Below are 57671 nucleotides of genomic sequence, written 5' to 3' on the forward strand. Positions count from 1 at the left end.
ATGGTTCATCCCAATAAATACAAGGGGTAAACAAGCATAACAGCAACACAAAATGTCCTATAAGCCAAAAGCTGACTACTTAGTTGCGACAAGTAGCCAGCTCACTGTAAGAGACTTAAATTATGTAATTCCCTTACTTTACCTTCTTAATGAAGAGAATCAAGATCCCACCCACGATTGCGAAGCATGCGGAGATTGGGAAGAGACCCTGGTATCCCCACACAGCAATGACAGATGCTGCCACAACTGGACCGACTACCTGACCACCGGTGTTTGCAAGGTTGATAATGCCAAGATCTTTTGCTGCTGTATCTGGATCTGGGAGCACATCCACATTCAGTGCCTGATCTACAGCGTTGAACATACCCATACCAATACCGACGAGAAGTGCGAATGCAATCATGACGCTTGGATTTGCGCTGAAGAATGGCACAAGAGAACCTGCAGCCACGAAGACAGCACATGCCACGACTGGAAGCTTACGCGAGCCAATGCGATCAGAGACTGGCGCAGCAATCAAGGTCATACCAATCGCGGTAACCATCATGCATAGGTTAATAATCTTGAGGTATCCAGAGGCGCCGTCTGCGGTCTGCTTCATGTAATCAGTCAAAATGTAAAGCTGCACTCCTGCCACAGTAAACTTTGCTGCAACAATGAGGAACTTTGCTACGAGAGCCAAGTAGTAGTCACGGCAATTCTTGGTTGGGAATGCAAAGTGCTGAGCAAATATCTTCCACGTGAACTCGCCCTTTGGCATGTCAAGGCTGGACTTTTCGCGCATAAGTACAGCTGCAAGAGGACCACCAACCATTGCTGCAATAGCAAGAATGACAATACCACCAGAAACGTTCTTCACGAATGGAGCTGCAACCATCTGGCCACCGTAGATACCTACGGAATAGCCAAGAGCGTAGAAGGACGTAATCATACCACGGTTCTTTGGAGCCACACGGTCAGCGAGAACTGCAATGAGCGGAGCCACAACTGCATTGAGGAATAGCTGATACAAGCACCATACTGCCACGAGAACTGGTACAGATGTCACCACGTTCAGCAGAAGCAAAGTCAAACCAGAAAGCACGGCACCGCATACAATCCATGGCGTACGGCGACCCCAACGGCTACGTGTCAAATCAGACAATGCGCCAAACACAATATTTGCAATTGCCGCCACAATCATTGCTGATGTAGAGAGCAACGCCAAAACCGTTGCCTTCTGGTCTCCCACTAGTTGTGCCACGCGAGCTGGGAGCAGGACACCATTGACACCCATATATGGACCCATCCAGAGCAACACGCCCAGAATCAGAGCCACGCCTACATTCAGTGGAGCCTTCGACTGCTCGTCGTCGCTCACCGTTCCTTTCCACGCAACAGCAGCTGTTGCAGTTTCATTACTCATAATGCTATCTCCATTGATAATGCTTCTTCATCGCCCCAGAATGAAGCAACTTCAAAGCGAACATTTCCGCCACTAACGACGATTTCTCTCTTATCCACATTCCACGTACCGATGCGACTTAAATCAAGATTGACCGTTGCACCAACCGAAGAATGCGCTGCCACACGTACCGTAGCGAAACCAACGAGCTCACGCTCGCCAGTGCGCTCACCATCGAGCCGTGTAGCATAAACCTGCACAACCTGAATACCGTCCACATCACTTGTGTTATGTACTGTCACTTGTGCAGTTGCCAATGCACTCTCACGATGTGCATCGCGTACAGCAAAATCTTCATATGTAAAGTTGCTATACGAAAGTCCATATCCCAATGGAAAGAGTGCAGTATTCCCATTCTTTTGAATGAGGCGCTGACCATACCATCGCGTGTACATCACAGCGTGGGCTGCTGAGTCAAACTCAGGGAGATCAGCCTCACTGCGCGCAATAGCGAATGGTAGCCTGCCTGATGGGTTTGCATCACCTGCAAGCACGTTAGCCAGCGCATTGCCACCTTCCATACCGGAATACCAGCCAACTAGCGTGACTGCTGGAACATCAATCCAGTCATCAACAAGTACCTCACCCGCAGATACCATCACAACAATGGTGCGAGGATTTGCTGCGCTTACTTTCTTGATAAGCTCCACATCTTCATCATGGAGACGAACTGATTGGCGATCTCCACCCACAGCATCCGAACCGAATGTAGACTGTCCCGCTTGAATAGAACGATTTACAGCATCAATCATTTTTTGCTCATCATCGTTCTTCGGAGTTGGAAGCAAAGCCAACATACTTGGATCCATACTTGGCTTCAAATACTCGCCTTCATCATTTGCTGTGTACCCCACCACGACTATTGCAATATCAGTATTTGCAGCATTCTCAGCAGCCTCGTCTGCAGCAAGCACAGTAGCATCTGTTACGTTGTTTTTGCCAAACTTTGCGGTAATTCCTTCAAGAGCAGTCACTACGTACGGCGCTCGCACATTCGACGAGCCATCGTCGCCAGTGTTCTTGAGAGCAGCAAGTTTACCCGCAACTGTAATAGTTGTAGTTCCAGCTGAAAGTGGAAGCACATTATTTTTGTTGGTCAGCAAAACCATAGAGCGCTCAGCAACTTCCCGAGCAAGATCTGTATGAGGCTTGCATGCTGGCTTGATGAATGCAGAATCTTCCTGTTCCAAGCGCTGCGCGTAGTAGCGAAGCTCAGTAGCGATGGTATTGACGCCAACTTTGCGCACATCATCCCAATCAAGTTCACCGTTCGCTATTTGCGTTTTGAGATGCTCCGCACGCTGCTGGCGGAATGGCTCTTCAATGTTAAGACCAGCTTTTACAGACTTTGCAGGATTGCGCAGTCCCCACACGAAGTCAGAACCGACAATGCCATCAAATCCCCAGTCTTCGCGCAGAACTTGAGTAAGTAGATATTCGTTCTCACCGCAGTACTCACCATTGACCATGTTGTAAGCGCTCATCACGCCTTCAGCACCGTTATCAATAACTTTCTTGAAGTGAGGCAAATAGTCTTCATGGAGAGTTGCTTCATCCACGGTAACATTAACTTGGAAACGAGAATTTTCCATTGAGTTGCAGGCAAAATGCTTCACGCATGCCATAGCATATGGCTTGACACCACGTGTAATAGCCGCTCCCATCTCACCCAAAATAAGTGGATTATCTGAGTATGATTCCTGAGCGCGGCCCCATGCTGGATGACGAGGCAAGTTAATGCAGACACCACCAAAGTATGTGCCACCGTTGTAACGCACTTCTTCTCCAATAGCCTTACCAACGCGCTCTTCAAGTGCAGTATCCCACGTGGCTCCGCGAGCCATAGATACAGGGAAAGTTGTTCCGTGGCCACTCACACAACCGCGCGGACCATCCACAAAGCGAATTCCCGGAATGCCAAGTCTTTCAATCTGTCCCATGATATATGGACGAACGTTATAGCCCTCACTCAAAATTGCACGACGACCAACCCAGTAGGTTACATCACCGTCGAGAAGCCACAAGCGCTCATCTTCAGTTAGTTGATTGTAGAGCGTCTGCGCTTCGCTGCCAGAATCTGCGCCAGATTTCACACGCTCTACAGCATTAGCAAATGCTTTGGCGCTCTCGTGAATGGTTTTCTGTCCATCGCGTTCCATTGCAAACCCCTTTGTGCGCTGGTACGTTTTAAGTGTTTTAGTCTTATTTGTCTGCATTGCTCGCTGTATCCGTTTGGTTCTACAGTCAGCAATATTCTTAATTAACAACGTAGTTAATTAAGTAATTATCATAATAGATACATTTAATTTACTTGTCAATAAATTAGGTACAAAACACCGATGCTAGGACTACTTCTTTTTCTTCCACAAATGCTGCGCATGGTATTCCCACTGCTCCACTACGTTTACAGTGTCTGGGTTGCGCAGCCAACGAATCTGCAAACCATCCATAAGAGCCAACGCAGCCAACGCTTCCGCACGAGGATCCTCAAAACCGCTATTGCTCGCAGCATGTTCGAAGAGAGAGACTACACGGTCTTCACGCTTGTTGAAATACTCATGAGCTGGATGATCCGCAGAGAGCGACTCGGCTTGCAAAATCGTGTAGAGCTGCACCATGCGTGGCTGAGAAAAATTGATATATACAAAGGAACTTGCGAAATCATACAGACCAATTTTGTTCCGCCCACCACGAATTTCATCCACACTCACTTCTAGATGGTCTGCAACCTGACGAATATCCATATCATCGCGATATTCCAACACAGCAATGAGTAGCGCGGTTTTGCTCTTGAAATGATAGACAACTGCTGGCTCACTCAAACCGAGCTCGTCTGCAACCTCGCGAATGGAAAAACCCCAGTATCCTTTGCGTGAGATAACCGCCGTGGCTGCGTGAATAATTTGCATGCGGCGAACACTTGGTTTGAGACGTGTTTGTTGTTGAGTAGAGGAAGAGGCAGAGCTTGGGGAGGAGCATACCGGGCTCAACGAGCGCACAGATTCCGTCCACTTTGTCTTCTTTTGAGACTCTTCAGAATCAGCCACCCGAACACCTCTTATACATTTCCACGGTTGAGATTAGATATATTCACTATAGCGAGGCTAGGGAATTTACAAGGCTCGGAGACAAAATCATACATTGACTTGTAATATTCTTCATGTTAGAATTACTTAAATCTGGGCTGGTTGTAAAACCCTGGTCCACCCTTCGGCGGGGACTTTTTCCCCGCCACTTTTATGCCAAGGAGTCGCTCAATGTCAGAGCTGGGCGTATTTATTGATGAGTCAGGCGATTTCGGACCTTATAAAACGCATGCACCTTTATACATAATTACTCTAGTTTTCCATGAACAAACACGGGTTGATATTTCAAAACAAATTGAACATTTGAAAACTCGTTTGGTTGAACAAGGTTTGTCCGAAAATCATGCAGTTCATTCAGCTCCTCTCATACGAAAAGAAGGCGACTACGTAACATTTAATCTTGTTCAGAGACGAAAAATATTCAAAGTACTCTTTGACTTCATGCGATTATCAGATATCTCTTATAAATCATTCATTTTTCATAAAAAAGAACTTCCAAATCACGATGCCTTGGTCAGTAGAATATCACGTAATATCGGTCATTTTCTGAGGGAAAATCTTGATTACTTGATGTCTTTTGACAAAATAATTGTGTACTCTGATAACGGTCAGAAAGAAATTACCAATCTAGTAAATACACTTTTCAATGCTTATCTTGAAGCAGAAGTAAGGAAAGTATCACCATCGGATTACAGCCTTTTCCAAGCAGCAGATATGTTTTGTACACTTGCTCTTTTAGAAGAAAAACTATCTTCGAATTCACTGAGCAAATCCGAGAGCACATTCTTTGAAAAAGAAAGTAAGCTAAGGAAGAACTATTTAAAGCCTGCACGAGTAAAACTTTTTAAATCTTCTCAGCAATTTAGAAGATTCTGATGGAGCAATTATATTGGTATTCCTCATTCTAGTAATTCTTCCCCAACCACGGCACTCCGGAAGTTGACCCTCACGTTACGTCACCCCTGAGAATACAAATATGACAAATCACAACGATGCAACAGACACAGATGCAACCGCAGATGATGTATCACGATTAGTGAAGTGTCGCAGCTTGTACATGTGAGTGTACGCACACTGCGTTATTGGGAAGAATATGGGGTTATCAACTCTCCTGAACACACGTGACCAAAACTATCGCTTGTATGACAGCAACGACATCTGCCAATTGCAACAGGTACTCATTTACCGTACAACCGGAATGTCATTGAGCGATATCAAAACCATCATGAACTCTGGCGAAAATGCGGTCGAACTCCTCAAGCATCAATGTGATGTGCTCATACAGAAGCAGACTCAGCTTTCCACAATGATGGATGCTGTAGAAAACTATTGGGAGATAGCATGGGTGACGCAAAGCTCACAGTCAAGGAAATTGCAAGTATTTTCAACGAGGGCGATTTGCCTCAGTGGCAAGAAGATGCGCAGAATCAGTGGGGCGATACGAAGGAATGGACTACGAGCGCCGACCATATCGTCAACGCCACGAAAGAAGATATGACTGCTATGGAGCAGGACATGGATGAGTTCGAAGCACGCTTGAAACAGACTATGTGCTCTGGCATAACTACCGGGAGCGATGAGGCAAATGCTCTCGCCGAGAAACATCGCACGCTCATCAGCCGTGCTTTCCCGTGAGCCTCGAGCAGCAGGTGCTCATCGCTCGCACATATATCGACAACGACAATTTCACACGTCACTATGACTCACGTGCAGAAGGTCTCACGCAGTGGCTCAAGGGAATTATTGAGGCGAATGCCTAGGCTCAGGGTGTGTATATTGACCACGTTAAGTGGAAGTAAACGTGGCTAAGATAACCTCAAAAGTAAAAATGGTTGCCTTCCCTGATAGCAAGAGGACAACCATTTTACGTTCAGGACTTTGTTTGACTTCCTCGACTTAATTTAGAGCTTTGCTGAAGTCTCTCGACCTTTTTCGTCGCGCACAGTTAAGCACACAGCTCTGGTTTCAGCAGTGCCCACTTCAACCATGCCAGTTCCAGCCGCATCATCGTTCACTTCCACGACCGCAAGTCTCCCCCGCTTGTCAGAGAACTTCACCGTCGCAGGCTTACCATCAGTTACTTCCACGACCGCAAGAGTACGACCATAGTAGGTATCGGACGTAGTGCCCACGTATGCGTACTCATTGTACGGAGCTGCAGAACCAAAACCGAGTAAGCGCGCGCCTTCACCTTCTACAGTTGCAGTAATTTCAGAACGCTCCAAAGGCTTAACTATACCGCTCTCATCGGTGTAGTCCACGTTAATGAACTTCACAGACTTACCCTCGTGAGTGCGAACGCCGCTCTCAGATCCGCGCTCATCCACAGAAGCAGTCAAAACAGTCTCTCCTTCAGAAGACTTCAATGCGAAGCGGCCGAGTTCCTTACCGGATGCATCGTAGGACACAGCTTCTACAGCGCCCGGCTTCCATACAGTATCAAAACGAGCCACGCAGTTGCCGCTCATTTTCTTGCGCTCTACTTCCTTACCATTGACCAACAAAGCTACCTGAGCCGCACGTGCGTAAACTTCCACGCGAGCGGGCTTACCCTCGCAGCCTTCCCACGCCCACGACACCACAGCATTGCTCATCTTCCACGCACTTGGGGAGTGCTTATCCTTGGTGTGGTTGACAGGAACAACTGCAAGGTATGGACCCCTATCCGGCGTACCATCCGCCTTCGGAGCCTCCAATGCCACGCGCGTGTAGAGCGCTTCACCGAGTGGATTTCCAATCAAATCCACACGACCAGATCCAGCAGTCAGCCAGCCGCAGCGCTGGTCACGAGGTGCATAATCCTCATATTCCCAGCCGCCCACACCGGTCTCGCCCAAGTAATCCATACCAGCCCAGACGAAGTCACCCACGAGTCGAGGCTCACGCTTGGCAAGTTCGCGGAACTTATACGCATCAGAGCAGAAGGTTTCTGAGCCCAGAATCAAACGGTGCGGATACTTCTTCAAATCATGCTTGTAACGATTGATGCCGTAGTTATATCCGGCAATGTCCATTGCGGCGAATGCATCCTTGGTTACCCAGTCGCACGGAGGCATACTCGCGCCAATCTTCATGAAGTCAGCGCCCATAATTCCTGCCATCTGGTTAAAGAACTCAGAACCGGTCGCTTCATGTTTTACCGCTTCACCTTCACCAGCTGCCTTGCGCTTCTCAGCCGCTTCGGCTTCCTTTGCAGCCTTTTCATCGGAGTACTGTCCGAAGCCAATCTTGTTGAGGAAATTGAAGAAGATATTGATGCCGCAGGTCACTGGACGAGTGTTATCCAAAGAGTGCAGGAAGTTAGTGAGCTCCTGAGTGAGTTTGATGCCCCTCTCCTGTGCAGTTTCTGCTACTTCATTGCCCGTGGAATACAATACAACGCTAGGGTGATTGCGGTCTTTCATCACCATGTCATAAAGATCTGTCTTCCACCACTCGTCGAAGTAATCGACGTAATCATGCTGAGTCTTGTGAATATACCAATGGTCGATATATTCATCCATGACGAGCACACCCTGATGGTCGCACGCTTCAAGCAAAGCCTTGGAAATAGGGTTATGCGCAGAACGGATTGCATTGTAACCTGTATCTTTCAAAAGTCGTACGCGACGCTCTTCCGCTTCTGCGAAAGTAGCGGCACCAAGCACACCATTATCGTGATGAATGCACGCACCCTGAATAATTACGCGTTTGCCGTTGAGCAAGAAACCCTTGTCCCCCCACTCGAGAGTACGAATACCAAATGTAGTACTGAACTCATCGCGAGCACCATTTTCACTCTCATAGGAAACGGTTAGAGTGTACAGATGAGGAGTATCGAGATCCCACAGCTGCGAGTTTGGAATGTCAATGAATTTAGCACCGCTCGCACCCTTGGAATCAGCCTCAAGAGTGATAGTTTCACGCACATCCGTGCCATTCACAGCCACCGTTGCCACGCCTGCAGCAGTAGCATCTACGCTCACTTCGATGCGAGACATACCACCCTGAACAGCATCCACCGTGCGTACAAAAACAGGATTCTGACTCAAGCGCTCTTTATCAGACGCGGCAGTCCACACCTTGACCGGACGGTAAATACCCGCGCCGGAGTACCAGCGAGAATTTGGCTGATCATTGTTGCGCGCAATTACCTTGAGCACATTGTCATCACTGCGCACAAGCTTTGAAGACAAATCGACGTAGAAGTTCGTGTAGCCATAAGGACGAAAGGCAAGCTTTTCGCTATTCAGCCAGACTTCCGCATTATGGTAGACACCTTCAAATTCAAGCTCGACGTGACTTCCATCAGAAGGAGCAAGCTCAGTGCCATTGAAGCGCTTCACATACTCATAGTCAGCACCCTCAAACCAGCTTCCGTTCGTTCCCGAAGATGCGAGTTCGCTGCGTTGTTCGTACAGCATAGCGTCATGCGGAAGTTCTACTGGCGCAAATTCACCATCAGTCTTGTCGAGTTCACCATTGATACGGCGAAAAGCCCAACCGGCGTTGAAATCTACAGCTTGCATCTTTGCTCCTGTGTAATTCGAATTATTTTCAAGCAAAATCTACGCTTCATGGTGTGTAGTTTCACGTGAAACTTGTATAAATTCTCTCTATAAAAGTCTATGAAAGCGCGATAATGCGCGCATCTAAGCCTGCACGAAACGCAGTTTAGACTTCGCGAAAAGCGTGGGCGAACGTGCGCTCGCTTTCATCATGGTCCCAGCATAAGTAGTAACAGCATAGGCAGCCAACATAATGCAAAAGTGCCGAGCAAATGAGAATGGAAACCTGCCCGGCACTTATAACTGCACTTCTTACGTAGCTGAAACGAGCTCTTAGTCCTCACTCTTATTCACTCGAGTGAAGGAGGCGGCCACCGCTGCCACAACCGCAACAAGAAGAGCGACGATAGCATAAATAGCACTCTGCGTGTCTGCGAGAGTTTGTGCATTCTTGTTGAAGGTCAAAACACTCGCAAACAGGTTCACTCGATCAGCGATAAACACTGCCAATCCCCAAGTGAATAAGATACCTACCGCCAAGTGAGCGATATCTACTACCCATCGAAGACCCTTGTTTTCAGAAACTTTGCCAGATGCCGCAATGATGAAGATAGCCAAAAGGATACCAATCACACCGCCGACAGTGGTAACGAGGTTGATCTGGAGGTTTCCATATGTAGCAGTCTTGCCATTAAGGAAGTAAAACACGAAGCCTACAAGCTCAGCGATGATTGCTACAGCTTCTGCATAGAAACCAAATGCCTGATTCTTCAAGAACTTCATCTTAGTTCTCCTTTCCTGCTGCTACAGCCTCTACAGTTTCCTGTACAGAGCAAGTGAGCTTACGACGACTGAGCACATACATCACAGCACTTGCAAGGACAAGAACGCCAGAGACACCGCTGACAGTGTAGAGTACGTTGTCATACCATGTGTTGACATGCACCAAGCGAGAGGTGGTGTTCAAGCCATCCATCGCGCTAGAGTTTGCCATTGCATAGTACTCCCAAAGCATGTTCTGCTTCAAAGCTGCGGAGAGCTTGGAATCAGCTGCTACATCCTTCTCGTTAAGGTACGGCCACAACTTCACAACTGCTGCCATGGAGTCATCACCCGTAGAGGAAGTGAGCTGGATACCGTTGTAGATAGAAGCGCGCAAGTTCTGATACTCGTTGTCTACGATGAAGTCCTGCTCAATGAGACCCTTGAAGCCCCACTCCTCGCGAAGGATGTTGTACATGATGCCACGATGCGCATTCATCGCAGCAACACCGATACGGTTGAAGGCGGTCATCAAACCAAGAGCATTACCAGTTTCAATTGGAGCCTGGTTTGCACGAAGTTCACCTTCACGTCCCTTCTGCTCATTCATGAAGACTGCCACGCCAACGCGGTTGATTTCCTGATCGTTGAATGCAAAGTGCTTGGTAGTGAGAATCAAACCGTAAGGCTTAGAACCCTGAATAGCTGCGAGAGACTGGTTTGCGGTCAAAACAGGATCTTCAGAGAAGTACTCATGGTTACGAGCGTTGTAAGCACTACGATGCAAGTTCACGCCAAGCCCCCACAAGATTGGAAGGTTTGCCCAAATGGTGTAGTTGCCAAGCCACTTACCCCAGTCTTGAGAAAGCTTCTTGCTGAAGGTCTGTGCAAGAACGGTTTCAGATGCGAGGATACCGCCGTTGAAGTTGACGTTTTTGTCGTTCTTAGAGATTACATATGGGTCGCCAGAAGACTTGTCGTAGTTCGCATACTGACCAAGTGGGTAGTTGTTAGCACCGTTAGGACCATCAACCTGCATAGCTTCTGGAGAGCTGATAGACATAACAGACTTGGAGGATGTGCCGCCGAAAGCAGTACGGATAATTGCTTCGGAGAGCTTCATCTGGTTCATGAGCTTCTTGAACTTCGGGTCGTCAGGGCTCTTTACATTCTTGAACGCTGCAAGGCTCTGGTTTCCGGAAGCACCCCAAGTTGTCTTTGGAGCATCATTGTTTGGCTTGATCTGATATGTATCGTTAGTCAAACCACCCTTGAGCATTGTGGCAGTGGCAGTAATGTCCTTATATGCCTTTGGATATGTAGCATCCCAGTTGGAACGAGACAAGTAGGTGACAGTGTTTGGCAACCAGTGGTTGAGGTCTGCATCAGCCATCTGGTTTTCTACCTTGGTGCCGTTCTTGGTTACTCCGAATGTAGTGGTATCGAGTTTATCGAGAGACCATGTAGCAGTCTGAGCAGTGTCGCCCTTAACATCTGCACCGTTAGCTGCGAGAACGTTATTTACTGCTTCATGGGAACCGTTACCCAGTGCGAAGGTGTACTTACCTGCATCAAGGATGTAGGTACCCTTAGTACCCTTGAGGTTCTGAGCAGTGGAATCCCAGCTTGCCATATCCTGCATATCAGCCGTAATGGTGACATTGACAGACTGACCAGACTGAAGCTCATCAGTCTTGCCATAGTCGAGAAGCTGTACTGCAGCCTTTTCAACTGCATGCTGCTTATCGTAAGAAGTGTATGGAGTAGAAACATAGAGCTGAACTGTGCTCTTGCCTGCTACCTTTCCAGTATTCTGTACTGTTACATTTGCAGTAACAGTCTTCTTAGCCACGTCAACATTTACGCTGTTCAGTGTCTGCTTGAAAGTGGTGTAAGAAAGACCATAGCCGAACGGATAGGTTACTTCGGAGTCATAATTCCAAGCACTTCCATCGGAAGAACCCTTAGTGGAAGTTGCATTACCCTGACCGTCTACAGCATCAGCATAGCGGGTCTCGTAGTACTTGTACCCAGTGTAAATGCCTTCGGCTTCTACTAATTCAGAGTTGATAGTGTGCTTTGGATTTGCATTCTTGAACTCATTGTCACCGTAGTTGACAACTGCTGGAGCAGATTGGTTGTTCTTTACCCAGGTATCAGTCAAGTGGCCGGATGGATTTGCGGAACCGTTCAAAATGTCAGCTACACCATTGAAACCATAGGAACCAGGAAGGCTAATGTCGAGAATTGCATCAACGCCTGCGTTATCCTGAACTTCTTGAAGCTGCATAGCAGAGGAAGAGTTGACCAGAACGATGACCTTACCGCCGTGAGCCTTCTTGGCTGCAACTGCAGTGTTGATGAGCGCACGCTCATTATCGTTGAGACCGAGTGGATCAGACTGGTTCAAATTATCCTTAGGGTTGACACCAGCCTTGCCAGGAAGGTACGCGCGGTTTTCACCTGCTGCGCGTGCAATCGTGACAACCATCACGTTATCCTTATTCAGGGAATCCTTCCACGAAGAATCTGCCTTGTTTAGGTCCGCTTCTGATGGTTCTTTGTTGGTGAAGACATCTCCAATTGCTGGAGCAGTGATGCGGGTGTACTTGGAAACGTGTCCCCAGTTGTTCACCTCGGTAGTGAACTTACTCTTCATTCCGTTGTACATCTTCTGCAACGTTGGATTAATCTTGAAGCCCTTGTTATTCAATGCATTTACGAGATCAACGGATGGAGCATCGGTGTCCATATTAGGAGCATCAATGGAACCCATATCGCCACCCTTAACGGGGAAGTAGCTAGAGAAACCAAGGAGGGAAACCTTCTGAGTTTCATCCTGGCTCAATGGCAAAGCGTTATTAGTATTCTTCATCAGGACAGAACCTTCAGCACTGACCTGCTCGCCGAGCTTTGCACCTGCCTGAACAAGTTCCTTAGTGGATGTGTAATCAGACTTGTGAGTGTAAGACTTTGCTGCGTCAACGGTGGAGCTAGAAGTCCACTCAGTGCTGTGTGTGCCAAGCAGCTTGTTGATATCAGTGCGGAAACCTGCTACCGCGCTGGTGACGGTCAGAGACAATGTAAGAACCGCAGCGAATGTCGTTGTAGCACCTCTCCACGCCCTCGATGGCGTACCTTTCTTCATAATTCCTCCCTTGTGAACTGAAGAATCGAAAGCTTTAGGAGTAGAAGAATTCGAGGGGCGTAAGTCAATGAGGACTACGCAATTCATCTGCGGATGCGCGTCTCAAACAATACCGCTTTCCTTCCACTCTGAAAGATTTCTCTGCATTCTAACCTATGAACTTTCGCAGTCAAGCTCAACATCATCTTCATAAAACGCAATTTAATCTGCATGAAATGCGCGCCATTTTATATCTCGACATGTTCGAAAGACAGAAGCCGGAAGTATGCAATTTTGTACGCAACTTCCAGCTTCTATCTTTATCACTATGACGCTTTGACTGTCACTTTAGAATGGCAACTTGAACTTAGAGTTTGCGCGCTTTTCAAGCTTTACCTGATACTTCGCTTCTTCTTCCTCGAAGTTCAAGCCCAACTTCACGCACTTTGCACGAAGGTCAGCAATGCGAGCTTCTTCCGCTTGCCGATCAGCCTCTTCCTGCTCGCGGCGCAAACGCTCTTCAGGCTCTACCCACTCATTACCTGCAGCGAGAACTGTGGCCTTCTGGTGTTCAAGGATAACCTTATGGTCATCTTCCACATGCTTTTCTACATTGAGGAAAATCATCAAAATTGCAATGGCTGTGTAGGCAATCAGTTCTGCGCCGAGGAAGCAGCCTGCGAGCACTGCCTGGACACCGGCATTTTGAGAAGTTGCAGTTGGGTTGTAGCCAGCAGCAGAAAGCATTGCGTTGATGAGACCGTTACCGAGACCGGTCATACCTACCATAATTGCGCCATACACACTCATAGTGAAGCCATCAGAGCGGAAGCCATTCTTTGCTTCCAAGTGATCAAGCACGTCAGAGAGCAATGCGAGGGTGACATACATAGCTGGGATAGAACCCACACCCTTCAAAACCACGCCAAGGCACACAATAACGAGGTTATGAACATTGAGGAAGCTGACAGCACCGCCAATGACGGAGATGACCATTCCCCACATCACAGCGTTACGCTTACCTAACTTATGTGCAATTGGCCATGCCACAATCATGCCGACCGCGGTAGGAATACCGCCGATAAGCCCAAGAGTAGACATAGCTGCCCCTGCAGTCTGTTCGGTGTTAATGCCATCAAACATCCAGCGAGTGTAATAGCTGATAGAACCGTTCTTCACCATGCCAGAAAGCTGGAAAAGGAGGAAATAGAGGATGATGATCCACCAGTAGCCATCAGTCATGCAGACCTTAGCCTGCTTGCCCATGGAAATTTTGTCTTCCGTGATGTTGAGCTTTATGTTCTCTTCAGTAATGCGCTCACGAGTGAAGTAGTACTCGAGCACGATACCGAGGGCAGTAATAATGCACAATGCAATCATGGCAATGCGCCAGTGAGCATAGCTCGTTGCTACATCAATTTTCCCATCACTATTCGCAGAGAAGAGAAATGCTTGGAGAAGAATAGGAACGAGAATATTTGCTGCAATACCGGTAGCTGCTACACCGGAAGCATTAGAGAAGGTAGCTAAAAGACCACGTTGATTGGAATTACGCGTGGACAGAGCCACCATGGAGCTATGGGCGGTGTAGAAAAGTGGATAAGCCACTGCATAGTACAGGTTATAAGACAAAGCGATCCACGCCATCTGAAGAGCAGAACTCGTACCCTGTGGAGTCAAGAAAAGCAATGCAATTGCGATGACCACGAATGGAATGGAGAAGAACATATAAGGGCGAGACTTCCCCTGTGCAGTTCGAGTGTTATCAATCAGACGACCCACCACGAGATTGCCCGCGATGACGAAAATCACAGAAACCACGGGAAGTAGCGTAGAGAACACACCAAACCTTGTGAAATCAGTCCAGCCAAGCACATCCGAGTAGTAACGATTGAGATAGGATGCAAAAACTGCATTGGAAATAAATGCTAGGAATGGGCCTGCGAAGTAGCCCAGAAGCATTTCTGGAGCCTTTACATTTGCGGATGTAATGCGAGTTTTCAGCGCAGGCACTTCAAACATCTTTGTCATTGCACTTGCCATTAGGCACGAACCTCCTCGTTGGCGCGAGTTTCATTATTTTCTGACGTAATTTCAGGATGAAGAGTAGTGGTGTATGTGTGGGTCCCCGACTGGACTGTATACTTTTCTCCATTGGGAAGAATTACTTCGGCGCTCGTTCCTACTGGTACAGTCACAGTCAAGGCAAACTGCTTAGTTTCCTCATCGAAAGTCCATGAGCTTGCAGCCACACCGTATGGAGTTTGAACATTCGTTTCAGCAGAAGTGAGGCCACCACCTATAATCGGGGCTACGCGGAAAGTCTTATATCCTGCGCTCGTCTGTTCAAGACCCGCCACACGCTTATAGAGGAACGCACCCACAGCGCCAGAAGCATAGTGGTTGTAAGAAATCATAATGTCCGTGCCATCATCGCCAATAGGACATTCACCATTTTCATCTAGGCCATCCCAACGTTCCCAAATAGTAGTAGCCCCCTGCTTGACCTCATAGAGCCAGCTCGGGCATGCATCGTTCAAGAGCATCTTGTATGCTACATCAGCGCGACCATTATCTGCGAGCGCGAAGAGGATGTATGGAGTTCCTGGGAAACCAGTGCCAATCTTGTAGTCGTTCTTTTCTACGAGGCGCACGAAGTTTTCTGTTGCTGCTGCGCGCTGATTCTCAGGGAACATACCCAAGTAGAGCGGAAGCACGTATGCAGTCTGGAACTCATTCTTGAGCTTGCCTCGACCATCAGTAAAGACGTTGATATATGCCTGAGCTACGCGGTCTGCAAGCTGGTTGTACTTCTTTGCATCTTCTGTTTCGCCGAGAATTTCTGCAATGCGCGCAAGTGTGCGCGACGTGTTATTCAAGCTTGCGGTAGCTGTCCACTTGGAGCGAGACTGCCACTGAGACATCTGTGGCACATCTGGCGCTACCCAGTCGCCGAAGTGAAGCACAGATGGAGTATCCCATATGTAACGCTTGTCTCCTGTACCCCACAAATGAGCCCAGAAGAGGCATGCCTTCACGTATTTTTTCATAGTGTCATACATATCACGAAGAATCTGCTTGTCACCACGAGCCTGATACTCAGCCCACGGGACGAGCACGCACGCGTCGCCCCACCAATCGATGGCCATCTTCGGCATAGTGGCTGGGAATCCATATCCCTGGACTGGAACGGTGTTAGGAATGCCACCGCCATGAGTCTGCTCCGCCTTCACATCCTTGAGCCATTTGTTGAGGAAGCGGGACATGTCAAAGTTAAAGCATGCCGTTGGGCTAAAGACCGCAATGTCGCCCGTCCAACCCATTCGTTCGTCACGCTGTGGACAGTCGGTAGGAATATCCATCAGATTTGACTTAGATCCCCACTCGATATTTTTCTGAAGCCGATTAATCTGTGGGTTAGATGAGCTAAAATGACCAATCTGCTTCATATCGGAGTAAAGAGCCACGCCTTCTACTTCTACATCTTCCGCGCTCACTCCAGAAACGGAGATATAGCGAAATCCCATGTAAGTAAATTGTGGCTGATATGTCTGTCCACCCTCAGTAGCGGTGTAAACAAGAGTTGCTTGGGCAGTACGAAGGAAAGTAGTATTGAGACTCCCATCGTTATTGATAATTTCCGCATGCTTCACCATAATTGTCTGACCATTGTGAGCATTCTTGAGATGTAAGCGAACCACACCGGCAAAGTTCTGACCGAAATCATAGATGAGTTCACCAGAGCTCAAACGATTGCACGACACTGGAGTAAATACTTCGTGAACCTTCACACGAGCACTGTAATCAGCGGTGATTGTAGGATGAATGCGCACATTTTCCAGTGCGGCTGTTCTCCATGCAACCGACTTGCCACTAATGGTAGATACCGCATCTGCCGTAAAAGTGTCGCGAGCATCAAAAACTTCACCATCGTAGAGGTCAGCCGTCTTGACCGGAGAGTCAAGAGTTACTTGCCAGTTCGAATCAGTAGCGATGATTTCAGTAGTGCCATCTGTGTACTGCACACGAAGCTCAGCCAAGAATGCCTGACGAGGAGCAGTTACGCGGTTCACACGAGTGAACACAAAGGACCCTACTGCCCAACCGCCCGTTACCGTTGCCACAAGAGTGGAGTTGTGCGATGCAGCAAGTTGCTCGGTCACGTCGTACGCTTGATACTGCAAGTTGGTCTTATAGCTGGTGAAACCCGGAGCAAAATAGTAATCGCTAATCTTGTCACCATTGATAGTGACGTCATACATGCCCAGCGCAGTAGCATACAAACGGGCAGACTTCACGGCCTTGGCTGCATCGAGATTGAGTACACGGCGGAAAACCATTGGTCGCGGAGAGACCTTCTTTTCAGTGAACTTATAGTCGCCATCAGTGATCCACTGAGCTTGCCACGGAGTGCTTAAACGACCCGTTTCGAAAGAAGTCTGTGCTGTTGCAGTAGCACCGGACGTCAAAGTCACCAACAATTCAGCAGCATAAGAAGTAAAAGGCTCTAGTGCAGGACCCATGTACCGTACAGCAATCTGCTCAGTTGCATCAATAATCTGGTCATTTATAGATATAGTTGCAGATGCTACGGCATCGCCTTCCACCTCGCTAGTAACTACAAATGCAAAGCAAGGATGTTCCTCATCTGTCACACAGCCTGACTCTACGTTCTCAACAGTGAAACGAGTAATCTCTGCCATGATGTTGTCTTCCTTCTGCTTCGAAGTTTTCTCCAAAATCCAAACTTAGAAAAGGAAGAGATGTATCACAATGAGAACTTCATAAAAGGTACTATTTACTGCACGAACTACACTCAAGATAGCCCCAAAAGGGAAACATCGCAGCTACTCAGCTCAGCTATTGTAATGGCACCATAATATCCAATGTAAATATGCCATCTGCTGCTGTCACATTCATATAACCGTTATACTTTTCAGCAATCATATGCATAGATTTCATGCCGAAACCATGATAATTTTTATCCGCTTTGGTAGTCTGCGGAAGTTCATCTTCAAATTTTAACAGTCCGTCAAATGGATTTTCTACATGCAAGATGTACATTCCACGGTTGACAGTACCTTTTACACGAATCCATTTACGCTTTGGATCAGTTAACTTTGATACCGCTTCCATTGCGTTATCCATAGCGTTGCCAAACAACGAATAAATATCTGCAGATGTCATAAAACCTACGGGAGTGCCGTCAATCATACGATCGAACTGAATACCTCGCTGCTCGAGGATAAGGGAGCGGTTCGCCAAAAGGACATCCAAGGTGCCATTTCCCGTGCGAATGGATGAATCGTAAATGTCAACGAGATCTTTCAAATCGTCAATCTCTTCACGGCTAATGCGTCCATCCAGAACATTCAGCTGCTTCTTCAAGTCATGCGTCTTGATGTTGATAAGTTCAATAGTCTCCTTATCAGCGGCAAGCTTTTCACGCTGCTGAGCAAGCAACTGTTGAAGAAACTCATTATCACGCTGCGCATTATCGCGATCTGTAATTTCACGCAACAAACTGAGTAAGAAGATACACGTCACTAACCGCGTAAGAACAAACATGAAGTAGGCACTATTTTGTATATGCGACGTAGAAATGAAAGCATCAAACAACGTTGAAAAAACACTTACACAGAGCATGATACATACAGCGATAAGTACAAAGCTGGTACCGATGCGCCTTGGCGTCAAAGCATGCAGCGGTCGAACAAAAAGAAGACCTCCGAGAGCAACGAATACCACGAAGAGTAACGGATATTCGAGCCATCCTATATGTGCGCGATCTAGTAGCTTCCCGATGGCGGGGAACGTCACGATTACTATTTGAGCGCAGCTATATGCCACATGCTGCAATGCCACCGTACCTGCCAGATAAAAAGCAGCCTGACGCCATGTGATTTTCGCGCAAATCCACGCAGCCGCAAATGCCAGTCCATAAAAAATAATTCCACGGATAATCAAGCGCACAACATTTGTTTCAGGGATACATATTTCCCATACAGACGCTATGAGTACTGCCCCAACGCCAGAGGCTATCATACGTGCAAAGAAATTCTCTCGCTTCTCCACATGAAAGAGATACAAGCCAAGAATTCCAAGAAGCTCAAAAATGTATCCTGTATGTTGGAAATAATTTAAAATCATGCTATGTCATTTCCCATTGCAGCAGCCATACCCTGCATAAATTCTTTATGATATGCACGTCCAACTGGAATCTTCTCACCATTGCTCAACGTTATCTCAGAGCTACTCATAACCATCACATGTTGAGGATTAACCAAAAATGCTTTACTGCATCTCAAAAAACCATATATCTCCAACTGTTCTTGCACGCTTCGAAGGCTTCCTGCAGAAGTCATAATACCGACCTCTGTATGATATGTAACATTATGCCCACGCACTTCAACATATGAAATATCGTGCACACGTATGCGCTGAGCTCCACCCCGATAACTAATAACGACAGAACTCTCTGCTGTCTCAACGACAGAAACTGCTCGCTGGATTTTACGCTCAAAATCGGTATATATGTAAGGTTTAATGACATAGTCTAAAGCGTTTACTTCATAGCCTTGAGCTGCAAACTGCGCCATATTCGTTACAAAGATAAGTACGGTTTTTTGATCTACCTCACGCAACTTATGCGCCGCATTCATGCCATTCATGTTAGGCATTTCGATGTCCATAAAAACGATGTCCCACACAGGCTTGTAGTCACTTAACAACACAGTGGGATCAGTAAAACGAGTAATTTTGAACTGCGTGGAATGTGTAGCGCTGAACTGATGAAGATAGCTTTCAAGAGTAAATGCCGCTTTATCTTCATCTTCGACAATGGCGATAGTCAGCATATCATTCCACCAGCTTTCATGACAATAAAACACTCAAGTACTCCGTATACTGTGTACGATTCTACCTGAGTGTTTTCTTCTACAAATATAACGAGTGCAATTAGCGATTCAATGGATGTTCGTCTGTACCGTACTTCTTCTGTAATACAATCATAGTAAAACCAGCAACTGCTTCTATAATAACTACACCTACGAAACCCCACATCGTGCTTTTAATTACTGATGGCGCTACAAGCATTGGGGTTACAAGCGCAAAGAGACCATATATCAGACGTGAAAAACCATTGATAAAGCCTTGAACCGTCGCGCGTATAGAAATCGGGAAGGATTCTTGGGTCCACACCTTGTACATCGCTTCACCAGCGAGCGGAATACCTGCATAGAGAAGTGCAGTCGCTGTGATAATCACACCAAGACTTGCACCACCTAACGCCATAACAATAATGGAAAACAAAGTAAGAATAAGACCAGCATAGAACGCGCTATTACGATATTTACCACCCGACACAGCAGCAAAAACTATATTCAGAATCAGCGTAATAAGATTCAACCCAATACCCAGCGCTGTAGCTAATGTCTGATTTGCACCAGCCTGAGAAAACATATAAGTCTGGAACTGTCCCCATGTATTCGCCAAGAGATTCCACATCACATAGTAGCCAGTAATAGCACCCAGAAAACCAAGCAATGCCTTCTTCTGGGAGCCTAAGAGTACAGAAAAGACAGAGACTTTTTGAGTATCATAACCCTCTTCTGCTCGAGCTTGAATGTTATGACGTTCATCTGCTTCAGCATGAATTCTCTTCAAGCCTGAAGAAAATACTCGCCATCCCCACACTACTATTCCCATGCCAGCGAAGAACCCAAAAACAATGCGACCACCCATGGCACCTGAAAGACTGGAAACCAAGAATGCTGCAATGTAAGAAACAAAAATACCAATCTGCCAGAAAATTTGACTCGTTGACACGAGTTTTGAGCCCATCGCGGAGTTTGGGGCATCATAACTTAGTACGGTAATTGCAACTGGAATTTCTGCGCCGGATGCCACACCAGCGACGATGATACCCACGGTTAGCATCCCAAAATTCATAGCAGCCGCACACATAAAGGCACCTACAACATAAAGAGCACTAATCCAGTTGAAGAAATGAACACGTCCGACCTTATCTGCCACTCGCCCGCCCGCTAGAGAACCCAGTGCTATTGCAAATGACATGACAGCGGAAATAATTCCCACTTGAGCAGTGCTCAGGCTTAAGCCTTTCTGCCACACTGTAATAGTAGACGACAAGCCAACCAAAATACCTGAAGCGAGAGTAGCACCGATACCCGCCGCGAATGCTAGTTCTGTGTATTTACCTAATCCAGCCGACTGCTGCTTCGCATCCATGCTGGATTGTGTGAGAGTAGCTACCATGTTTCCTACTTTTTTGACTTCGAGATAAATGGTCATCCAGTGCCTTGTAAATGTCATGCATCGTAAATGACTCGTTTTACGAGCCACAAGTATAACGACACGGACAAGACTTCAAATCACCTCTAGGCTCTATCTCGCCTTCTTTCCCAACACATACATCCCTGCTCGCCGCCCGGCTCCTGGAATTTCTATCACAGTACCTTGTACCACCATTTCTTTGAGTATCTGTGCTACGCGATTTCGTCCCATCCCTGAGTATGTAGCGATGTCTTGTATCGTGAGCCCTATGTCGCGCTTATATCCATAAAGATCCTGTGCAAAGAGCAGCTGAGTGATGATATCTACTGGGAGGACGCCGAGCATTTCTCCCTCAAACGAGCGTGTCTCAAGAGCGTCATTGACATCACTCTCAGTTTCCAGAACGAACTTCAGCATGCGCTCACAAAACATCGTCAGTTCTGCACAATTCATACTGTCTTCCGCCTCTTCAAACGCTTTATAATACTGCGCCTTATGACCATGAATGACGCGCGAGAGTGAAGCTGCGACAGGGAAACACACAATTGTACTCAGGTGTTGCGTGAGCAGATATCTTCCCGTACGTCCGTTTCCGTCGTAGAAGGGGTGCACATATTCGAAGAGAAAATGGCACATAATCGCTCTGAGCAGTGCCGGAATGCGCTCATCGCACTGAAGCCTCAGCCACAACCGCATGTATTGCGTAATATCTGCCTCATTACGCACACCTTGATGAGTTGGTTCTAATCTACCGGGGTCATAAATAGCTACAGAATTTTTACGAAAAATCTGACCATCTACTTCATTGCCTTTTTCAATCTCTCCCTGCATGACGAGGTCGTATATGTCTCGAATTTCTTGGAGGGAATGTGGAAGAGCATCATGTCCAGTACCTGCTGCGCACTCGTCTGTCTCGCTCGACCCCCGTACCGTAAAGTACAGATGTGCAAGACTCTCAAAACGAATATGCTTCTTTGTGTGCTTTTGTGAACCGCTCACTGAACGAGTCTGGATATCCCTTTTAGCACCCTTTTGAGCACTCGAAACTGAAACCGCGCTCCACACTTCTTCCCATGATGAGTCGATGCTCTCAACTTTGTTTGTGCTCTCTATTTCCCTCGCTATGAGTGATTTTACGTATATATCTTGCGCGAAGTCCGGAAGGCGTTTCCACCTCACACGTACCTGTCGGTCAAGAGTATAAATGTCATCTATCATTCGCACGATATCCGCTGTCATCACGGCAAACATCTCATGCTGATTGCACTTGTTCGCTTCGCCGAGTGTAATTCCTGTCTTTATCACAGAAGGATGTGCAATACGCTCTTCGTAAAAGTATCGGGCTACCTGGTCTGGGCGCCGTGCACTACGACTCATCGCTACCATGCGACGGATGGATTTATATGTCATGTCGCACTCCTCTCCAGTACACGCCAGTAAGACACACAACATTCAATAATTTTGTTGCACTATCTTACTCTTTAAGTGCAACAAATAAAACGCTGCTGCTCGGTAGAGCAGTTCCCCCACAGCCATGCTCCACACGCCCCTCGATACTACTTCACCATATCCGAGTCATGCGCAGCATCGAGTGCGCTAACCAAGGAAGACAAAGCATCATAGCGCTCATATGCCGTACTCATCACTGCGATGACGTAGTCGCCCTGCCTACTTTTAACTATTCCCGCATCATTTTGCGCGAGGAAATACTGATCGTCATCTATCCATCCAGCCTTTGTGTATGTACCGATACCAGAAGGAGATAACATCTGCTGAATAAACGAATTCGTCGGGTTTACATAGTAATTCATAAACCACGATTTTGCGCTATCATTTGCCAGTGCATCTTCCAACACAACTGAATTTTTCTCAGGGTTAGACTCTGTGGCACTTGTCCCGAAGAGATAGTCATACCCGAGCACCCACATCTTTGCGAGATTTGCCGATGACAGGAAATAGTATTTCTAGGCAGGATGTCGGCATCAAGATTCACTCCAGCCGTCCAATCGCGCAAATGCTGCACTCCAAACGTATCGTAAATGTCGTCATAGGCATCATTGCCTGAATTAGAAATTGTTTGATTGACCCACTCTTGTGTCTGCGCGTCAGGATTATGTGCATCTATAGCACCAGACCACAAGTCAGCAAGCACGACAGGATTTAATAGCCGAAGCACCGTAATGCGGGGCGTGAGGATCGTATCCAAGCGCATTCCCTGTCGTCATGTCGACGACGACAAAGGACACATCAGCGCCGTTACCCTCGATATCTTTTATACGAGCGTTGATAGTATCAGCATTCGCCTGACTGAGGTTAAATCCAGCCGTCTGAGTCAAACCTACTGTTAGGAAGGCTATCTATCCCCACCACACTCTGAAGCACAAGGTCGTTTACATCACCGTATTTTCCAGAACCTTTTGCAGTTTGCAATGCTGCCGCGCGAAACTTTGTACGCTTCGTCGCGCTCGTATTTGCGCTCCTGAGCTGCTCGATTTGAGTGCGTAGCGTTGAATTCGTTACAGTAAGTCCTATAGTGAATGCGACAGCTGCGACTATCGCCACGATAGCGATGGCATACCGTTTGCGTAAACTCTTATTTCCCGACAATGGGTGCGGAAAGATGCTGCGGAGTAGTGTGCGCACAGACGTCGCGAAAGAAGCAAAGAAAGAGATAAAAGAAGAAGTAGAAGAAGCGAAGCTCGGTGCCGTATGAGAAGTGTGAACATGCATTTTTCCACGACCATTACCTCGACTATGCTTACTCCCGTTATCAAACACCTTCTCACACGCTCAGCTCCTCAAAATCCTAACAGCACCACAAATCAGTTAGAATGTAACCATGCTTCAACGCGACTTCAATGCTGAAAAATTTTTCGCCGAGCTTGACCAGATTTTTTTCTGAGAACCGCGCCACTACAGATGCACTCCCCTACCTCGAGCGCGCTTTGAAAGATGCAAAACAGGCAAACAATGAGGAGGCAGAACTCACCGTCATCTGTGAGCTTTTGGGCTTTAACCGCTCTCATCGCCGTCACGCAGAAAATCATAAGTTATGCGAGCGCGCTTTGGCTTTGCGCGATGCACTCAGACTGGATGACACCGGGCAGGGTACAGTCGTACTCATCGATGTGGCTACAGCATATCGTGCGGCGGGTGACTATGAGAATGCTCGCACATGTTACGCTCTAGCTGAGAATGAAGCGTCTCACACATTGCCTAACACTGATCGTCGTAAGGCTTCGCTCTATAATAATCTTTCTCTTCTCTATAGTGAGACTGGGCAGCTTACACAGGCGAGGACTGCACTTCTTCACGCTCTTGATTTAATACGTATCGCGAGTGTGAATCCAGACGCGGATATCGACGTAGCAACGACATTGACAAATATTGGGCTGTTGGAGTTGCAGATTTTCAGCAAGAAGAATCCCGACAAAAAAGCACTTCCTTCTACTTTCTCCGAAACCCTCTCCGAGGCTCTCGCCCACACGAAGCAGGCGGTAGCTATGTATGAGAAGCATGAGGAGCTTCGTGCTTCTAGTCATTATGCTTCTGCGCTTGCTGGGTATGCGCAGGTGTTGTTTATGAATGGTCGTGCTCAAGAATCACTTGATTATTATGACCGCGCTCTCGGCATTATCAAAACGAAGTATGGCGAAGAGAGTGATTACTTTGAGACTACGCAGACAAATGCTGATATTGTGCGTGACTTTCTGAAAAAGAGTCCTGTGAAAGGTCGCACTCCGCACCAAGCGAGTAAGCAACGGCTTTCTGGGCTTGAGCTATCTCGCGCATACTGGAATGCTTACGGTGATGTGCTCTTTGGCGGATCCGATGGCATGAAAGATCTTCGCTCGCGTGCTGCTATAGGGCTAGCTGGGTATGGGTCGGAATGTTTTGGTTTTGATGATGAATTTTCTACAGATCATGATTTCGGTCCGCGCTTTTGCGTGTGGCTGACGAATGAAGATTTTCAGCAGTTTGGCGCCGAACTTCAAGAGAGGTACGACAAGCTGCCTTCGTCATTTTTAGGGTATGACCGTTCTGTCCGCACTCCACGAAATATCAGGCGTGACGGCGTGATGAGCATTGACTCATTCTTTATGGATACTGTAGCGCTTACGGCGGCTCCGACTGCATATGGCGAAGAGCACGTTTGGCTCTCTCTTCGTGAAGAGTTGCTTGCTACCGCCACAAATGGTCAGGTTTTTGCTGATCCTTTCGGCGCATTTTCCAGTCGCCGCAATGCCTTTAAACACATGCCCGAAGATGTAAGACTCTATCTCATCTCTGAGAAGCTTGGCATGATTTCTCAAACCGGTCAGTACAACTTCCCTCGCATGATGAAGCGCGGTGACGTGAGTGCCGCACGACTTGCTATCGCCGAATTTACGAATAATGTCATTTCACTAATATTTTTACTCAATAATCCCGCAAGCGTAGGGTACGCGCCGTACTACAAGTGGAAATTTGCCGCACTGCGTAAACTCAGCCGCCGCATGGGTACGCGGCTGACTGACCTGACGCCACTTCTTGAAGATAATCTAGGTGACCCACATAAGGATAAGATTTCTCGCATCTGCGCTCGTATCCTTGAGCAACTTCTTACCGATGGGCTGACCACATCTACGGAAGATTTCCTCGAATGGCAGCGACCATATATTGAAGAGCACATAACGCAGGAATTTAGAGAAAGGATATCATGAGTCAGAATCTCGACCTTATCGAGCACATCGTAGAGCAGGAATGGAAACAATTCCAAGACGTGAACAACGAAGGTGGTCCAGCGAATTGCCAAGGGAACTGGCCCACTTTCCGCGTAATGCGCATGAGCCAATTCCTTACGTGGAACGACGACGTTTTAGAAAGTTATGATACAGATCTCACAGAGTGCGAGACTACTCACCGCAACTTACTAACCGAGAAATATGCGCATATGATGGCAAGTACTGACCCACAGTATTACGAGCACAAACTCAAACCATACCTCGCGCACCTAGACCCCGAGCGCATCGCGCTTCAGGAGCATATCATCGCCCAGCAGCTTATATGGGCGAAGCGTTTCCATCAGCTTTACCCACATCTTGGCGAAAACATGCGCGTCATAGAAACTCGTGAGGACACACGTGACGTTACCAGTTTCGAGACTTATCTGCGTGGGGAGCTCAGTACGTATTCTGATGAGACTCTTCGCCTTTATGCGACAATGATAGAGCGATATGCTGCCGAGGATATCAATATCACCGAAGAGACAGTTTTGTGGACGGTAAAGCTCAGCGGCCACCCGAATCTGGCAGCCGCTGAGAAATACTTAGCTGGGTAAAATGCGTGCGATACTACCTATTCGCAGTTATCACAGCATGAGCCCATGAATCGAGGAGAGGAGAATCATCGGAGTTCATCGTCAGCTGGAGCTGTATAGGCATCATCGTGCTCATCACTATCCTGTTGTGACTTCTCCTCTTTCCGCGAGCTACGAATCCCCATCACGATAGCAACGACAACAAGAACGACTCCGCTCACTACGAGCGCACCGATGATGAAATTGCCCGCGTACCCATATACAGTCGGTCCCATGTGAGGGAAGGTGAGGACGATGGCGACGCACATCACAGCGAGAATGAGACCCACAATTGCGTAAATTACCGCAGCGACGTTGATACCCGTCTTTTCTGCCACTTTATCCTTCCACCGCACTTGAGTAGGCTGGCGATAAGGCATGCTCGCATACATAGGCGGTTGCTGTACATATGGTTGCTGAGGATTTTGCGGACCGTTCTGTGGTTGTGGAGCGCTCTGTGACGATTGCTGATTTTGCTGTGTCTGCGCATCGCCATCAGCACCATTAGTATCATTAGCGCCATGTGAGCTATTTGCAGTACTGTCCACTTTTTCCGTACCTCCTGCTTGCGACTGCGCTTCCCAGAAAGCTGGGTTTATCGCAGGATTACCAAAATTATTTAAAACTGTCATTGTTGAGCCTCCACATTCAGGCGAGCAAAGATAAGAGTTGCGTTGAGATATAGATCTGGCTTCTCTGTCTTGTTTATAACTTGGTTAAATTGGTTCCGGAAATCGTTCTTCACGACAGTGTCGAGGTTCTTCTCTTTCCAATCCTGAAGCCAATCTTCTAAATCACTTTCTGAATCAACATCTGAAAGGTCAGCAAGGGAGTCCTGCACGAGTTCTGTGCTCTCATCGGACCTGTCATGCGAATCGACGTAGTCTTGCAAAGTCCGTCTAAACTGCTCAGCAAGTTCTACGCACTGAGTATCAGCAGCAGAGTTACCTACGAGGTTATCACTCCAGCCAGCGCCAAACGAGTTGAGACCTTCCCTGTTATAGCCACACCCACGAGGAAGTTTTACAGTCACATTTACTGCTCGCGCGTAGATACCCATATGTCCTGTAGGGCAACCAGAATCTACCCACGTACCATCTACTTTCTTATGTTTATGAGTGCCTTCTACGTCTTTCCAATTTCTTAAGTCGATGGTGACGTTGCGCGTGCGGTAGCGTCCCGAACTGGTAAACGCGACACCTTGCTGGAGTTGCTTATCGAAACTCTTTGACGCTTTAATAGTCGTGTTTTCTTTCGTCAGTACAACGGTGGAATACGACTTAATATTTGCAGCAGTACCCGCCTCGTATGCGAGAGCTCCATACGCCGGAAGTAAACTTCCCAAGCACAGCACCAAGCACAGACCTGCCGCAGTTCCATATCCAGCACTCTTACGTCCCATTAATGCGAGTACAAGTGTGACGACAAATAGTCCAATGGTCAGGCAGGCAAACCATGTAAAGACGAGTAACGCCAAGTTCACAAAATCAGTAGAAGCGATGTGGAGTACGTTTTTGCCTACAAAGTATGTAGCAGCGATAGAGAAGAGAACAGCTGCGAGGACAAGGAGCCGAAGTACCGGTCCTGCGCTCTTGCGCTTATACACTACTCGTTCGCGTTCGATAATGCGTGGAACGACGGGCTGCACACGTGGGGTGGGCTGAGCAGCAGTCCCCTGAGCAGAGGAAGGTTGAGCAGGGAAAGACTGCGTAGGTGGCGTGGCATAGTATGCAGTATCGTGATTGTAAGGTTGCCAAGGAGCAGCCTGCGGCTGCGTATAATGCGTATAATCCTGATATTGCTGTGACTGCGGTCCAGGCTGTTGCGGTCCGAGGTGCGATGGCTGAGGCTGTTGCATGTCATTAACCGTTTGCCAATTCTCAGGATTTCGAGCTTGTCGTGAAGAGTATGCTACGAGAACGAAGAAGAGAAGGACAGTTACCATTCCCCAAAAAGTCAGAAACGTAGTCATACCTGCGATGACCAGGAAGATAGTCGACACGACTGCTTCCCCTGACCAATTGCCACGGATCATTTCCTCAAAAAGGATACGACCATGAGTATCTGGCAGGAGAAGCCATGCAAACACGTATGCCAAAATGCCCGAACCAGTAAGTATCAGCAGGAGTGCAAGAGCACGCACGAGAGCTCTATCCCAGCCGACGCGGCGCGCTATACCTGCGCACACGCCACCTATCCAGCGGTCATCGCCACGCACGATTTGCGAAGAGCGAATCCAATCGAAAAATTTTGAAAGTCCAGTATCGTTGTTCATGGTTTCATTATGATGAGAATTTTCTTCTCATGTCATGGGGGACACCCCTGAATCTCCCCTTGTTTTTGTCTCTCACTCCCGACTTTCCAACCCCTATCGTGCATAATAGGGGGTATGAGTCCACGCACTGATATCGCTCCTCTCGCTCGTCCACTTGCACGAGCGCAGTTTCCTTTGATACGCCCTATCCACGGTCGTATATTTGCTGGAGTATGTCGAGGCATCGCGCTTCATCTCGGTATGAAAACGTGGCACGTTCGCCTTATCTTCAGCATCATGGCAGTGTTCGGCATCGGCTTTATCATTTACGCGTTTCTCTGGTTTACCGTTCCGTCAAAGGACGAGGCAGAAGTAGCAGCCGAGCATTACTCACCTCAAGCTTCACAAGCCGCATTATCATACGGAAATCATAGCGCTCCTCAGTCGTATAGTGCTATCAATTCAGCAAACCTCAATATGCCCTCCAAAGTGGTACATACACTAAGCTCTGCTTTCATACCATCAGCCCACGTCAGCTCGCCAGTTCAGACAGATACCCAAGCACCATCTCAAACGCGCACTGCACAAAAGCAGCAACGTCATGAAACGTCCCAGAAGACAAATGAACCGACACTGTGGAGCTTAATCGGTCTCATTGCAGCATCTTTTGTGGGAATCTTCTTCATCATTGCGACCATGATGCAGAGTAATATCATCTCGAGCTTTATCGGCGCTGAACTTTTCGTCAGTATGTTTCTCGTGGCTGTCGAATGGACATTTTTTGAACGTTTCACGCGCGGAAAACTCATCGTCACTTTAAGCACCGTCGGACTATTTACCCTATGCCTTCTTTTCTTCTATGTGAGGCTCTATGGATATACCGGCGAGGAATTTGCCAACCATTTCTGGGGTGTCTTCATCGCTATGATAACCGTGGCGCTAATAGCTGCGCCGTGGCTTTCCTCGTCGAGTAGAGCACTTGCTAAGGAGACCGCACGCAAACAGCGCGAAGAAGAGCGAGCAGACATGGCGGCACACCTTCACGATTCCGTGCTCCAGACGCTTAATCTCATTCGGCAGAATGCCACTGATTCAGAAACGGTGTCACGTTTAGCTCGCACTCAAGAGCGCGAACTGCGCCGCTGGCTCTACGAAGACCGTAAAGTGGCGAGCGATTCTATCGTGAGCAGCATGAAATTGGTTTCTGCACAAGTAGAGGACACTTTTGGCAAACAAATTGACGTCATCACCGTGGGGGATGCCGTGCCTGATGAGCACAGCCTTGCGCTCGTCGATGCAGCGCGTCAGGCGCTTACGAACGCTAGTATCCACGGCGCTGAGCCTATTTCGCTGTACGTCGAGGCACGCCCGGATGCGCTAGAAGTATTTGTACGAGACCACGGAAATGGTTTTGATGTCAACTCTATTCCCGAAGACCGCATGGGAATTCGTCACTCCATACAAGGTAGAGTAGAGCGTGCAGGAGGTAGCGTGACAATTGTTTCTCGGCAAGGGTGGGGCACAGAAGTGCGGATGAAACTTCCGATGGTAGTATCAACGGCGACACCAGTATCATCGCCGTTAGCGCCGACACAGACGCCGGCACAAACGTCAACACAGACGGTACCTGCGCAGGTGCCGACACAGACGTCAAATTCAAGGTTTGCGCAACCACCGCACGCTAGTGTCAATGCACACTAAACTCTGGCACGTGGCTTATGCACTACAAGGAGAGAGCTAAAAATGAGTAAAAAGATTCGAGTCGGTGTAGTAGATGACCATGAAATGTTTCGCGCAGGCGTCATCGCTGCCGTCTCTAACGCACCTGACATCGAAGTCGTAGGGCAAGCAGGCGACGTGGAAAACTCTATAGATATGATTAGCCAGACGAAGCCCGATGTAGTGCTCCTTGATGTTCATGTCCCCGGAGGAAACGGCGGCGGAGGCGCGGAAATCCTTACCCGTTCCAAGCAGCTCTCCCCTGACTCTACATATCTAGCTCTCTCCGTTTCCGACTCTGCTGAAGACGTGGGAGCAGTCATTCGTGCAGGTGCACGAGGGTATGTCACTAAGGCGATACACCCTAACGAGCTTATCTCCTCCATTCATCAAGTGCGCGATGGTTACGCCGTCTTCTCTCCACAGCTTGCAGGCTTTGTCCTCCAAGCATTCCAAGGCACTTCTACAAGCTCATCGGGTGATCTTACTTCTACTTCTGTATCTGGGTCAGAGCCAAACCTTTACGATGATGAAGAACTTAATTCTTTGAGCGAGCGCGAGCAGGAAGTTATGCGGCTCATTGCGCGTGGCTACACGTATAAGGAAGTAGCTGCTGAGCTTTTCATTTCGATTAAAACTGTGGAAAGCCACATGTCGAAGGTACTGCACAAATTGCAGTTGTCCAATCGTTCACAGCTCACTCGATGGGCAGCGCAGCGCAAGATCGTTTAAGTTTTGTTGAGTTGAGCGGTGCGGACATCCACAGTCGCAGCAGCTACGGCCTATCCCGCTTCCTTTCTTAATTCTTCATTTACATTTATGCTCTTGATTTAAGAATACGGTAGTGAGAGTTGTCAATCTTCTCAATACGCCTCTCACTCGCGAGCGCGGAAATAGTGCGAGATATGGTTTCAGCCGTCGTACCTAAGAATGTCGCTATGTCCTTCCAGCTAACGGGAACTGCGATAATGCCGTTCTCTTTTCCTACGCTCAAATCGCTGAGGTATGCCATGACTCGGTCTTTCACACGCGTGCGAGTGAGGTAGGAATTTTGTCGCTGGAGCTGATTGTTTGCATAGACAGTTGCTTTGAGCAGCTGGAAGCTCAAATCTGGCATGCGCACGAGGAGATTGTGAAAATTCTCTGCTGTAATGAAGCACACGTCGGACGATTTGTCTGCGATGATGAAGGTGTCGTCATTGCTGTGGCCAAAAAGCCAACTCTCACCCACATGATCACCACTACCGAGCACGGTTTGCAGGTGCTCTTTGCCATCTGTCGTATAGCGCGTGACGCGCACCTGCCCGTTCTCGACGATAAGCATACCCTTGGCATCGTGAGGAGAGAGGATGACATCCTCGCGCTGTACATGCTTATGATGTACGAGATGCTCTATCTGGACCTGACTTTCATAGGAAAGTGAACGAAATATCGGAACATGTGAAACACACAGTGCTTGTTGCCTTGTAGCTTGTTTCTTCTGTTCTTTGTCTTTCGCTGAGCAGTGCGTTCCGTGGATTTCATGTACCTCATGTGCAGCGCACGGAGTATGTGTCGCGTCAGGCGTGTGGTGGAGTTGGCTATGGTTCATTTATGGTTCTTCTTTATCATCATCGCAGTTGCCATCGCGGTCCTGTCTGAGTTCTTCCTTAGTCCTGTCCCAGTCCTCATCGCGAGCATTAAGACCGGTCAGCCCGTCAGCAAAATCATGACCTAGGAATTTCTGTCCTGCTGCTATTTGCTCTCGCATCCAAGCATAGAGCTCCTTGAGCACATCTTCCTGCTCGTAGTGCTTCTCCTCTACTGCCAACGAAATTGCCCTTGTGATGAACATGAGCTGGATATCAAAATCATTGATAAGGTCGAAAAGCTGCTCTTCACCACTCTTAAACTTCATCTCCCATGACTCGGTAAGCATAGAAAACTCGCCAAATTGGGAAGTGAGAGTAGGCACGAGGTCATCTTCAGCCACAAGAGCACGATTGAGTCTGTAGGAAAAATCAGCTTCCTTCTCCTGCCACTTCACGGCGTAAGTTTCAAGGAATTGAGATGCGCTACCTTGAGCAAACAGCGCCACCTGCTCGATTTTTGCCCTATGTACCCACAGGTTTGAAGTTACATGTCCTATCATCGCTCCAGCAGTAGGATTGTGGTGCTCCTCATCGCTACGCTTCTTCTCTGCTTCAAACTTTTCTTCCCATGTCATTGCTGTGGTCATTGTTACTCCTTAAATTTTTTGAAAGACTTCCGCTATATTTCAGCGTTTTCTTACTCGTCTTTTACCGAGAATTTCTCTACAAGATATCCCAGCCCCTCCACTGTGTTAATCACGGTTTGTGGGTCTGTAAGCGGATCCATGTGCGCCTTAACTTTTCCTGCGTTGAAGAGGACTTTGGTGTCATGGACACCCTCTACCGCCCCTACAGCAGATTCGATCTTGGTCATGCATGATGGGCATGTCATTCCGCTGAGTTTGAGTGTGAGCTGTTTCATAACTTCTCCTTGCTATCGTTACGTTGTTTTTTCGTTTTGTTGCCTTTATTGTGTCGCACATACGCCGTGCTGTAATTGACAACTATCAATTTTTTGGATTTTTTCTTCGGACGAATCGCATGGCATTTGCGATGACGATGAGGATGCTTATTTCGTGAATAAACATACCTGATGCCATGTGGATATAGCCGACGAAAAGTCCAATGATGAGCAGTATCACTGTGGCGAGTGCGATGGCGATATTCTGGTACATTACTGCCATAACTTTCTTTGAGAATGTATATGCAGTAGCAAGTTGCGAAAGTTCAGAGCGGGTAAGGACGATGTCGGAGATGTTGATAGCGACATCCGTACCGCTTCCCATGGCAATTCCCACATCCGCTGTCGCAAGTGCGGGGCCGTCATTGATGCCATCACCGACGAAGACGACCTTATGCCCCTTACCTTTAAGAGAGCTTTTCAGAGAGTGAACCCACGCTTCCTTATCTTGGGGAAGTAAGTCCCCATGTACTTCACCAAAATCAAGGTCTTTGACGACATCCTCCGCCGTGGACTGAGCATCTCCAGAAAGAAGGATGAATCGCGTATTTTTATTTGTCTTGCGAATCTTTTCTAATGCTTGCGGCGTATCTTCTTTGAGGGTATCGGCAATTTCTAGAGCATAAGATAGCTTTCCATCCACTGCCATGAGCACGTGAGATGTTGTTTTTCCTAGTTCAAGCTCGCCGTGTACGATATCGTTTTCATCAAGAAGACGCTCGTTCCCCACTAAAACCTGATGATCTGCAATATGCGCAGATATACCTTTACCGCGGAATGTTTGGACGTCTCTTACCGGTAGTAACGGCATTGGTGTCAGCTCGTTGTGATTGTCTTCTTCACGCTGATATGGGTTCGCCCACTCAACGATGGCCGTAGCGAGAGGATGGTCCGATTCAGACTCCGCACTCGCGAGGAGTTGGCGGTTGTAAATTTCACCTCCGTATACGTTGACTGATCGAACTACTTGTGGCTTACCTGTCGTAATTGTCCCCGTCTTATCAAAGATGAAAGTGTCTGCGCGACTAAGAGCTTCAAGTACAGATGCTCCCTTCGCCACGATACCTTGCCATGCCATGCGGCCAATTCCAGCAACCGTAGCCACGGGGACACCAATCACGAGTGCTCCTGGACAACCGAGAACGAGCACCGTGATAGCAAGCTTGACATCACGCGTAATGATGCCGACCATCAAGCCAAGCAGGAGAACGATTGGCGTGTAGTACTTCGAGAAGGAGTCAATAAATCGCTGCTCTTTCGTTTGGCTATCTTGTGCTTCTTCCACGAGCTCAATGAGTTTGCCAAAAGTAGTGTCTTCGCCGACTGTTTCTGCCTTCACTACAAGTGTCCCATTGGTGAGTGTCGTACCGGCATAAACATGTGAATTGAGCTCTTTAGTTGCTGGCTTTGACTCACCGGTGATACTTGCCTCATCAACGTATCCCTGACCATCAGATACCACGCCATCAACGGGGACGTTCGCACCGGATTTGACAAGGACATAGTCACCCGGCTCGATATCATCCACGTCAATTTCCACAGCATCTCTGCTTGATGGGTCGTTAACCTTAAGAGCTGTCTGTGGCGCGAGATTTGTGAGGTCTTTGATGGATTCTCGCGTCTTCGCAAGAGTAAGCTCTTCGAGCACATCACCGAGCGAGAAAAGCCAGACAACTATTCCTGCTTCGCTAAATTCGCCAATTATCAGTGCACCTATGACGGCGATACTGACAAGAAGTTCGATAGATACGACCTTATATCGAAGCGCACTTACCGCCTTCAGTACAAGCCCTACCCCACCTATGACAGTGACCGTGATATACCCCGCAACGCTCAGCCACGTAACTTTCGTAATCGAACCTATAACGGCGAGCGCGAGAAATACAGTCATAACCGCCAGAAGTATCTTCTTGTACCGAGCGAGAAACTGCATAAATTGAGACATAGCATGCTCCTTTCATCAATCTAAAAGCACACTATCTCACGAAGAGCTAGAAGTAATTGATAACCGTCAAGTACGGTAGAGATTCTGTCAGTTAGTGCTTGAGAACCTCATCATGACTACCTGTACGTAAGAACACAACGGTTCCATTTTCTTTCGTATATATCAGAAGCCAATCCGACTGAACGTGAAGCTCACGCCACCCGATATAGTTTCCACGCAAGGCATGGTTTTTAAATTTAGTTCTTAGTGCAGTCACATTACCACTAATCACAGCTCGCTGAGCAGCAAGAAGAAGCTCAATATTGGCATGCTTCTTCTTAAGCCGTTTGACATCTCGTATATGCCGTTCTGAAAACTCTATCGCATCACAGGTTTCGTATGTATTCTTCTGCATCTTCGCACCTATCAAAATGCATGCGAGGAGCACGAATTGCTTCATCAACAATCTGCTCGCGCTCACTACTCGCTACTGGCTTAAATGGGATACTACGAGTAACAATTACTTGCTTGAGGAACAAATTAATTGCCGAGGTCAAATCCATTCCTATACTTTCGAGAACTATTACAGCTTCATCTTTAACTTCTTGATTTACGCGCACTTGAAGTCGTGCACCAGCTTTTCTTGGCATTATTACTCCTTGTTGTATCTTGAGAGCCATATTACATCATTTACTCCTTATAATTCAATATATGTACTCACAACGGAAGTACATTAAATGCTATTTATACATTCAGTATCATATGTATCTCTCAAAAGACGCCACGGTTATTCAACATTGTGTACCAATGTGGATAACCGTGTCGCATACCACACTCAAGCATCAGTCAGAAATATGCATACTACATACATAAAAAGGTCGTCTACCTAAACTCTTAGGTAGACGACCTCACCCAATGAAATCTCCAAGTCCCTCAGCCGGTATATCAACCTCGCTACTCGGCTGACGCCCTAGCCAATCCGCTTGTACTTGCGCTCCTGACCTTCTACACCTTCGAGCACGAAAGAACCGCAGAAATACTTCTCATCCGCAACATAGTCTTGAGGTGAGTATGGCGCAACATTATTGAAAATGCGCTCATACTCTTCTACGCTGACCTGGCGGCGGTTATCGAGTATTGCAGCATGTTCTTCGCTATACAACGCAGCACGATAGCCTTCTACTAAACGCCCCGTGAAAAGTTCTCCTACAGCTCCAGAACCATAGGAAAAGAGTACAAGCTCATCATCAGCTTGCAATGTATCATCCAACTCCAGCAAAGAAATCAAGCCAAGATAGAGCGACCCTGTGTAAACATTGCCCACGCGACGTGAATATTGAATCGACTTGTTAAACCTCTCTTCAAGAAGCGAACGTGCCTCATCACAGACCTCAGTTATCTCAAAGAGACGCTTTAGCCCCTTCGCACCCATTTTCGTATACGGCAAGTGATACAAAAATGCCGCAAATTCAGATGCCGACCGGCCGGTTCGCGCAGCATAGTCAAGCCACACATGCTCGAAGAATTCTAGGTATTGCTCAGTAGAGTACTTTCCACGTGCCAATGCTTCGTCCGTATATACAGGGCGCCAAAAATCCTGAATCGATCCAGAATATACGCATGTATCATCGTCAAGCTCAAGGATGCGCGGATTGGAACTCACCAGCATCGCCACAGCCCCACCGCCTTGAGTCACTTCTCCTCCAGACCCCAAGCCATATCGAGCCACGTCTGCAGCGATGACTAGAGCCTGCTTATCTGGATGTGCAGCTACATAATCTCGCGCAGTCATGAGCCCAGCAGTGCCGCCGAAACACGCTTCTTTAATCTCCATGCAACGCACGCTATGTGGCAAACCCAGTAAATCATGAATATACAGCGCGCCCGCCTTGGATGCATCAACTCCCGACTCTGTGCCAAGAATGACAAGACCAAGCCGATCGGGATCAATATCGTCAAGCATACGCAACGCAGCTGTAGCTCCCATAGTCACTACATCTTGCGATCCTGGAATCACAGCTTGCTGATCTTGCCCAATTCCGATGGTGAACTTGTCAGGATCTACACCGCGCGCAACGGCTAGCTGGCGAATATCAAGGAAATACGCCGGCGTATACATGCTGATACGGTCAATACCGATTGCGGAATATGTCATTAGTTTCCCTCTCCTTGATTTTCACGATGTTTGTGCTCTGTTTCCATCTGGCGTTTTGAATTAATCTGCTCCACAAATTGAGCCGCGCGCGCAGACGTCCTCTCAGCAGGTTTCAACTTTCTCAATAATGACGCCACTACGTCGATGTCATCGCCTTGTGCTCCAGCGGCGATGGCGAGAGCGTTCATCTGGAGATTCATATGACCCGCCTGAATGCCAGGCCCTGCTAGTGCACGTAAAGCGGACAGATTTTGAACAAGTCCAAGAGCTGCGAGGACGTTCTTAAACTCGGCGACATTCTCATAGTGCCCCATTCGTCGCGCAACTCCGGCAAGTGGGATGGAACTTGCCGCTCCACCTACGATCCCCACTTGAAGCGGAACTTCAATGTGACCGCACAAATTCCCCGCATCATTGACATACCAACGAGTAAGTGGCATATATGACTGACCTCGCCCCGCGTAAGCATGCGCGCAAGACTCTACAGCGCGGGTATCATTTCCCGATGCAAGTACCGCAGAAGAAATGCCATTCATAATGCCCTTGTTGTGCGTTACCGCACGGTCGTAGTCCGACACCGCAAGGTCAGACAGCAACGCGATACGCTTCACTAACTTTTCTGATTCAACTCGTGAAGCGCCACGAAAAGCGACAGCTTGAGGCGTAAGCTCAACGTGCGCGGTCGTAACGCTATCATTTCCAGCGTTCGACAAAATAGCCACTAGAGGCTTTATCCCAAAGTATTCTGGGCTTTCAAGGGTATGCGAAATCGCCTCAGCGATAGTATTTACCGCATTCGCTCCCATAGCATCGCACGGATTCACCACAAGTACCGTTTTTACAAAACGATTATCCGGCGTCTTCTCCACAAAGAGAGCCTCTAGTCCGCCACCGCGCGCATGCATACTCGGAAGCGCCTTCCGAGCAATTGCACGCAACTCAGCTTCACATGAAACCACAACCTGCTTGAGCTTGTCATACGACACATCGTGGGCAGCATAGACGACCTCGCCTCGCACGCGGCTTTCTTGAGTATGCGCAACTACGCCCCCACACACTGCACTCATATGAGCTCCATGAGAAGCCGCTGCAACGACAGAGGCTTCCTCTACCACCATCGGCACGGTGTAATCCCTGCCATTAACACGCAACCCGCGCACCACTCCCATCGGCAGCGCGTATTGCGAAATTTGATTTTCTATAAGATGTGAAGCCGCATCGGGAGAAAGTATGCCGCACTCATTGGCCTGCGCCAACACACTTATGTCGACATCAGATAGGACACCTGATGCGCTCAAAACTTCTAAGCGCCCTAAAGGAGAGAGCCGATAAAATTTCCGTTTTTTACTCTCGTCGCTCTCTACCATTGCCCCGTTCTTCGCCTCCACACCGTCGTTACTACTCGTTGATGCTATTCACTACTGAACTTCTACTTGCATTGCCACGCCTATACCGCCGCCCACACATAAAGCAGCTACTCCATCATGCGCATGTCGCGCGCGAAGAGCATGGATAAGAGTGGTAAGGATACGAGCCCCCGAACATCCCAGCGGATGCCCCAAAGCAAGAGCACCACCATTGACGTTCAGCTTCGACTCATCAAGCTTGAGCTGCTGTGCCACAGCGACAGACTGAGCCGCGAACGCTTCATTGACTTCTACCAAGTCCATATCGTTTAATGACGAGCCAGTAGCTTTCATCAGTTTTTCAATCACATGTTTCGGCGCATACCCCATAAAATCAGGGTCGATACCACCTTCACAGTACCCTTTAATCTCTGCTAGATATGAGATTCCTTGCTCTTTGGCACGGTCTTTACTCATTAAAATCAGAGCAGAAGCGCCATCGTTGATACTACTTGCGTTACCTGCTGTGACGGTACCGTCATCCATGAAAGCCGGTCGAAGTGCAGCGAGTTTCTCGAGGGATGTATCAGCGCGCGGAGCCTCATCTTTATCTACGATAGTGTCGCCTTTACGGGTACGAATCGCGACGGAGACAATCTCCTCATCAAATGCACCAGCGCTCATCGCGGCTACAGCTTTATGATGAGACTCTAACGCGAACCTATCTTGCATTTCACGCGAAATGCCGAATCGCTGTGCGACGTTTTCAGCGGTCTGCCCCATCGCTTCACTAGTAAATGCGTCGGAAAGTCCATCGCGGTAAATTGCATCTACCATCTCCGTATTGCCATAGCGGAAACCATCGCGAAGCTTCGGTAGATAGTGTGGAGCATTGCTCATAGATTCTGTACCACCGACAAGAACTATGTCAGCGTCTCCCATCACGATGGCTGCCTGCCCGAGCCTCGCTGCTTTAAGTCCCGACCCGCACACTTCATTAATGGTCATCGCGGTAGAGCCTGTAGCCATTCCAGATTTCAAGGCAATCTGCCGTGCGACATTCTGTCCTGAATTTGCTTGAAGGACATTTCCAAAAATCGCTTGATCGATAGTGTCGGGAGATATTCCAGCACGCTCTATTGCTGCTTTGGCTGCACATGTGCCTAGCTGCACTGCAGTAAGAGAGGACAGCGAGCCTCCGAATTTCCCTATGGGAGTGCGTACAGCACTTACTATAACTACATCGACCATAACCCTAAAAGTGTACGATTTTTCGAACCTATAGAGGAGGGCTTTGCGCTCGTTTGCGCAAATCTCCTACAAATGTTATGCCCATTATGCCGACAGCACAGCATTGACAACCAAAAAGCAGCACCATTACGAAATAATAATCTTGTGTAGAGTTTGTGAATATCACTTACGAGCTCTTGCAATTTTTAACTAGACTCGAAACGTTATTCTCTTTTCCCAATGGTGCGTATATCGCTGAAAAACAGCGAGGATACCATGCGCCCAAAGTCGCGGAATCCTAGCGCGAATTTTCTGGAGTAAAAGCTGAATTGAAGAAAGATATGAAGGAGATTTCTGTGTCTGAAACACAGTCTGAAGTAGCACGGTCAGGCGCTACACAAGCAGGCGCACCTATGCATAAGCGCCCTCAGGTCAAGCACCCATACCTAGTGCTCATGGCACTCTTAATCGGTGCATTTACAGGCATGTACAGTGAGACAGCCATCAACATTATCCTGCCACAGATTGGCGGACAGTTCCACGTTGCTACAGCTACCAGCCAATGGCTCGTCATCGGCTACATGCTTATGATTGGTTTTGTACTGCCATTTAGCTCAATTTTGACGAAGCACTTTACTATTAAGTCCTTGGCTATCTTCGCATTGTCAGCATTTACCATTGGCGCCGTTATCTCTGCCGCGGCTCCGACATTTGCAATTTTGCTTATTGGTCGCGCAATTCAAGGTATCGGCTTGGGCATCGTACTTCCTCTCGCTTTCTCAATGGTGATGGAAGTCATGCCTCCACAAAAACTCGGCGCAGCGATGGGCATGGTATCTCTGATTATCATGCTTGCGCCGGTCGTCGGTCCAACTTTGGCAGGTATTTTAACCGGCATTGCAAGCTGGCGTTTGGTATTCGTCTCTATTGCCGTCCTCGGCGTTATCGGTCTTGTATTCGCCTTTATGTTCCTCATCAGCCCTATGGAGCTGACCAAGCCTAAGGTTGATACCCTGTCCGTCGTTCTCTCCGTCATCGGCTTCGGCGGTGTCGTGCTTGGCGCGGGTATGGCTTCAGAATTCAGGTGGATCTCTGCGCCTGTACTCAGTGCGCTCATCATCGGTATCGCAGCACTCATATGGTATTCCATGCGCCAACTTAAGCAGGAAATTCCTGTCCTCAATCTTCGTGCATTTACTTTCCGCGACTTCGCCATCGGTACTACCCTCGTAATGCTTAACTTCGGCATCACCTTGAGCGTCATGTTCCTCATTCCACAGTTCTTCCAGTACTCTTTGGCTCTCGGCGTCTCTCTCGCAGGTGCTTTGATGCTGCCAGGCGGTATCGTGAACGCTCTCACTTCTATGCTTTCCGGTCGTGCTTATGACAAAATTGGTGCAAAGAAACCGGCAATCCTCGGTTTCTTCATCACTATCATCGGCATCGTTATGATTCTTGGCGCTATCTTCGCGAATGCGCTCAATCCTGCCCTCATCGTTACAGCGCATATCATTATGATGATTGGTGTACCTCTGGCAATGAGCCCTATGCAAACTTATGCTCTCGGCGCTCTTCCACGCAAGTACAATGCTGATGGATCTACCATTATGAACACCTTGCAGCAAGTCGTCGGTGCAGTTTTCACCGCTGTCACCACTTCCCTCCTCACGGCAGGGGTAGCAGCCGTGCACGGTTCTAAGGCAGCACAGTTTAGCAATGGTACAAAGTACGGTCTCTATTTCGCTCTCATTATGGCTATCCTTGGCTTCGTGGGTGCTTTCTTCATTAGCGACAAGAAGAAGGCAGAGACTCACGAAGAAGCAGCTGAGACTCCTGCGGCAGTTGACTCTACTGAGATTGAGCCTGCATTGATGACTCTTATGAAGACAGATGTGTACACGGTATCCGAAGATACTACTGCGATGGAAGCTATGCGTTTGTTTACGTCGCATGGAATTTCTGGCGTTCCTGTGGTTGCAGCAGACGGTAAGCTCAAGGGCTTCGTCTCTGATGGAGACGTATTGAATTTGCTTGCTGACCAGAATCCTGAATTTACGAGTTTCTACTCTGCGGTCATCGAAAGCAACAGTGACAGCTTCTCTAAGCGCGTGCGCAACAATCTCGATACTCCAGTGTCCGAGATTGCGACGAAGAATGTCATTTCTGTCGATGTCACTGACTCTATGTCTCATATCTGCGAGGTTCTCGTAGCCAAGCACTTGAAGAAGGTGCCAGTAGTTGACAGCGCACACGGCGGAAAGATGGTCGGTATCCTTAACCGCTCTGATGTCCTGAAGTTTGTGGTGGAGCAGTACTAACAGTATTAGCAGTACTTTCCTTTACGTTTTACGTTTCCCGCGTTTGAAATTACAGAAATTATATAATTGCCTGGGTCTTCATGGACTCAGGCATATTTTTACCGTTTAAGCCGCTGAACTACTACGTTTTGCTCAGGGAGCCATGTCGCGCCGTACGCACTATCAGGGTAATTAGCACAAGAATCACGATAAGCAACACGATAATAATTAGCCATAATATCCACAATGCTATGGAGTACCTTCCGCTGATATAGTCTATAGCTCCTGCAACGGTATACAGGACGGAATCAGTGCGCCCTCCAGCAAAAGGGTCTTCATGCACTGTATCCGTGATTTTAGCGAGAAGGATGTGACGCCCGTTCGTTACACTCTCATAGCATGTACTCAACATGACGATATGATCGGCAGAGGAAACCGATACATTACGCATAAGCTGAGCTTTGGACAGTAAATATTTGTAGTAGGCGTTCTTCTGCTCAATGTCTGAAATATGTGGCGTATAGACTTCTTTGTCATACGCATCGACTTGGAGAATCGCGAAGACATCAAGTCCTCGCATACGACCGTCATAGTAAATACTGCCGTATTTATGAGAGTCGAAAAATTGCGCATTCGTAAAACGCTTGATATCACCAAACATATATCCATGAATGGTATCGTGCCCGTAAATAATGGTGTTGAAATCCTTGAATTGCGCATTACTCCGGTAGTCTAAGAATGGCGCTCCCAGCTCAGAATAATTCCCCTGCGGATCCGTTTTAAGATATTTCTTGTTATCCGTCGTGTGAAGAAGCGGATAGTCTACATGCGTGCCATACACGTTAATCCAACCGACCACTTCAGGATTAATGCGCTGGAGCTTGGAGAATCCCTGCTCTGATTTGTCTTTCTCCGCCGCGATAGCGCTGCGAATCGGCATAACGGCACCTACCATGCAGGCAACAATTGCCAAAACTGCCGCGATGATACTGACACGGCGGCGTGCAGAACGAGCATACGTACAGAAATACCTAATCATAAGCATCACTCTATGCCTTGTCGTCTGCAAGTTCCTTATCACGCGCTCTCTTTCGCTGGGTCGCACGGTAAAGCACAATGAGCAGGAGAACGATAATGAGTATCAAGATAAAGATAATGAAGTACCACACCCATAGCGGGATATTTCTGAGTAACCGCCCAAAGGTCGAGTCGCCGAAAACGTTATATGGGAACGGGTCGTTGTTCACCTTCTTAAACGTATTAGGATGAACTTTATCCGTAATCTTGGCAAGAACGATGTGGCGCCCGTTCGTCGCATTAAGATAACATGTGCTCAGGAGCACAATCGAGTCGTGCGGACCGACAGAGATATCACGTTTATGTGCCGTGTGTGCAAGAATGTTACTGAGATACTGCATACGCTGAGCATCGCCACGAATACCAGGATTGTAAATATCTCCATCGTATGCATCGACTTCCATCACGCCAAAAATCTCAAGACCTCGCTGCTTACCGTTGTAGTAAATGCTCCCATACTTGTGACTGTCAAAGAATTTCTTGTCCATAAAGCGCGAAAGGTGCCCGAACATAACACCACTATCTACGTGATGTCCGTAAATAATAGAGTTAAAATCGTCAAAATTCTTGCTATTACGAGAGTCCAAGAAAAGTGCGCCGGTTGCGCTGTATTCTCCTAAAGCATCTGTATTAATGTATTTCTCATTGTCATGCCCCTGCACAACGGGATAGTCTACATTTGTTCCATAAATGTTAATCCACCCCATAACATCAGGATTACGTTTTTGCAGCTGCTTAAACCCAGTGAAAGTCTCTAGTGGATCTTTCCCCTGCTGAGCTTGCGGTTTATATGACTCGTACTCGCTCGGAGATGCAGCTGCATAGACCTGCTGTGAGTCCCACAAAGCATAAAACCCAAGAAGGAAGAGTAAAGCTGCAAGGATTAACAAAATATTGCTTATGATGCTATCAAGCACCTTAACAATGATTTTTCCTGTGCTCTTCCTATCTTGGGTCATTTTTCTATCTCTTAATGGCTCTTACTTACGAGGGATGATTCTCACTTAAGCACGACGGTTGCGACGTGCGATAACGAGACCTGCGAAGAGAGCTACAGCCACACCAATCATAACGATGAACGGGAGGTTGTTGATAAGCAAACCAGTTGCAGGAACATCATCAGCGTATGTGTTGGTGACGTCGTTGGTATTGGTCTTCTCACCTACGAGGTAAGTAGCACTTGCTGGAGTTGTGAGAGCAGCATTCTTCTCGCCGTTAACTTCTACAGCTGCTGCACCGTTCTCTACAACCTTTGCAGATGGAGTGTAGTGTGCTGTACCATTTTCAGTCAAAGTGTAGCGTACACCAGCTGGGAGAGAGTCAAACTCAAGCTTCTCGCCGTGCTTCAAGGTAAAGGTCTGAGCCTGACCTGCAGTGAATGTTACAGGTGTCTTGGTGCCGTCCTTAGCAACCTTGTTTGCAGTGTAGGAAGTTTGGATTGGATCATTAGTGGTGTCATGCTGTGGAGCTGTGAAGGTAAGGCTGAAGGTGAAGTCCTTGTTCTTGTCGCCAAGACCGTTTGTATCAGCTACAGTCTTCGTGATAGTCAAAGCCTTCTTTGTGTCATCTACAGTGCTTGGGTCCTCTGGAGTCTTGCCTGCCTCTTTGGTGTAAGTGTTCTTGAAGAGGTTGTAAGAGTGGGAACCTGGAGCAATTGGCTCAACCTTGGTGGAGCTGTCAGCGTCATGACCTGCAGCGTCCTTTGTCTGTCGGAAGTATACAGAGGAGATGTACTTTGCACCATTGTTATCCTTAACAATGACGTGCATCTCATACTCAGACTTGTCGAAGTCCATCTTGTCGACTGTCTGACCGTTAGAACCAGTCAATGCAGTAAAGCCTGTGTTTGCTTCAGAAACTGTATAAACATACTCACCGGTAGCGGTGTAGGTCACACCGTCAAAGAGGTTTGCAGTTTCCTTATTAATCTTGCCAGTGTAGCTGTCAGATGCAGTAGTACCATTTGCAACGGTGTTCTTGTCACCATTTGCATAGTTGACAGTCTTATCTGCAATTGCAGGAGTATCTGCAGCAGAGTTTGTATCTGAGCCCTTAGCAGCAAACTTAAAAGTAAATGTTGCATTTGGAGCGGTGACACCCTCTGGAATGTTCAAAGTCTTGGTAATGGTAACTTCAGCGCTAGTACCAGCTGCGCCGGAAGTTGTGGTAGCACTTGTGTCATCTGCGAAAGCGGTCGCACCGCCGACGAGCAACATGCTTGTAGCAGCTACAGCTGCAAGTGAAGAAGTGATTCTTCCCATGATATTTTTCTTCATATTTTTCCTTTATCTCTTTTACTCTGAGCTGCGAAAGCAGCTACGTTTATGTAAAAATTACTGATTTCTGATAATGGCATCTCAGCAATGTCAGTATGTGCTCTGCTAGAAATTGCGTCTGCGCATAAGCATTACCACTTTGCCATCTGTACGTTGAGAAGGTATCGGGCCAAATACTCGACCATCCACTGCGCTTTCGCGGTTATCCCCCAAGGCAAAAACTTGACCTTGTGGGACTTTCAGTGGAAACTTCACTCCCTTTCTGTACAGCAAAGTATCAGTGTAAATATTGTCTTCTTGCTGCACTGCGCCGTTGACGATCAATCCTTTGTCAGTGATATTGACTGTGTCTCCAGACGTCGCAACCACGCGCGCAACTCGCATTTTCTTGTCATAGTGATAAGCGAAAATATCACCCACCTTATATCTCTTGTCTAGACGATAGTAAACAACTAAATCTCCGTCTTTGACGGCAGGACTCATGCCATTGTCGTTGTAGCGGACCACTCCAAACAGGAAGAAATAGACTGCACAGAGTGCCACTGCAACAAGCACGATTTTGCCGAATAGATACAGCAAGTCATCCCATACAGTCACTTCCTTCTTTGCATGCTTTGTGTGTTCCTTTTTCATGAACGTTTCGATGCCTTACCCAAGCCAACTCCAAGACCGCTGAGCAGAAGAATTGCTCCAGCAAGTATGACGCCTACGGTGAGCTGAGTTGTCGAGTTAGTATCGGTATGAGTTGCCGTTTGCGGTACGTATGGCAAAGTGTTCGTGACCGTCACAGTCATATCTGTGCTGAGCGTACCTGTCTGATTCTCATACGTCGCAGTGTAACCCTTTGCACTTGCCTGATCTTCTGTCACGGAATATGTCGCATTCAGTGGCATACGGTCGATTGTTATACTCTGACCATGCTTGAGCTTGACATCAGTTGTACCGTTAGTAAATGTGACCTTCTGGTGAGTAAGCGTATCGGAGTTCTCTTGCTGGACTGTCGCATCATATTCACCGTTAAGTGGAGAACCATCTTGAGACTTAGCGGACACATGCAACGTGAATTCTTTCGACTTATCTGCTAAGTCGCCAGATACTTTCTTCGCTACGGTCAGCTTTGGCAGCTGACGATAGACAATCTTGTAGCTCGGATTTTGGTCAGTTCCAACGTTCTCGATAGTCTTGGTAAACCCATCTACGTCAGTAGATGTAATGGAGTATGTATGACCCTTAGCAGCACTACCAAACGTGCCTTGGTTTGTACCCTTTTGTATGGTCAACGAGCGATAAGATGCGTCCTTACCATCTTGGTGTAAATTCACATCGATAGAGTCTGGTATGTCCGACTGGTGAATCGCGTGCCACTCCACGGTGACAGGGATTCCATCAATCTTTGATGGTGTAAAGACTGGGTTATCATCATAATGCTTGGTGACAGGATTACTAACATCCGTACCAGTACCATATCGATACGTTATATACGCATCTTCATTTGAATGAAGTTCAGTCACATGAGGATTGTCAGCAATCTCGTCAAATGCTGCTTGCGATGCCTGCACCTTAAATCGTACTTCGTATGAAGCGCCATCCTCCAGCACATAGTCATCAGCAAACTTAGCAACTACCTCAACTTTGCCTTGGGCATTCGCCGTGCGGGAGAACGTCACCTGATTCGAGTTGAGTTCAGTCACATTGCCACTTGCATCAGTCTTCGTCATGCGGATGTCAAATGCACCGTTAGGAAGCTCGACATACTTAGAGAGAATATCCGTAATGCTTACTTGGCGCAGTGCAAGAGAAGAAATCTTATCAGCAATCTTCTTGAAGGAATCAGCAAGCTCATGTTCATTATTTGCAGAGAAAATTCCCTGTGCATCGCTATTTGCTACGCCTGTGCTCTGTACAAGACTATGAATAGTGTTCAATGTACTTTGCGCCGAAGTTCCATAGTCGATGGAATAGAATCCATCGATAGAACCCACCTGCGCCAAGTCGCGTCTTAGTGCACTTCTAAGGTCGTGTTGGAAAGCAGAGCCGCTAGTATAGTCGCCATCTTTCAGTGTATATCCGCGCTCATCATAAAAATGAGTCGCCTCACCATCAGTAAGGAGAACGATAACTTTCTTTGCATTAGAGCGACCTGAGTGCAACAATTCTCCAGCACTACGAATACCTGCGCCAATATTGGTTCCACCGCAATATCCACTACCGCAATAATCCTTCGCAAGCTCCAAATTCCTTGCCGCGGTATTTGCTGTATTTAAATTGCCAGTCCACTGCAACGACGTCCAAGAATCATCATACGCATCTCGAGCAAACCCTCCCTGCCAGTAATCATGGTCATCATCCAGACCACCGAAAGAGACGAAAGATACACGATTATCTGGATTTGAAAGTACGGTCTTCAGGAAGCCATCTTGACCGCCATACCCCACCAAGGCTCTCTTCAAACCTTCGATACGGCTAATACCAGTCGACATATTATCTTCCATACTGGTGGACATATCCGCCACAAACACGACGTCCATCGGGACTGTCTGTATAGCAGAGCCGTTCTTAGGCAGAAGGCTTAATGCTAATTCGTACTGGTCATCCGTACCAGCAATCTTTGTGATAGTTTTCTTCAACGTCGTCGTAGGCGCTACATCTTCGGCCTTCACTGGGGGAATCGCAAAAAGCGTAGCTACAATCGTAACTAACGCCACGCAAAACGCTAAGAGCCCTCTCCAGTATCTCTTCATCTTTCCCTCCATCACGAACCACAATCTTGTGTGTTCTTCCAAACTTCTATAGTCACTTTAGGAATGGGGGGGACATTTTTGAGTGATATCTAAAAAATCTTGTCTTTTCGAAAGCAGTTCTTTGGGATATTTTAACGGAAACACCTATGATTGCCCATTTCCCAAAAGTTACGTTTTGTAGAAAATGTACATATTACTTCTGTTGCAAAATCATAAGAAACAGAGAAATAAGGAGTCTATTTTAATGCGAAAAGATATAACGTAATTCATCAAACAGGCCAGAAATAGTCACGCGTTCGCTAGGAAGTTTAGACCAATATATCGATACAGAGCATCACATTAAAAACACACAAAACCTCTTTAAACCGGCACTTAGCCAATTTAGAGAGGTTTTACATCAAGCGGATAGTGAGGGATTTGAACCCCCGGTACTTTCGTACGCTTGTTTTCAAGACAAGTGCCTTCGACCGCTCGGCCAACTATCCATGTCGCAATTTCGTAGAACAGAGAAATTCACGTCCGACTCAAAATGCAACACTACGTACTCTAGCGGACTGTGCGACTCTTCGCAAATCAGGCGCGAGTTCTTATGAGCTAGGTCAGCACATTATAAGTAAATGACTCTTGCTTAGGAGGCCCATGGCACCCTTATATTAATCTGAGGATGACGTCTATGTAGACCACGCGCTACGTTGACCAGATCATGGTAGAAATAATTAAATTCAGCTTCAGTTGTAATGCCACCTTTCCTAGTAAAATAAAGAAAAGTAGTATACGATGAAGATATTTTTGAAACACTTGATTTGAGAATGAAGTCAATTCCTGTCAAATCGTCCCATTCCAACAATTGATGTCCATCGTGAGAAGGAATTGTAACTCCAGCATCATCAAAATTACAGAGATTTGTTTCTCTCTTTCATGCCTTTTCCTAAGAGTCTTAGGTTCTTCCACGCACTCTGCGCACAAGTACACTACAAAGTCTATGAAGGCATAGACCACACGAATTTACCAAAACCCTCATGCCGTATTCGCAGGCTCACAGCAAAAAATACTCGCTATGAACAGCATAATCACAGCCAAACCAATGAAAAAGAAAGCAGCCCGAGAAAATCACCCCATAGCTCTCGAATTTTCGTATACCTGCTCGGATATTGTGAATCCATTTCATTTTACGTCTGAAAAATTGTCCTCATCAAAGTCGTGGAACGACTGAAGATACGCGTCTAGCTTAGTGCTGATAGTACTGTCCTTCCTTATCTAATTTGTGGTCAAGCTTCGAGTAGCTAGGTGTCCAGATTCCTGGAATTTTGAGAATTACTTGAGGATTTCGCTTACATACTTCACGCACGAAATTGATAGCCTCTTTCATGCCGTAGTCAAATATGACTTCCGCCTCTTCTCCACTAAGGGTAGAAACACGGAGAAAAATATGATTTCCAGATTCTCCTTTTCTATTTTTCAGCACAATAGAAAGCTCTCGGATAGAATCCCAGGAAACTAAACATCGCTTCTTTCTCACAGAAATACTCATGCCCTGATCATTTGTGGAAATCCAGTCGGTTGTTCTCTGCTTTATAAGGCGACGTAAATCTTCGAGATAACTACAAAAGAATATAAGAGCGAATGCAACTGTGCTAAGGAGCGCCCACCCGATAATAGCAATGTACAGGCTGTGTAAGGACTTACTATGCTCTCCTATATAACTAAAAGCTGCGAGAATGCCGAAAATTCCGTACACAACGACGAAACTCTCTATGAGAGACTTTCCCCATTCTCTTTTTGCCTGAGCATATTGCTGATTAGAGGGATACCTCTCCTGCATTGGTCTACGCTTAACGCTGGTAAAGTCTGCTGGGCTATAATTCACCAGCTCATACTCGCTCCATCGTGATATCCACCTTTTCAGCCTAGCAAGCCAAATACTCCACATCAAAGTCTAGCTCTCCTCACGTTTGCAGGAATGAACCGTAGATGAGTTATGCAACACAAAATACGCAAGAAGCGTCTTAAACACGCTAAGCGCATTAAGACGCTTCCGAACTATCAGAAAAACTCTATGCTTCCCACGTAGTTGGCTCGACGACTTCCTTGCCTCCCATGTAGGAGCGCATAGCAGTAGGAATCGTAATAGAGCCATCAGCATTCTGATGATTTTCAAGAATCGCCACAAGCCAGCGAGTAGTTGCCAATGTGCCATTCAAAGTAGCCACTGGACGAGTGCCTCCCTCGTCTACACGTTCACGAATGTTCAAACGGCGAGCTTGATATTCGGTGCAATTAGACGTAGAAGTCAATTCACGATAACGACCCTGAGTCGGCACCCATGCTTCACAGTCAAACTTGCGAGCAGCAGAAGAACCTAAATCACCAGCAGCAGTATCGATGATGCGGTAAGGCACCTCTACCTTGGCAAGCATTTCCTGCTCCATGCCAAGCAGGCGCTGATGCTCAGCCTGAGAATCTTCCTGACGGACGTAGGTAAACATTTCCACCTTATTAAACTGATGTACACGAATGATACCCATCGTGTCTTTGCCTGCTGAGCCAGCCTCACGACGATAGCAGCTTGACCATCCCGCATAGCGCAGCGGACCATTGGACAAGTCGAGAATCTCATCGGCATGCATACCAGCGAGCGCCACCTCAGAAGTACCCACAAGATAGGAGTCATCAGGCTCACGAAGACGGTAAATCTCATCTGCATGCGAGTTCAAGAAGCCTGTACCCGCCATGATTTCCGGACGTACCAACGTTGGCGTAGTCGTCATGATAAAGCCGTTATCTTCTGCCTGATCTACAGCCATAGTCAGCATAGCAAGTTCAAGACGTGCGATGGCGCCGCGAAGGAAGTAAAAGCGGGAGCCAGAGACCTTCGATCCGCGCTTCATGTCAATTCCCGCTACGCCCTCGCCGAGTTCAAGATGATTTTTTGGTTCGAACCCTTCAGCAGCAAAGTCACGGATTTCACCGACTTTTTTGACAACGACATAGTCGTCCTCGCCACCCTCTGGCGCAGCATCCTCAACCACATTCGAGAATTTCCACATGAAGTTGGTGTAGTCTTCAGTTGCTTTATCAGCAGCAGCCTTGTATTCAGCCACTTTCGCTGCGAGTTCCTTGGTCTGCACAATGAGAGCTGCCTTTTCATCGCTCGGTGCGGAAGCGACCTTCTTGCCCATCGCCTTCTGCTCAGCACGTGCAGATTCAAACGCCTGAAGTGCATCACGGCGCACTTGGTCCGCTTTCAACGTTTCATCGACAAGTTCTACAGATTCGCCACGCTTACGCTGGGACTCCTTCACCACGTCAGCATGTTCGCGAATAAATTGAATATCAAGCATAATTAGAAATTATCCGTTAAGTATGACATTTCCAAGATTTTTCAAGCCATGCATTTCATCGTTCGGTCTCTATGTGATCCTTATTTTGATTCCTCGTGAAGTGCTGCTCAAAACGACTTGCAGTGTATCTACAATATTTTTGAAATACTTGTGCAACTTCTTTCATTTTTGTTCATATATGAGAACGTATGCATGTAGATTTTAACTATGAGCATGAACTGGGGACCTGAGCTGACAATCGCTGCTATTATCGTTGCTATCATTGTCGTAGCGGTGATAATCATACGCAGTGTCGACAAGGGGCGCAAACAGCAAGAAATTGCTGTGGCAGATGAGCGCGTGTCTGACAATGTGACATACGCTTTTATCATCAACCCCTCCAAGCCAGAAGCTGAGGATGCTCGCCAATTTATCAAGCAGTACTGTGCAGACCACAACATCAGCAACATTCTTTTCATCGACACCCAGCTCGATAAAGATGGGCGCGCATGCGCCGAGGAAGCTCTCACGCTCGGTGCAGATGTGGTTATAGCCGTGGGTGGAGATGGTACTGTACGCACCGTCGCCTCTGCTATGGCGTACTCAACGCATGCTTTTGGCATTATCCCTATCGGCACAGGAAACCTTTTCGCACGAAATATCGGCATTCCTGTAGGGAATATCGAAGCCGCTCTCGCCATCGCCACCTCACACGGAAGCCGACGCGTAGATATGGGACGCATGAGCCTGCTTGACTCATCTGACCCAGAGCATGAGCACGGGTTTCTCGTTATCGCGGGCGCTGGATTTGATGCTTATATGATTAACGATACCGATCCTCAATTGAAAGCAAGTATTAGCTGGTTCGCGTACTTTGTCGCAGCATTCAAGCATCTTTTTGGCAAGAAGAGCCGCGGGACGATTCTCATCCGTACAGCAGCTGGCGTGACCCGCACTATGAATAAGGTGCAGTTCCGCACTATCATGGCAGGGAACTGTGGTGAAATTCCCGGATTCTCGTTGATGCCTGATGCACGATTTGACGATGGTCTACTCGACATCGAGACTATCGATACGCGAGGCGGGCTTGTGGGTTGGGTAAACCTTTTCTGGGACGTCGTGCACAAGACTATGACGCGTAAATCGAACCAGTCGCCATTTGCTACTCACGCTACCGTTCGCCAGTATCAGGGCACGAGCGCAGAGGTCATCTTAGAGAAGGAAGTACTCGCTGAAGTCGATGGTGATGTCTTGCAAAAGTCTGACCATTTTCTCTTCAGCATTGACCGTCAAGCACTACTCGTACGTGCACCACGTCTTGATGGTCCGAGTGAGACAGGAGTCCTACCTCCTGTGCAAAGCGTCTCTCAGGGCGCGTAATACTCAATACTCAGCTTCACTAGACACTAGGCTCATAACATCACGCTCTATTACGCCCAACGCACCATTTTTATGGGCTTAATTTTCTATAATTTGCTGATGTTACAATAGGGAGCATGGTAGCTAAAAATGCAGGCATGCTTGCCACAGATAAAGATTTAGTAGATGTAGACGCATTAATTGGTGCATACTATGACGACGTCCCAGACCCAGCAGTTGCTTCTGAGCGCGTCATCTTCGGTACTTCTGGACATCGTGGTTCGGCACTAAAGCGTACATTTAACGAAGCACACATCGTCGTTATATCACAAGCGATTGCTGAATACCGCAAAAAAGCAGGTATCACGGGACCTCTCTATATGGGGCGCGATACTCACGCACTGAGCCTTCCAGCGTGGAAGACCTCTATCGAAGTTCTCATCGCCAATGGTGTGCGCGTACGTATCGACTCGCGCGATGACTATACCCCTACGCCAACCGTTTCTCAGGCAATTTTGACGCATAACCGCGCAGCAGATGGTACACAGCGTTTCTCCGGCGAGGACATTGCCGACGGTATCGTTGTGACTCCATCTCACAATCCTCCAACTGATGGCGGTTTCAAGTATGATCCAACGACGGGTGGCCCTGCATCTGCCGAAATCACTGCTGCCATCGCAGACCGCGCCAATGAGCTTTTGCCAGAGTGGAAGAGCGTCAAGCGCATCCCATTCGAGCAAGCCATCACATCTGATTTGATTGAGCGTTTTGACTTCCGCCAGCATTACGTAGAAGATTTGAAGAATGTCATCGATTTTGATGTCATCAAGTCTTCCGGGGTTCGTTTGGGTATTGACCCATTGGGCGGCGCATCTGTCCATTACTGGCCTCTCATCAATGAAATGTACGGCACTAACATCGGAGTCATCAACCCAGATGTCGACCCTCAGTGGCCTTTCATGAGTATCGATCATGATGGCAAGATTCGTATGGACCCAAGCTCACCTTACGCTATGAAAGGCTTGGTAGACCGCTTGAATGCTGGCGCATGGGAGAAGTACGACGTCGTAGGCGGTACTGACCCTGACGCTGATCGGCACGGCATCGTCTGCCCAGGAAGTGGCGTTATGAATCCTAATCACTACATCGCAGTCGCTGTAGAATACCTCTTTGGCGGAAATCGTCCTCAATGGCCACAGACTGCAGGCGTAGGAAAGACGCTTGTCTCGTCCTCTTTGATTGACCGAGTCGTTGAATCTATCGGCGCAAAGCTCGTGGAGGTTCCAGTCGGATTTAAGTGGTTTGTCGATCCACTCTTTACAGGCGAAGTTGGGTTCGGCGGCGAAGAGTCCTCCGGTATGAGTTTCCTACGTCGTGATGGTCGTGTATGGACCACTGATAAGGACGGTCTCATTCCTGATCTTCTCGCAGCAGAAATTACCGCAAAGACCGGTAAGAATCCTGCTGAACTTCATGCAGAGCAGGTTAAACGTTTCGGTGAAAGCTGGTACACCCGCGTAGACACACCTACCACGCTCGAAGAGAAGATGAAGTTTGCAAGTCTGACAGCAGACTCAGTGTCCGCTACTTCTATGGCTGGCGAGGACATCATCGCGAAGATGACGACAGCACCAGGAAACGGTGCGCCAATCGGTGGACTGAAGGTTACTACCGCAAATTCATGGTTCGCAGCTCGTCCTTCTGGCACCGAGAACATTTATAAGGTGTACGCTGAGTCCTTCACCTCTCCGCAGGCGTTGGAACAAGTTGTAGCAGAGGCCACTGAAGTAGTAAACGAGGCCTTGGCAGACTAATCTCCTTATCTCATTATTCATGACCGTGCGTTACTGACTATCACGTAGCGCACGGTCTTGTATAATATGCCTAGTTTGTTTTTGCGCAGAAAGTAAAGCACGTGACCGATTTCACCGTAACTGTATCCACTGATGGTTCCGCTTTGAATAACCCTAACGGCCCAATGGGTTGGGGATGGGTCGAGCATGTCAAGGAAAACCTAACGGGCAAGCCAGCGAGCGTCTCTGGGCGCGATCGTGATTGCGGTGGGGCCTCTAACGGTACAAATCAGATCGGCGAGCTTTCCGCAGTTTTACAATGTCTACGCGAGCATCCCGGGTCGTATCCACTCATTATCGAGACTGACTCCCAGTATGCCATCAATTGCTCTACAAAATGGATTTACGGCTGGAAGAAAAATGGCTGGAAGAACTCTAAAAAAGAACCAGTCAAGAATGCTGAGCTAATTAAGGCTATCGATGCTGAGATTCGCTCGCGCGAAGGCTCTGTCCAATTTAAGTGGGTCAAGGGTCACGCAGGTAATTTCTACAATGAGACTGTCGACGATTTGTGCCGCGGGTTTGCACAGCGTGCAGGCAAGCATCAGATCGACGGATACATGCCGATCGAAGGTTGGGAAGTACTCATAAATGGACCGTACAGCGAGGGACTCATTGTACCCCACGATAAAACTGTACGACCTGACAACGCTGTACCGGGACAAGATTCGTCCTCTTCGCGTATATCTTCTGCTACCACACCTGACTCTGGCTCTAACTCTGATTCAGCCCCTATTGCTACTGCGGCCGCTATCACTTCCGTTGCCAATCCTTCGACCTCCCAGACTACTACGCTCATCGAACAGCCACTGTTTAATGAAGACAATGCGACGATTACCGAAGAGCTCATCACTCGATTAAACATGGCAACGGAACGCTTTGACCTTGCTGCCGCGCGTCTTCAAACGGCTAGCGAGCACATGGACCAAGCCGTAGCGAAGCTCGATGAAGCAATTCGTCGTTTTGATGATGTCAGTTGGAAGAATAATCATCAAAGCACCCTCTTTTAGAGATTTCTATATGATTTCCAGCAAAACTTTTCAAGAAAACTTCTAGGTCACGCACTAGGCTTTTCTACTAGTAGGCTGTAGTAATTCAATAATTAAAGGAGGCCATATATGGCAACTCAGGATGAGCTGAAAAAGGCAGCAGGTATTGAAGCTGCAAAGCTCGTAAAAGACGGCATGACTGTAGGTCTCGGCACAGGCTCCACTGTTCGTTTCCTCGTCGATGAGCTTGGTCGTCGCGTGCAGGAAGAAGGGCTTAACTTTACCGGTGTGACCACTTCTCTGCGCACTAAGGAGCAGGCTGAAGGATATGGCATCAAAATTATCGATATCGATGATGTAGACCACATTGACGTCACCATTGACGGCGCAGATGAGGTTGATGCTCGGTTCGACGGCATTAAAGGCGGCGGAGCGGCTCTCCTCTGGGAGAAGATTGTGGCTACGAACTCCGACAAGATTGTATGGATTGTAGATGCATCAAAGGTAGTCAACGTCATCGGTAAGTTCCCACTTCCTGTAGAAGTTATCCCATTCGGCGCAGGTCAGGTCGTCAAGAAGTTTGAAGCAAAGGGCTACAAGCCAGTTCTTCGTCTTGACGCTCAGGGTGAGCCTGTGCGCACTGACGAGAAGAACTTCGTCGTAGACCTGCACCTCGAGAGGATTGACCATCCACAAGAGCTTGCTGCAGACCTTATCAATACCGTGGGAGTCGTCGAGCACGGATTGTTCTTGAATATGGTCGATACCGTCATCGTTGGTGATGAAGCAGGTCCACGAGTTTTGACAAACCCACATAAGAAGTAAGCCTTCTTCTAAGCTTTCTTCACGATAAAACTATGCAAAGAGCCCCTCACATGAGGAGCTCTTATTTTTACTTACTTTCGTTGTTTATCGCTTTACTATTTGCCACTTCGCAACACATAAATTTTAGTATCGATAAGCTGTGCATAGTGCTTGACGATGACGTTACGCTTCGCCTTTAAACTCGCAGTCAGCATGCCATTAGCTTCAGTAAAGCTTTCAGGAATGATTTCGAACTTGCGGATAGACTCTGCGCGGGAAACCTGCTGATTTGCCCTGTTTATAGCACTATCCACTTCGGCTATGACAATAGGATTCTTTGCCGCTTCCTCGAGGTCTGTCACAGGCGCAGCACCTTGAGCTTTGAGCCACGCATTCGTATCGTTGAGGTCAAGTGTCACGAGGGCAGCGATAAATGGTCGTTTATCTCCGATGACGACGCACTGGTCGACAACTGGAGAAATCATCACGCTTGACTCGAGAATACCCGGCGATACATTCTTTCCGCCTGCCGTGATAATGAGTTCTTTCTTGCGTCCAGTTAGATAGATGAAACCGTCTTTGTCAATATCCCCAAGGTCTCCAGTATGAAGCCAACCGTCGTGAATCTGCTGCTGGGTAAGCTCTGGATGATTGTGGTAACCTTTACACACGGCTGCACCTTTGATGCATAGCTCTCCATCGTCAGCGACACCAAACGTTAAGCCTTCCAACGGCAAGCCGACCGAGCCAATCTTATATCCCGAAGTTGGGTTCACACACGCGGGTGCACACGTCTCTGTCATGCCGTAGCCCTCCAGCAAAGGAAGCCCCACACCGTTAAAGAAGTGCGCGATAGATGAGTCCAAAGGCGCTCCCCCAGACACCGCATAGTCTACCTGTCCGCCAAATACATCCATGATATTCGAATAGACCACTTTTTTGAAGAATGCGTACTTTACGCGATTCCACATACTCAACTTCTGATGCGCCTGTTGGGCCATGGACCACTGGCGTGCAGTCTGGGCAGCGCTAGCAAAGAGTTTGCCAGCTATACCACTACCTGCCTTCTGCGAAGCAGCGTTAAACACCTTTTCAAATATGCGAGGCACAGCCAAGATAAACGTAGGTTTGAACGACTGAAAGTCTGCGATAATCGTTTTCATATCGCTCGAAAGACCCAATACAATGTCCGAACCAATGCTATAGAACTGCATATAACGGGCAAAGACATGAGCCAGCGGTAAGAAAAGCAGAAG

General features: G+C 47.7%; 46 protein-coding genes, 1 tRNA gene and 1 pseudogene (1 of these 48 running past the window's edge). 12 read left to right on the top strand and 36 right to left on the bottom strand.

What is annotated here, in order from left to right; all coding sequences use genetic code 11:
* Nucleotides 1-133: 133 nt before the first annotated feature.
* From ACFQY8_RS00460 to ACFQY8_RS00470, 3 genes are all read right to left on the bottom strand, one after another.
* Nucleotides 134-1405: an MFS transporter gene (locus ACFQY8_RS00460; RefSeq protein WP_377937567.1), complete on the bottom strand. Its 1272-nt coding sequence runs from the start codon at nt 1403-1405 to the stop codon at nt 134-136.
* Nucleotides 1402-3603: a beta-glucosidase family protein gene (locus ACFQY8_RS00465; RefSeq protein ID WP_377937568.1), complete on the bottom strand. Its 2202-nt coding sequence runs from the start codon at nt 3601-3603 to the stop codon at nt 1402-1404. The genes ACFQY8_RS00460 and ACFQY8_RS00465 overlap by 4 nt, the downstream gene beginning before the upstream one ends.
* 189 nt (nt 3604-3792) lie before the next feature.
* The gene (locus ACFQY8_RS00470) at nt 3793-4491 is read right to left on the bottom strand and encodes a TetR/AcrR family transcriptional regulator (protein ID WP_377937570.1); all 699 of its coding nucleotides are present in this window, start codon (nt 4489-4491) and stop codon (nt 3793-3795) included.
* 210 nt (nt 4492-4701) lie between these two features.
* Here ACFQY8_RS00470 and ACFQY8_RS00475 point away from each other — a divergent pair, with 210 nt between their 5' ends.
* The 3 genes and pseudogenes from ACFQY8_RS00475 (at nt 4702) to ACFQY8_RS00485 (ending at nt 6290) form a co-directional block, all read left to right on the top strand.
* Nucleotides 4702-5406 carry a DUF3800 domain-containing protein gene (locus ACFQY8_RS00475; protein ID WP_377937572.1) on the top strand — a complete coding sequence of 235 codons (705 nt, stop codon included), beginning with the start codon at nt 4702-4704 and terminating at the stop codon, nt 5404-5406.
* A 165-nt stretch (nt 5407-5571) separates the two neighbouring features.
* Nucleotides 5572-5655 carry a MerR family DNA-binding transcriptional regulator gene (locus ACFQY8_RS00480; protein WP_377937701.1) on the top strand — a complete coding sequence of 28 codons (84 nt, stop codon included), beginning with the start codon at nt 5572-5574 and terminating at the stop codon, nt 5653-5655.
* Nucleotides 5656-5871: 216 nt separating this feature from the next.
* Nucleotides 5872-6290, top strand: a pseudogene (locus tag ACFQY8_RS00485) (TipAS antibiotic-recognition domain-containing protein).
* A 141-nt stretch (nt 6291-6431) separates the two neighbouring features.
* On the opposite strand, the gene ACFQY8_RS00490 reads toward ACFQY8_RS00485, so the two are convergent.
* From ACFQY8_RS00490 to ACFQY8_RS00550, 13 genes are all read right to left on the bottom strand, one after another.
* A complete protein-coding gene (locus ACFQY8_RS00490; RefSeq protein ID WP_377937574.1) occupies nt 6432-9038 on the bottom strand; it encodes a glycoside hydrolase family 2 TIM barrel-domain containing protein in 2607 nt (868 codons plus the stop codon).
* A gap of 312 nt (nt 9039-9350) precedes the next feature.
* Nucleotides 9351-9800, bottom strand: a complete 450-nt coding sequence (locus ACFQY8_RS00495; protein ID WP_377937576.1) for a hypothetical protein — start codon at nt 9798-9800, stop codon at nt 9351-9353.
* Nucleotide 9801: 1 nt separating this feature from the next.
* Entirely contained in the window at nt 9802-12927 is a 3126-nt protein-coding gene (locus tag ACFQY8_RS00500; protein ID WP_377937578.1) for a glycoside hydrolase family 3 C-terminal domain-containing protein, read from the bottom strand.
* Nucleotides 12928-13254: 327 nt separating this feature from the next.
* On the bottom strand, nt 13255-14949 hold the full coding sequence (locus ACFQY8_RS00505) for an MFS transporter (RefSeq protein ID WP_377937580.1): 1695 nt from the start codon (nt 14947-14949) through the stop codon (nt 13255-13257).
* The gene (locus ACFQY8_RS00510) at nt 14949-17609 is read right to left on the bottom strand and encodes a family 78 glycoside hydrolase catalytic domain (protein WP_377937582.1); all 2661 of its coding nucleotides are present in this window, start codon (nt 17607-17609) and stop codon (nt 14949-14951) included. Before ACFQY8_RS00510 ends, ACFQY8_RS00505 begins: the two co-directional genes overlap by 1 nt.
* Nucleotides 17610-17766: 157 nt before the next feature.
* The gene (locus ACFQY8_RS00515) at nt 17767-19056 is read right to left on the bottom strand and encodes an ATP-binding protein (protein WP_377937584.1); all 1290 of its coding nucleotides are present in this window, start codon (nt 19054-19056) and stop codon (nt 17767-17769) included.
* Nucleotides 19053-19763 (bottom strand): LytR/AlgR family response regulator transcription factor, encoded by a 711-nt coding sequence (locus ACFQY8_RS00520; RefSeq protein ID WP_377937586.1) that lies wholly within the window; start codon nt 19761-19763, stop codon nt 19053-19055. Before ACFQY8_RS00520 ends, ACFQY8_RS00515 begins: the two co-directional genes overlap by 4 nt.
* A 100-nt stretch (nt 19764-19863) precedes the next feature.
* Complete coding sequence (locus tag ACFQY8_RS00525; protein WP_377937587.1) at nt 19864-21219, bottom strand: MFS transporter; 1356 nt, start codon at nt 21217-21219, stop codon at nt 19864-19866.
* 93 nt (nt 21220-21312) lie between these two features.
* Nucleotides 21313-22611, bottom strand: coding sequence for a Fic family protein (locus ACFQY8_RS00530; RefSeq protein WP_377937589.1), 1299 nt, complete (start codon nt 22609-22611; stop codon nt 21313-21315).
* A gap of 146 nt (nt 22612-22757) precedes the next feature.
* Complete coding sequence (locus ACFQY8_RS00535; protein ID WP_377937591.1) at nt 22758-23012, bottom strand: hypothetical protein; 255 nt, start codon at nt 23010-23012, stop codon at nt 22758-22760.
* Nucleotides 23009-23353 (bottom strand): hypothetical protein, encoded by a 345-nt coding sequence (locus tag ACFQY8_RS00540; protein WP_377937593.1) that lies wholly within the window; start codon nt 23351-23353, stop codon nt 23009-23011. The genes ACFQY8_RS00535 and ACFQY8_RS00540 overlap by 4 nt, the downstream gene beginning before the upstream one ends.
* A complete protein-coding gene (locus tag ACFQY8_RS00545; RefSeq protein WP_377937595.1) occupies nt 23343-23537 on the bottom strand; it encodes a hypothetical protein in 195 nt (64 codons plus the stop codon). Before ACFQY8_RS00545 ends, ACFQY8_RS00540 begins: the two co-directional genes overlap by 11 nt.
* Complete coding sequence (locus ACFQY8_RS00550) at nt 23515-23931, bottom strand: hypothetical protein (protein WP_377937597.1); 417 nt, start codon at nt 23929-23931, stop codon at nt 23515-23517. Before ACFQY8_RS00550 ends, ACFQY8_RS00545 begins: the two co-directional genes overlap by 23 nt.
* 128 nt (nt 23932-24059) lie before the next feature.
* Here ACFQY8_RS00550 and ACFQY8_RS00555 point away from each other — a divergent pair, with 128 nt between their 5' ends.
* Nucleotides 24060-25904, top strand: coding sequence for a DUF4037 domain-containing protein (locus tag ACFQY8_RS00555; protein WP_377937599.1), 1845 nt, complete (start codon nt 24060-24062; stop codon nt 25902-25904).
* Nucleotides 25901-26521: a DUF4125 family protein gene (locus tag ACFQY8_RS00560; RefSeq protein ID WP_377937601.1), complete on the top strand. Its 621-nt coding sequence runs from the start codon at nt 25901-25903 to the stop codon at nt 26519-26521. Before ACFQY8_RS00555 ends, ACFQY8_RS00560 begins: the two co-directional genes overlap by 4 nt.
* A gap of 65 nt (nt 26522-26586) precedes the next feature.
* Here the strand turns inward: ACFQY8_RS00560 and ACFQY8_RS00565 are convergent, their stop codons facing one another.
* Together ACFQY8_RS00565 and ACFQY8_RS00570 are read right to left on the bottom strand one after the other, a co-directional pair.
* Nucleotides 26587-27171: a hypothetical protein gene (locus ACFQY8_RS00565; protein WP_377937603.1), complete on the bottom strand. Its 585-nt coding sequence runs from the start codon at nt 27169-27171 to the stop codon at nt 26587-26589.
* Complete coding sequence (locus tag ACFQY8_RS00570) at nt 27168-28814, bottom strand: PspC domain-containing protein (protein WP_377937605.1); 1647 nt, start codon at nt 28812-28814, stop codon at nt 27168-27170. The genes ACFQY8_RS00565 and ACFQY8_RS00570 overlap by 4 nt, the downstream gene beginning before the upstream one ends.
* Nucleotides 28815-28928: 114 nt before the next feature.
* Between ACFQY8_RS00570 and ACFQY8_RS00575 the strand changes: the two genes are divergently transcribed.
* Both ACFQY8_RS00575 and ACFQY8_RS00580 read left to right on the top strand, forming a co-directional pair.
* Nucleotides 28929-30494, top strand: coding sequence for an ATP-binding protein (locus tag ACFQY8_RS00575; RefSeq protein ID WP_377937606.1), 1566 nt, complete (start codon nt 28929-28931; stop codon nt 30492-30494).
* 42 nt (nt 30495-30536) lie between these two features.
* Complete coding sequence (locus tag ACFQY8_RS00580) at nt 30537-31244, top strand: LuxR C-terminal-related transcriptional regulator (protein ID WP_377937608.1); 708 nt, start codon at nt 30537-30539, stop codon at nt 31242-31244.
* Between the two features lie 85 nt (nt 31245-31329).
* On the opposite strand, the gene ACFQY8_RS00585 is transcribed toward ACFQY8_RS00580, so the two are convergent.
* The 9 genes from ACFQY8_RS00585 to ACFQY8_RS00625 form a co-directional block, all read right to left on the bottom strand.
* Nucleotides 31330-32103 carry a Crp/Fnr family transcriptional regulator gene (locus ACFQY8_RS00585; protein WP_377937610.1) on the bottom strand — a complete coding sequence of 258 codons (774 nt, stop codon included), beginning with the start codon at nt 32101-32103 and terminating at the stop codon, nt 31330-31332.
* Entirely contained in the window at nt 32104-32730 is a 627-nt protein-coding gene (locus ACFQY8_RS00590; protein ID WP_377937612.1) for a DNA-binding protein, read from the bottom strand.
* Nucleotides 32731-32780: 50 nt separating this feature from the next.
* Complete coding sequence (locus ACFQY8_RS00595) at nt 32781-33005, bottom strand: heavy-metal-associated domain-containing protein (RefSeq protein WP_377937614.1); 225 nt, start codon at nt 33003-33005, stop codon at nt 32781-32783.
* An 85-nt stretch (nt 33006-33090) separates the two neighbouring features.
* Nucleotides 33091-34989: a heavy metal translocating P-type ATPase gene (locus ACFQY8_RS00600; RefSeq protein ID WP_377937616.1), complete on the bottom strand. Its 1899-nt coding sequence runs from the start codon at nt 34987-34989 to the stop codon at nt 33091-33093.
* A 91-nt stretch (nt 34990-35080) separates the two neighbouring features.
* Entirely contained in the window at nt 35081-35383 is a 303-nt protein-coding gene (locus tag ACFQY8_RS00605) for a type II toxin-antitoxin system RelE/ParE family toxin (protein WP_377937618.1), read from the bottom strand.
* Nucleotides 35355-35618, bottom strand: a complete 264-nt coding sequence (locus ACFQY8_RS00610) for a type II toxin-antitoxin system RelB/DinJ family antitoxin (protein WP_377937620.1) — start codon at nt 35616-35618, stop codon at nt 35355-35357. Before ACFQY8_RS00610 ends, ACFQY8_RS00605 begins: the two co-directional genes overlap by 29 nt.
* 320 nt (nt 35619-35938) lie before the next feature.
* Entirely contained in the window at nt 35939-37123 is a 1185-nt protein-coding gene (locus ACFQY8_RS00615; protein WP_377937622.1) for a hydroxymethylglutaryl-CoA synthase, read from the bottom strand.
* On the bottom strand, nt 37123-38490 hold the full coding sequence (locus tag ACFQY8_RS00620; protein ID WP_377937623.1) for a hydroxymethylglutaryl-CoA reductase, degradative: 1368 nt from the start codon (nt 38488-38490) through the stop codon (nt 37123-37125). Before ACFQY8_RS00620 ends, ACFQY8_RS00615 begins: the two co-directional genes overlap by 1 nt.
* Before the next feature lie 51 nt (nt 38491-38541).
* Nucleotides 38542-39720 carry an acetyl-CoA C-acetyltransferase gene (locus ACFQY8_RS00625; protein ID WP_377937625.1) on the bottom strand — a complete coding sequence of 393 codons (1179 nt, stop codon included), beginning with the start codon at nt 39718-39720 and terminating at the stop codon, nt 38542-38544.
* 335 nt (nt 39721-40055) lie between these two features.
* Here ACFQY8_RS00625 and ACFQY8_RS00630 point away from each other — a divergent pair, with 335 nt between their 5' ends.
* Nucleotides 40056-42017 carry an MFS transporter gene (locus ACFQY8_RS00630; protein ID WP_377937627.1) on the top strand — a complete coding sequence of 654 codons (1962 nt, stop codon included), beginning with the start codon at nt 40056-40058 and terminating at the stop codon, nt 42015-42017.
* Between the two features lie 121 nt (nt 42018-42138).
* Here ACFQY8_RS00630 and srtB (ACFQY8_RS00635) read toward each other — a convergent pair whose 3' ends face one another.
* The 8 genes from srtB (ACFQY8_RS00635) to serS all read right to left on the bottom strand — a co-directional run bounded on the left by srtB (ACFQY8_RS00635) (nt 42139) and on the right by serS (nt 51431).
* On the bottom strand, nt 42139-43035 hold the full coding sequence (gene srtB, locus ACFQY8_RS00635) for a class B sortase (protein WP_377937629.1): 897 nt from the start codon (nt 43033-43035) through the stop codon (nt 42139-42141).
* Nucleotides 43036-43045: 10 nt separating this feature from the next.
* Nucleotides 43046-44032: a class B sortase gene (srtB, locus tag ACFQY8_RS00640; protein ID WP_377937631.1), complete on the bottom strand. Its 987-nt coding sequence runs from the start codon at nt 44030-44032 to the stop codon at nt 43046-43048.
* A gap of 45 nt (nt 44033-44077) precedes the next feature.
* Complete coding sequence (locus ACFQY8_RS00645; RefSeq protein ID WP_377937632.1) at nt 44078-45349, bottom strand: DUF7601 domain-containing protein; 1272 nt, start codon at nt 45347-45349, stop codon at nt 44078-44080.
* A 105-nt stretch (nt 45350-45454) separates the two neighbouring features.
* Entirely contained in the window at nt 45455-45982 is a 528-nt protein-coding gene (gene lepB / locus ACFQY8_RS00650) for a signal peptidase I (RefSeq protein WP_377937634.1), read from the bottom strand.
* Nucleotides 45979-48090 (bottom strand): vWA domain-containing protein, encoded by a 2112-nt coding sequence (locus ACFQY8_RS00655; protein WP_377937635.1) that lies wholly within the window; start codon nt 48088-48090, stop codon nt 45979-45981. Before ACFQY8_RS00655 ends, lepB begins: the two co-directional genes overlap by 4 nt.
* Nucleotides 48091-48492: 402 nt before the next feature.
* Nucleotides 48493-48575 (bottom strand) — tRNA-Ser (locus tag ACFQY8_RS00660).
* A 743-nt stretch (nt 48576-49318) separates the two neighbouring features.
* Nucleotides 49319-49957, bottom strand: coding sequence for a hypothetical protein (locus ACFQY8_RS00665; RefSeq protein ID WP_377937637.1), 639 nt, complete (start codon nt 49955-49957; stop codon nt 49319-49321).
* Between the two features lie 187 nt (nt 49958-50144).
* On the bottom strand, nt 50145-51431 hold the full coding sequence (gene serS, locus ACFQY8_RS00670) for a serine--tRNA ligase (RefSeq protein ID WP_377937639.1): 1287 nt from the start codon (nt 51429-51431) through the stop codon (nt 50145-50147).
* A gap of 207 nt (nt 51432-51638) precedes the next feature.
* Between serS and ACFQY8_RS00675 the strand changes: the two genes are divergently transcribed.
* The 4 genes from ACFQY8_RS00675 (at nt 51639) to rpiA (ending at nt 56436) form a co-directional block, all read left to right on the top strand.
* Nucleotides 51639-52790, top strand: a complete 1152-nt coding sequence (locus tag ACFQY8_RS00675; protein ID WP_377937641.1) for a diacylglycerol/lipid kinase family protein — start codon at nt 51639-51641, stop codon at nt 52788-52790.
* Between the two features lie 116 nt (nt 52791-52906).
* The gene (pgm, locus tag ACFQY8_RS00680) at nt 52907-54583 is read left to right on the top strand and encodes a phosphoglucomutase (alpha-D-glucose-1,6-bisphosphate-dependent) (RefSeq protein ID WP_377937643.1); all 1677 of its coding nucleotides are present in this window, start codon (nt 52907-52909) and stop codon (nt 54581-54583) included.
* 164 nt (nt 54584-54747) lie between these two features.
* Nucleotides 54748-55632, top strand: coding sequence for a ribonuclease H family protein (locus tag ACFQY8_RS00685; RefSeq protein ID WP_377937703.1), 885 nt, complete (start codon nt 54748-54750; stop codon nt 55630-55632).
* Between the two features lie 108 nt (nt 55633-55740).
* On the top strand, nt 55741-56436 hold the full coding sequence (rpiA, locus tag ACFQY8_RS00690) for a ribose-5-phosphate isomerase RpiA (RefSeq protein WP_377937645.1): 696 nt from the start codon (nt 55741-55743) through the stop codon (nt 56434-56436).
* Nucleotides 56437-56531: 95 nt separating this feature from the next.
* Here the strand turns inward: rpiA and ACFQY8_RS00695 are convergent, their stop codons facing one another.
* Nucleotides 56532-57671, bottom strand: partial view of an AMP-dependent synthetase/ligase gene (locus ACFQY8_RS00695; RefSeq protein ID WP_377937647.1) — the 3' portion only. 693 nt of this gene lie beyond the right edge of the window; the window shows 1140 of its 1833 coding nt (coding positions 694-1833); its start codon lies beyond the right edge, outside the window; the stop codon is at nt 56532-56534.

The sequence above is a fragment of the Alloscardovia venturai genome, assembly GCF_042676605.1.
Classification (GTDB): domain Bacteria; phylum Actinomycetota; class Actinomycetes; order Actinomycetales; family Bifidobacteriaceae; genus Alloscardovia; species Alloscardovia venturai.

Coding starts and splice junctions, on each gene's coding strand:
- ACFQY8_RS00460 (WP_377937567.1), bottom strand. CDS start 1,405: ATGAGTAATGAAACTGCAACAGCTGCTGTTGCGTGGAAAGGAACGGTG.
- ACFQY8_RS00465 (WP_377937568.1), bottom strand. CDS start 3,603: ATGGAACGCGATGGACAGAAAACCATTCACGAGAGCGCCAAAGCATTT.
- ACFQY8_RS00475 (WP_377937572.1), top strand. CDS start 4,702: ATGTCAGAGCTGGGCGTATTTATTGATGAGTCAGGCGATTTCGGACCT.
- ACFQY8_RS00490 (WP_377937574.1), bottom strand. CDS start 9,038: ATGCAAGCTGTAGATTTCAACGCCGGTTGGGCTTTTCGCCGTATCAAT.
- ACFQY8_RS00495 (WP_377937576.1), bottom strand. CDS start 9,800: ATGAAGTTCTTGAAGAATCAGGCATTTGGTTTCTATGCAGAAGCTGTA.
- ACFQY8_RS00500 (WP_377937578.1), bottom strand. CDS start 12,927: ATGAAGAAAGGTACGCCATCGAGGGCGTGGAGAGGTGCTACAACGACA.
- ACFQY8_RS00505 (WP_377937580.1), bottom strand. CDS start 14,949: ATGGCAAGTGCAATGACAAAGATGTTTGAAGTGCCTGCGCTGAAAACT.
- ACFQY8_RS00510 (WP_377937582.1), bottom strand. CDS start 17,609: ATGGCAGAGATTACTCGTTTCACTGTTGAGAACGTAGAGTCAGGCTGT.
- ACFQY8_RS00515 (WP_377937584.1), bottom strand. CDS start 19,056: ATGATTTTAAATTATTTCCAACATACAGGATACATTTTTGAGCTTCTT.
- ACFQY8_RS00520 (WP_377937586.1), bottom strand. CDS start 19,763: ATGCTGACTATCGCCATTGTCGAAGATGAAGATAAAGCGGCATTTACT.
- ACFQY8_RS00525 (WP_377937587.1), bottom strand. CDS start 21,219: ATGACCATTTATCTCGAAGTCAAAAAAGTAGGAAACATGGTAGCTACT.
- ACFQY8_RS00530 (WP_377937589.1), bottom strand. CDS start 22,611: ATGACATATAAATCCATCCGTCGCATGGTAGCGATGAGTCGTAGTGCA.
- ACFQY8_RS00535 (WP_377937591.1), bottom strand. CDS start 23,012: ATGAATTACTATGTAAACCCGACGAATTCGTTTATTCAGCAGATGTTA.
- ACFQY8_RS00550 (WP_377937597.1), bottom strand. CDS start 23,931: ATGCATGTTCACACTTCTCATACGGCACCGAGCTTCGCTTCTTCTACT.
- ACFQY8_RS00555 (WP_377937599.1), top strand. CDS start 24,060: ATGCTGAAAAATTTTTCGCCGAGCTTGACCAGATTTTTTTCTGAGAAC.
- ACFQY8_RS00560 (WP_377937601.1), top strand. CDS start 25,901: ATGAGTCAGAATCTCGACCTTATCGAGCACATCGTAGAGCAGGAATGG.
- ACFQY8_RS00565 (WP_377937603.1), bottom strand. CDS start 27,171: ATGACAGTTTTAAATAATTTTGGTAATCCTGCGATAAACCCAGCTTTC.
- ACFQY8_RS00570 (WP_377937605.1), bottom strand. CDS start 28,814: ATGAACAACGATACTGGACTTTCAAAATTTTTCGATTGGATTCGCTCT.
- ACFQY8_RS00575 (WP_377937606.1), top strand. CDS start 28,929: ATGAGTCCACGCACTGATATCGCTCCTCTCGCTCGTCCACTTGCACGA.
- ACFQY8_RS00580 (WP_377937608.1), top strand. CDS start 30,537: ATGAGTAAAAAGATTCGAGTCGGTGTAGTAGATGACCATGAAATGTTT.
- ACFQY8_RS00585 (WP_377937610.1), bottom strand. CDS start 32,103: ATGAACCATAGCCAACTCCACCACACGCCTGACGCGACACATACTCCG.
- ACFQY8_RS00590 (WP_377937612.1), bottom strand. CDS start 32,730: ATGACCACAGCAATGACATGGGAAGAAAAGTTTGAAGCAGAGAAGAAG.
- ACFQY8_RS00595 (WP_377937614.1), bottom strand. CDS start 33,005: ATGAAACAGCTCACACTCAAACTCAGCGGAATGACATGCCCATCATGC.
- ACFQY8_RS00600 (WP_377937616.1), bottom strand. CDS start 34,989: ATGTCTCAATTTATGCAGTTTCTCGCTCGGTACAAGAAGATACTTCTG.
- ACFQY8_RS00605 (WP_377937618.1), bottom strand. CDS start 35,383: ATGCAGAAGAATACATACGAAACCTGTGATGCGATAGAGTTTTCAGAA.
- ACFQY8_RS00610 (WP_377937620.1), bottom strand. CDS start 35,618: ATGCCAAGAAAAGCTGGTGCACGACTTCAAGTGCGCGTAAATCAAGAA.
- ACFQY8_RS00615 (WP_377937622.1), bottom strand. CDS start 37,123: ATGACATATTCCGCAATCGGTATTGACCGTATCAGCATGTATACGCCG.
- ACFQY8_RS00620 (WP_377937623.1), bottom strand. CDS start 38,490: ATGGTAGAGAGCGACGAGAGTAAAAAACGGAAATTTTATCGGCTCTCT.
- ACFQY8_RS00625 (WP_377937625.1), bottom strand. CDS start 39,720: ATGGTCGATGTAGTTATAGTAAGTGCTGTACGCACTCCCATAGGGAAA.
- srtB (WP_377937629.1), bottom strand. CDS start 43,035: ATGATTAGGTATTTCTGTACGTATGCTCGTTCTGCACGCCGCCGTGTC.
- srtB (WP_377937631.1), bottom strand. CDS start 44,032: ATGACCCAAGATAGGAAGAGCACAGGAAAAATCATTGTTAAGGTGCTT.
- ACFQY8_RS00645 (WP_377937632.1), bottom strand. CDS start 45,349: ATGAAGAAAAATATCATGGGAAGAATCACTTCTTCACTTGCAGCTGTA.
- lepB (WP_377937634.1), bottom strand. CDS start 45,982: ATGAAAAAGGAACACACAAAGCATGCAAAGAAGGAAGTGACTGTATGG.
- ACFQY8_RS00655 (WP_377937635.1), bottom strand. CDS start 48,090: ATGAAGAGATACTGGAGAGGGCTCTTAGCGTTTTGCGTGGCGTTAGTT.
- serS (WP_377937639.1), bottom strand. CDS start 51,431: ATGCTTGATATTCAATTTATTCGCGAACATGCTGACGTGGTGAAGGAG.
- ACFQY8_RS00675 (WP_377937641.1), top strand. CDS start 51,639: ATGAGCATGAACTGGGGACCTGAGCTGACAATCGCTGCTATTATCGTT.
- pgm (WP_377937643.1), top strand. CDS start 52,907: ATGGTAGCTAAAAATGCAGGCATGCTTGCCACAGATAAAGATTTAGTA.
- ACFQY8_RS00685 (WP_377937703.1), top strand. CDS start 54,748: ATGGGTTGGGGATGGGTCGAGCATGTCAAGGAAAACCTAACGGGCAAG.
- rpiA (WP_377937645.1), top strand. CDS start 55,741: ATGGCAACTCAGGATGAGCTGAAAAAGGCAGCAGGTATTGAAGCTGCA.